Origin of the sequence: Streptococcus sp. HMSC034B03 (assembly GCF_001838575.1) — a bacterium.
GTDB lineage: Bacteria > Bacillota > Bacilli > Lactobacillales > Streptococcaceae > Streptococcus > Streptococcus anginosus.
The window spans coordinates 173,015-230,685 of record NZ_KV837619.1; the positions used below are offsets into that span (position 1 = coordinate 173,015).

The 57,671-nt window shown below is 37.9% G+C and carries 57 protein-coding genes, 1 tRNA gene, 1 other RNA gene and 1 pseudogene (2 of these 60 running past the window's edge); 2 read left to right on the forward strand and 58 right to left on the reverse strand.

Going from position 1 to position 57,671, the window contains the following annotated elements:
• The 9 genes and pseudogenes from rnc to ccpA all read right to left on the reverse strand — a co-directional run.
• Nucleotides 1–223 carry the 5' portion of a ribonuclease III gene (gene rnc, locus HMPREF2634_RS00885; RefSeq protein ID WP_021001534.1) on the reverse strand. The gene continues 476 nt to the left of window position 1, outside the view, so 223 of the gene's 699 nt are visible here — the first part of the coding sequence; the start codon lies at nucleotides 221–223; its stop codon lies beyond the left edge, outside the window.
• A gap of 381 nt (nucleotides 224–604) precedes the next feature.
• Nucleotides 605–965: pseudogene (locus HMPREF2634_RS00890) on the reverse strand (YbaN family protein).
• An 8-nt stretch (nucleotides 966–973) separates the two neighbouring features.
• On the reverse strand, nucleotides 974–1,777 hold the full coding sequence (locus HMPREF2634_RS00895) for an MBL fold metallo-hydrolase (protein ID WP_021001533.1): 804 nt from the start codon (nucleotides 1,775–1,777) through the stop codon (nucleotides 974–976).
• 2 nt (nucleotides 1,778–1,779) lie between these two features.
• Nucleotides 1,780–3,132 (reverse strand): cell wall metabolism sensor histidine kinase VicK, encoded by a 1,353-nt coding sequence (gene vicK / locus HMPREF2634_RS00900; RefSeq protein WP_021001532.1) that lies wholly within the window; start codon nucleotides 3,130–3,132, stop codon nucleotides 1,780–1,782.
• Nucleotides 3,125–3,826: a response regulator YycF gene (yycF, locus tag HMPREF2634_RS00905; RefSeq protein ID WP_021001531.1), complete on the reverse strand. Its 702-nt coding sequence runs from the start codon at nucleotides 3,824–3,826 to the stop codon at nucleotides 3,125–3,127. Before yycF ends, vicK begins: the two co-directional genes overlap by 8 nt.
• A 289-nt stretch (nucleotides 3,827–4,115) precedes the next feature.
• The gene (locus tag HMPREF2634_RS00910) at nucleotides 4,116–4,457 is read right to left on the reverse strand and encodes a hypothetical protein (protein ID WP_021001530.1); all 342 of its coding nucleotides are present in this window, start codon (nucleotides 4,455–4,457) and stop codon (nucleotides 4,116–4,118) included.
• A gap of 26 nt (nucleotides 4,458–4,483) precedes the next feature.
• A complete protein-coding gene (locus HMPREF2634_RS00915; protein ID WP_057489614.1) occupies nucleotides 4,484–5,797 on the reverse strand; it encodes a glycosyltransferase family 4 protein in 1,314 nt (437 codons plus the stop codon).
• A gap of 1 nt (nucleotide 5,798) precedes the next feature.
• Complete coding sequence (locus HMPREF2634_RS00920; protein ID WP_021001528.1) at nucleotides 5,799–6,797, reverse strand: LTA glycolipid anchor biosynthesis glycosyltransferase, IagA/BgsA family; 999 nt, start codon at nucleotides 6,795–6,797, stop codon at nucleotides 5,799–5,801.
• Nucleotides 6,798–6,976: 179 nt separating this feature from the next.
• A complete protein-coding gene (ccpA, locus tag HMPREF2634_RS00925; protein ID WP_022526272.1) occupies nucleotides 6,977–7,981 on the reverse strand; it encodes a catabolite control protein A in 1,005 nt (334 codons plus the stop codon).
• A 264-nt stretch (nucleotides 7,982–8,245) separates the two neighbouring features.
• On the opposite strand from ccpA, the gene HMPREF2634_RS00930 reads away from it, so the two are divergent.
• Complete coding sequence (locus tag HMPREF2634_RS00930; protein ID WP_003025164.1) at nucleotides 8,246–9,328, forward strand: M24 family metallopeptidase; 1,083 nt, start codon at nucleotides 8,246–8,248, stop codon at nucleotides 9,326–9,328.
• 369 nt (nucleotides 9,329–9,697) lie between these two features.
• On the opposite strand, the gene HMPREF2634_RS09835 is transcribed toward HMPREF2634_RS00930, so the two are convergent.
• From HMPREF2634_RS09835 to ssrA, 33 genes are all read right to left on the reverse strand, one after another.
• Nucleotides 9,698–10,753, reverse strand: a complete 1,056-nt coding sequence (locus HMPREF2634_RS09835; RefSeq protein WP_106079246.1) for an LTA synthase family protein — start codon at nucleotides 10,751–10,753, stop codon at nucleotides 9,698–9,700.
• Nucleotides 10,754–10,761: 8 nt separating this feature from the next.
• Nucleotides 10,762–11,229, reverse strand: coding sequence for a hypothetical protein (locus HMPREF2634_RS09840; protein ID WP_218969908.1), 468 nt, complete (start codon nucleotides 11,227–11,229; stop codon nucleotides 10,762–10,764).
• A gap of 50 nt (nucleotides 11,230–11,279) precedes the next feature.
• Complete coding sequence (locus tag HMPREF2634_RS09845; protein WP_051148113.1) at nucleotides 11,280–12,152, reverse strand: hypothetical protein; 873 nt, start codon at nucleotides 12,150–12,152, stop codon at nucleotides 11,280–11,282.
• A 7-nt stretch (nucleotides 12,153–12,159) separates the two neighbouring features.
• Nucleotides 12,160–13,923 (reverse strand): rhamnan synthesis F family protein, encoded by a 1,764-nt coding sequence (locus HMPREF2634_RS00940; protein ID WP_021001526.1) that lies wholly within the window; start codon nucleotides 13,921–13,923, stop codon nucleotides 12,160–12,162.
• Nucleotides 13,920–15,317: a glycosyltransferase family 2 protein gene (locus tag HMPREF2634_RS00945; RefSeq protein ID WP_003025178.1), complete on the reverse strand. Its 1,398-nt coding sequence runs from the start codon at nucleotides 15,315–15,317 to the stop codon at nucleotides 13,920–13,922. Before HMPREF2634_RS00945 ends, HMPREF2634_RS00940 begins: the two co-directional genes overlap by 4 nt.
• A gap of 17 nt (nucleotides 15,318–15,334) precedes the next feature.
• Entirely contained in the window at nucleotides 15,335–16,546 is a 1,212-nt protein-coding gene (locus HMPREF2634_RS00950) for an ABC transporter ATP-binding protein (RefSeq protein ID WP_003025182.1), read from the reverse strand.
• The gene (locus HMPREF2634_RS00955; RefSeq protein WP_003025184.1) at nucleotides 16,546–17,349 is read right to left on the reverse strand and encodes an ABC transporter permease; all 804 of its coding nucleotides are present in this window, start codon (nucleotides 17,347–17,349) and stop codon (nucleotides 16,546–16,548) included. The genes HMPREF2634_RS00950 and HMPREF2634_RS00955 overlap by 1 nt, the downstream gene beginning before the upstream one ends.
• 2 nt (nucleotides 17,350–17,351) lie before the next feature.
• Nucleotides 17,352–18,287: a glycosyltransferase family 2 protein gene (locus HMPREF2634_RS00960; RefSeq protein WP_003025187.1), complete on the reverse strand. Its 936-nt coding sequence runs from the start codon at nucleotides 18,285–18,287 to the stop codon at nucleotides 17,352–17,354.
• Nucleotides 18,284–19,432 (reverse strand): beta 1-4 rhamnosyltransferase Cps2T, encoded by a 1,149-nt coding sequence (gene cps2T, locus HMPREF2634_RS00965; protein WP_003025189.1) that lies wholly within the window; start codon nucleotides 19,430–19,432, stop codon nucleotides 18,284–18,286. Before cps2T ends, HMPREF2634_RS00960 begins: the two co-directional genes overlap by 4 nt.
• Nucleotides 19,433–19,539: 107 nt before the next feature.
• Nucleotides 19,540–20,391 (reverse strand): dTDP-4-dehydrorhamnose reductase, encoded by an 852-nt coding sequence (gene rfbD, locus HMPREF2634_RS00970; RefSeq protein ID WP_003025193.1) that lies wholly within the window; start codon nucleotides 20,389–20,391, stop codon nucleotides 19,540–19,542.
• Between the two features lie 72 nt (nucleotides 20,392–20,463).
• Nucleotides 20,464–21,390, reverse strand: coding sequence for a glycosyltransferase family 2 protein (locus HMPREF2634_RS00975; RefSeq protein WP_021001525.1), 927 nt, complete (start codon nucleotides 21,388–21,390; stop codon nucleotides 20,464–20,466).
• 172 nt (nucleotides 21,391–21,562) lie between these two features.
• Nucleotides 21,563–23,080: a DUF2142 domain-containing protein gene (locus HMPREF2634_RS00980; protein ID WP_021001524.1), complete on the reverse strand. Its 1,518-nt coding sequence runs from the start codon at nucleotides 23,078–23,080 to the stop codon at nucleotides 21,563–21,565.
• A 6-nt stretch (nucleotides 23,081–23,086) separates the two neighbouring features.
• Nucleotides 23,087–24,232, reverse strand: coding sequence for a glycosyltransferase (locus HMPREF2634_RS00985; protein WP_021001523.1), 1,146 nt, complete (start codon nucleotides 24,230–24,232; stop codon nucleotides 23,087–23,089).
• Nucleotides 24,225–25,505, reverse strand: a complete 1,281-nt coding sequence (locus HMPREF2634_RS00990) for a lipopolysaccharide biosynthesis protein (RefSeq protein ID WP_021001522.1) — start codon at nucleotides 25,503–25,505, stop codon at nucleotides 24,225–24,227. The genes HMPREF2634_RS00985 and HMPREF2634_RS00990 overlap by 8 nt, the downstream gene beginning before the upstream one ends.
• Nucleotides 25,489–25,830 carry a DUF2304 domain-containing protein gene (locus tag HMPREF2634_RS00995; RefSeq protein ID WP_003025200.1) on the reverse strand — a complete coding sequence of 114 codons (342 nt, stop codon included), beginning with the start codon at nucleotides 25,828–25,830 and terminating at the stop codon, nucleotides 25,489–25,491. The genes HMPREF2634_RS00990 and HMPREF2634_RS00995 overlap by 17 nt, the downstream gene beginning before the upstream one ends.
• Before the next feature lie 7 nt (nucleotides 25,831–25,837).
• A complete protein-coding gene (locus HMPREF2634_RS01000) occupies nucleotides 25,838–26,533 on the reverse strand; it encodes a glycosyltransferase family 2 protein (RefSeq protein WP_006268708.1) in 696 nt (231 codons plus the stop codon).
• 118 nt (nucleotides 26,534–26,651) lie between these two features.
• Nucleotides 26,652–27,242: a class I SAM-dependent methyltransferase gene (locus HMPREF2634_RS01005; RefSeq protein WP_021001521.1), complete on the reverse strand. Its 591-nt coding sequence runs from the start codon at nucleotides 27,240–27,242 to the stop codon at nucleotides 26,652–26,654.
• A 318-nt stretch (nucleotides 27,243–27,560) separates the two neighbouring features.
• Nucleotides 27,561–28,580 carry a UDP-glucose 4-epimerase GalE gene (gene galE / locus HMPREF2634_RS01010; protein ID WP_003025205.1) on the reverse strand — a complete coding sequence of 340 codons (1,020 nt, stop codon included), beginning with the start codon at nucleotides 28,578–28,580 and terminating at the stop codon, nucleotides 27,561–27,563.
• A gap of 37 nt (nucleotides 28,581–28,617) precedes the next feature.
• The gene (gene rfbB, locus HMPREF2634_RS01015; RefSeq protein ID WP_003025209.1) at nucleotides 28,618–29,664 is read right to left on the reverse strand and encodes a dTDP-glucose 4,6-dehydratase; all 1,047 of its coding nucleotides are present in this window, start codon (nucleotides 29,662–29,664) and stop codon (nucleotides 28,618–28,620) included.
• A gap of 30 nt (nucleotides 29,665–29,694) precedes the next feature.
• On the reverse strand, nucleotides 29,695–30,288 hold the full coding sequence (locus tag HMPREF2634_RS01020; protein ID WP_003025212.1) for a dTDP-4-dehydrorhamnose 3,5-epimerase family protein: 594 nt from the start codon (nucleotides 30,286–30,288) through the stop codon (nucleotides 29,695–29,697).
• 3 nt (nucleotides 30,289–30,291) lie between these two features.
• The gene (rfbA, locus tag HMPREF2634_RS01025) at nucleotides 30,292–31,161 is read right to left on the reverse strand and encodes a glucose-1-phosphate thymidylyltransferase RfbA (protein ID WP_003025214.1); all 870 of its coding nucleotides are present in this window, start codon (nucleotides 31,159–31,161) and stop codon (nucleotides 30,292–30,294) included.
• A gap of 202 nt (nucleotides 31,162–31,363) precedes the next feature.
• The gene (locus HMPREF2634_RS01030; protein WP_003025217.1) at nucleotides 31,364–32,149 is read right to left on the reverse strand and encodes a ZIP family metal transporter; all 786 of its coding nucleotides are present in this window, start codon (nucleotides 32,147–32,149) and stop codon (nucleotides 31,364–31,366) included.
• A gap of 60 nt (nucleotides 32,150–32,209) precedes the next feature.
• A complete protein-coding gene (locus tag HMPREF2634_RS01035) occupies nucleotides 32,210–32,686 on the reverse strand; it encodes an 8-oxo-dGTP diphosphatase (RefSeq protein ID WP_070836114.1) in 477 nt (158 codons plus the stop codon).
• Complete coding sequence (locus HMPREF2634_RS01040; RefSeq protein WP_021001520.1) at nucleotides 32,687–33,784, reverse strand: NAD(P)/FAD-dependent oxidoreductase; 1,098 nt, start codon at nucleotides 33,782–33,784, stop codon at nucleotides 32,687–32,689. It lies immediately after the preceding gene.
• A gap of 12 nt (nucleotides 33,785–33,796) precedes the next feature.
• Nucleotides 33,797–34,594: a Nif3-like dinuclear metal center hexameric protein gene (locus HMPREF2634_RS01045; RefSeq protein ID WP_003025225.1), complete on the reverse strand. Its 798-nt coding sequence runs from the start codon at nucleotides 34,592–34,594 to the stop codon at nucleotides 33,797–33,799.
• Nucleotides 34,581–35,270 (reverse strand): tRNA (adenine(22)-N(1))-methyltransferase, encoded by a 690-nt coding sequence (locus HMPREF2634_RS01050; RefSeq protein ID WP_021001519.1) that lies wholly within the window; start codon nucleotides 35,268–35,270, stop codon nucleotides 34,581–34,583. Before HMPREF2634_RS01050 ends, HMPREF2634_RS01045 begins: the two co-directional genes overlap by 14 nt.
• Nucleotides 35,271–35,363: 93 nt before the next feature.
• Nucleotides 35,364–36,038, reverse strand: coding sequence for a DnaD domain-containing protein (locus tag HMPREF2634_RS01055; RefSeq protein WP_003025231.1), 675 nt, complete (start codon nucleotides 36,036–36,038; stop codon nucleotides 35,364–35,366).
• Nucleotides 36,039–36,046: 8 nt separating this feature from the next.
• Nucleotides 36,047–36,991, reverse strand: coding sequence for a homoserine O-acetyltransferase MetA (metA, locus tag HMPREF2634_RS01060; protein ID WP_021001518.1), 945 nt, complete (start codon nucleotides 36,989–36,991; stop codon nucleotides 36,047–36,049).
• 99 nt (nucleotides 36,992–37,090) lie between these two features.
• Nucleotides 37,091–37,603 (reverse strand): adenine phosphoribosyltransferase, encoded by a 513-nt coding sequence (locus tag HMPREF2634_RS01065; protein ID WP_003025236.1) that lies wholly within the window; start codon nucleotides 37,601–37,603, stop codon nucleotides 37,091–37,093.
• 117 nt (nucleotides 37,604–37,720) lie between these two features.
• On the reverse strand, nucleotides 37,721–38,416 hold the full coding sequence (locus tag HMPREF2634_RS01070; RefSeq protein WP_003037392.1) for an LrgB family protein: 696 nt from the start codon (nucleotides 38,414–38,416) through the stop codon (nucleotides 37,721–37,723).
• The gene (locus HMPREF2634_RS01075) at nucleotides 38,409–38,789 is read right to left on the reverse strand and encodes a CidA/LrgA family protein (protein WP_021001517.1); all 381 of its coding nucleotides are present in this window, start codon (nucleotides 38,787–38,789) and stop codon (nucleotides 38,409–38,411) included. Before HMPREF2634_RS01075 ends, HMPREF2634_RS01070 begins: the two co-directional genes overlap by 8 nt.
• 150 nt (nucleotides 38,790–38,939) lie before the next feature.
• Nucleotides 38,940–39,027 (reverse strand) — tRNA-Ser (locus HMPREF2634_RS01080).
• 8 nt (nucleotides 39,028–39,035) lie between these two features.
• Nucleotides 39,036–39,385: a transfer-messenger RNA gene (gene ssrA, locus HMPREF2634_RS01085) on the reverse strand.
• A gap of 137 nt (nucleotides 39,386–39,522) precedes the next feature.
• Here ssrA and HMPREF2634_RS01090 point away from each other — a divergent pair.
• Nucleotides 39,523–40,524: a YdcF family protein gene (locus HMPREF2634_RS01090; protein ID WP_021001516.1), complete on the forward strand. Its 1,002-nt coding sequence runs from the start codon at nucleotides 39,523–39,525 to the stop codon at nucleotides 40,522–40,524.
• Between the two features lie 414 nt (nucleotides 40,525–40,938).
• Here the strand turns inward: HMPREF2634_RS01090 and HMPREF2634_RS01095 are convergent, their stop codons facing one another.
• The 16 genes from HMPREF2634_RS01095 to glgA form a co-directional block, all read right to left on the reverse strand.
• A complete protein-coding gene (locus tag HMPREF2634_RS01095; RefSeq protein WP_021001515.1) occupies nucleotides 40,939–42,708 on the reverse strand; it encodes an ABC transporter ATP-binding protein in 1,770 nt (589 codons plus the stop codon).
• Between the two features lie 9 nt (nucleotides 42,709–42,717).
• Nucleotides 42,718–44,454, reverse strand: a complete 1,737-nt coding sequence (locus HMPREF2634_RS01100; RefSeq protein ID WP_057489610.1) for an ABC transporter ATP-binding protein — start codon at nucleotides 44,452–44,454, stop codon at nucleotides 42,718–42,720.
• Between the two features lie 289 nt (nucleotides 44,455–44,743).
• Complete coding sequence (locus HMPREF2634_RS01105; protein ID WP_021001513.1) at nucleotides 44,744–45,589, reverse strand: DNA/RNA non-specific endonuclease; 846 nt, start codon at nucleotides 45,587–45,589, stop codon at nucleotides 44,744–44,746.
• Between the two features lie 100 nt (nucleotides 45,590–45,689).
• On the reverse strand, nucleotides 45,690–45,866 hold the full coding sequence (locus HMPREF2634_RS01110; protein ID WP_041784006.1) for a DNA-directed RNA polymerase subunit beta: 177 nt from the start codon (nucleotides 45,864–45,866) through the stop codon (nucleotides 45,690–45,692).
• Entirely contained in the window at nucleotides 45,859–47,139 is a 1,281-nt protein-coding gene (gene murA / locus HMPREF2634_RS01115) for a UDP-N-acetylglucosamine 1-carboxyvinyltransferase (protein WP_021001512.1), read from the reverse strand. Before murA ends, HMPREF2634_RS01110 begins: the two co-directional genes overlap by 8 nt.
• Before the next feature lie 38 nt (nucleotides 47,140–47,177).
• Nucleotides 47,178–47,408, reverse strand: coding sequence for a DUF1146 family protein (locus HMPREF2634_RS01120; RefSeq protein WP_041784005.1), 231 nt, complete (start codon nucleotides 47,406–47,408; stop codon nucleotides 47,178–47,180).
• A gap of 99 nt (nucleotides 47,409–47,507) precedes the next feature.
• Nucleotides 47,508–47,927 carry a F0F1 ATP synthase subunit epsilon gene (locus tag HMPREF2634_RS01125; RefSeq protein ID WP_070836116.1) on the reverse strand — a complete coding sequence of 140 codons (420 nt, stop codon included), beginning with the start codon at nucleotides 47,925–47,927 and terminating at the stop codon, nucleotides 47,508–47,510.
• Between the two features lie 10 nt (nucleotides 47,928–47,937).
• Nucleotides 47,938–49,344, reverse strand: coding sequence for a F0F1 ATP synthase subunit beta (gene atpD / locus HMPREF2634_RS01130; RefSeq protein ID WP_003030503.1), 1,407 nt, complete (start codon nucleotides 49,342–49,344; stop codon nucleotides 47,938–47,940).
• Between the two features lie 34 nt (nucleotides 49,345–49,378).
• Nucleotides 49,379–50,257 carry a F0F1 ATP synthase subunit gamma gene (locus HMPREF2634_RS01135; RefSeq protein ID WP_003030484.1) on the reverse strand — a complete coding sequence of 293 codons (879 nt, stop codon included), beginning with the start codon at nucleotides 50,255–50,257 and terminating at the stop codon, nucleotides 49,379–49,381.
• A gap of 15 nt (nucleotides 50,258–50,272) precedes the next feature.
• The gene (atpA, locus tag HMPREF2634_RS01140; RefSeq protein ID WP_003030489.1) at nucleotides 50,273–51,778 is read right to left on the reverse strand and encodes a F0F1 ATP synthase subunit alpha; all 1,506 of its coding nucleotides are present in this window, start codon (nucleotides 51,776–51,778) and stop codon (nucleotides 50,273–50,275) included.
• A 15-nt stretch (nucleotides 51,779–51,793) separates the two neighbouring features.
• Complete coding sequence (locus HMPREF2634_RS01145; protein WP_021001510.1) at nucleotides 51,794–52,330, reverse strand: F0F1 ATP synthase subunit delta; 537 nt, start codon at nucleotides 52,328–52,330, stop codon at nucleotides 51,794–51,796.
• Nucleotides 52,330–52,824 (reverse strand): F0F1 ATP synthase subunit B, encoded by a 495-nt coding sequence (atpF, locus tag HMPREF2634_RS01150; RefSeq protein ID WP_003028058.1) that lies wholly within the window; start codon nucleotides 52,822–52,824, stop codon nucleotides 52,330–52,332. Before atpF ends, HMPREF2634_RS01145 begins: the two co-directional genes overlap by 1 nt.
• 14 nt (nucleotides 52,825–52,838) lie before the next feature.
• Entirely contained in the window at nucleotides 52,839–53,552 is a 714-nt protein-coding gene (atpB, locus tag HMPREF2634_RS01155) for a F0F1 ATP synthase subunit A (protein WP_021001509.1), read from the reverse strand.
• Nucleotides 53,553–53,591: 39 nt separating this feature from the next.
• Nucleotides 53,592–53,792, reverse strand: a complete 201-nt coding sequence (locus HMPREF2634_RS01160) for a F0F1 ATP synthase subunit C (protein WP_003025282.1) — start codon at nucleotides 53,790–53,792, stop codon at nucleotides 53,592–53,594.
• A gap of 331 nt (nucleotides 53,793–54,123) precedes the next feature.
• Nucleotides 54,124–56,523: a glycogen/starch/alpha-glucan phosphorylase gene (locus tag HMPREF2634_RS01165; protein ID WP_070836118.1), complete on the reverse strand. Its 2,400-nt coding sequence runs from the start codon at nucleotides 56,521–56,523 to the stop codon at nucleotides 54,124–54,126.
• A 24-nt stretch (nucleotides 56,524–56,547) separates the two neighbouring features.
• Nucleotides 56,548–57,671: the 3' portion of a glycogen synthase GlgA gene (gene glgA, locus HMPREF2634_RS01170; RefSeq protein ID WP_021001507.1), read on the reverse strand. It continues 307 nt past the right edge of the window; only the last 1,124 of its 1,431 coding nucleotides appear in the window; the start codon falls outside the window, past its right edge; the stop codon is at nucleotides 56,548–56,550.

Consider the following 57,671-nt stretch of genomic DNA (forward strand, 5'->3'; position numbering starts at 1 on the left):
ACAAGTCCCCTTCTGGTTTTTTCGGATATTTTTTATAAAGATATTCTGAAATCAATAATTGCAGAACAGCGTCTCCTAAAAATTCCAAGCGCTCATTGTGTGAAATGTTTAAGAGGCGGTGCTCATTGGCATAGCTAGTGTGTGTAAAAGCTGTCTCCAGCAACTTTTCATCTTGGAAGACAATTTCAAATTGCTGACTTAAAACTTTATGTAAATCTCTCATTTTTTCTCCTTTCAAGAAGAACTTTTTCTTTTAATACTTAATGAACATCAAAAATTTAACAATCACCTCCAGCTGTCTCCCAGACAATTGGAACTAGAAAGCAAGCTGCGGGGGAGCAAAAGTTCAAGTAGAGCTTTTGAAGTTGCAGGTGTAATCAACGAAGTCAGCAACAAAGAGTACAGCAAGGTTGGCAAAAGTTTCGCTTTCCTTCTTTGCCACCTCTCACAGTCACCCGAACTGTGAAATCCGACGAAGTTTGAAGAGATCTTCACAGAGTATAAAATGAAAACAAATTCTCTATTATTATATCAAAAAAATCCTTGATACTCCAACGATACCAAGAATTTGATAGGAAAAGTTCACCAGAGATGAAATGAATTTTCATTCTTTATCTAGAATGACTTTGAATAAATAATACGTCATAAAAAGGGTTAAGGTAGCTAAAGCAAACTTCACCCAGATAAGAGGTGCAAAGAAGATAGAAATTCCCATTAGAATATAAATGGAAATAAGAATTTTTCTTTTACGCTCCCGAGCAATAGCACCTATTTCGCGAAAGTCCGCCACATAGATTTGATACAACTTAGTATGGTATAGCTATTTTTCAAATCGTTTGGAAGAGCGTGAAAAGCATGCAATCGCCAACAGTAAAAAGAGGGGGTGTCGGTAATAGCGGTAAAGCAACTCCCAAAAGGGCTAATCCTACTGAAATAAAACCAATCATTAAGTAAAAAATTCGCATTCTTTCTCCTAAATATTTGTTAAAGGTGTCGCCGTATCTGGCGATGTATCACAAATATGAAAATCATGCTCAACCGCCAAATCAGCCTGTGCCAATTGATTGACCATTGTGATATGAGCCAATTCTTTGGTATTGTTTTCTTTGCTAAGATGACCTAGATAGATTTTCTTAGTGCGATAACCCAACGTACGAATCATGGTTTCTGCCCCGTCATCATTCGACAAATGTCCTTGGTCAGATAAAATCCGCTGCTTCAGGCTCCAAGGATAAGCTCCGCTACGAAGGATTTCAATATCATGGTTGGACTCAATCAAATACCCGTCCGCATTTTCAATAATCCCCGCCATACGATCGCTAACATAGCCAGTATCCGTCAGTAGAACAAAACTTTTATCATCTTTCATTAGTCGGTAAAATTGCGGCGCAACCGCATCATGACTAACACCAAAACTTTCAATGTCAATATCGCCAAATGTCTTGGTTTTTCCCATTTCAAAAATGTGCTTCTGACTAACATCAATCTTCCCAAGCGCTACTTCCATAGCATTCCATGTTTCTTGATTGGCATAAATGTCTAAATGATATTTCCGTGCCAAAACGCCCACACCATGGATATGATCCTTATGCTCATGCGTTACCAAAATGGCATCCAAATCCTCTGGTTTACGGTCAATTTCACTCAATAAGCTAGTAATTTTCTTCCCAGACAAGCCCGCATCAATCAACAACTTCTTCTTTGGAGTTTCTAAATAAAAACAGTTACCGGTAGAACCTGACGCTAAAATACTATACTTAAATCCTTTCTCGCTCATGGCTATCCTTCTAATTCATCTTCTTCCCAATCATCATCTTTGACAGCTTCTTTGTCATATGGCAGAACGATTGTAAACGTCGAGCCTTTGCCGTACTCGCTCTTTGCCCAGATAAAGCCGTTATGTTGCTTGATAATCTCTTTGGCAATGGCTAAGCCCAGTCCGGATCCACCTTGGGCGCGACTTCTTGCTTTGTCTACACGATAAAATCTATCAAAAATTTTCGGCAAATCTTTTTTAGGAATTCCTAAGCCTTCATCTGAAATCGACAAAATCATTTGGGTATCCGTCGTTTTCATACTGACCGTAATTTTACCACCGTCAGGAGAATATTTAATGGCATTGTTGATAATATTATCAATCACCTGTGTCATCTTATCTGTATCAATTTCGACCCAAATAGAGTTAATCGGATAATCTCGTATAATTTCATACTTTTTATCATCATTCTGGCTTCTGATTTTATCAAAACGGTTCAAAATAAAGGTGATAAAAGCTGTAAAATTCGTCAATTCAATATCCAAATGACTGGTTGCATTGTCAATACGTGACAAACTCAGCAAGTCCGAAACCATGCGCATCATCCGATTTGTCTCGTCTAATGAAACCTTGATGAAATCCGGTGCGACTGGTTCTGATAAGGCACCTTCATCTAGTGCTTCCAGATAAGACTTGACACTGGTCAAGGGAGTACGTAATTCGTGACTGACATTCGAAACAAACAGTCTCCGCTCACGCTCTTCTTTTTCCTGCTCCGTTGTATCGTGTAACACTGCAACCAGCCCTGAAATAAAGCCTGATTCTCGCCGAATCAAGGCAAATCGAACACGTAAACTTAAAAACTCTCCATTTTCATCCTGCGAATCAATGGTCAATTCTGGAACTTTCGTAATCAAGTCTCGTAAGTCATATTCGTCTTCGATATCCAACAGTTTTAAGATATTCATCTTTCGTGCTTCGGATTCTTTGACCCCCAACTGCTTGGTCGCCATATCATTAATCATGATAATCTGCCCACGACGATTGGTCGCAAGAACGCCGTCCGTCATATAGGATAAAATACTCGACAGGCGCTTAGTTTCTTGCTCTAAATTTTCATGCGTTAGACGGATTACCTCAGATAAATCATTGATACTGTTGGTAATATCCGTAATTTCTGGACCACCTTGTACATCTAAAATTTCTGAGTAATTGCCTGCAATTAAATCTTTTACTTTTTGATTCAATTGGCGAATACGAACGTTGTCACGCCTGTTTTCCAAGGAAAGCAAGGTAATCACCAAGATGAACCCTAAAATAAGTAAAACAAATACAAAGTCTTTTGATACAATAAATTGTCTAATATTATCAATCATTGTTTCTCATGTAATATCCAACGCCGCGCCGCGTTAAAATGTACTCTGGTCGGCTAGGAATATCCTCTATCTTTTCTCTCAAACGACGAATTGTCACATCAACAGTCCGCACATCTCCAAAATAATCATAACCCCACACCGTTTCTAGCAGATGTTCACGCGTCATCACTTGCCCGATATGCGTGGCCAAATGGTGTAGCAATTCAAACTCACGGTGTGTTAAATCTAATTCTTCGCCATGCTTTTTCACGACAAAAGCATCGGTCAAAATCTGCAAATCTCCAATCACAATCTCTGTCGGAGCAGCTTCTGCTTCTTGATTTTCAATTGTCAAATCTGTGCGACGCAAAATAGCTTTGACACGCGCCTGTAACTCACGATTAGAAAACGGCTTTGTCATATAGTCATCTGCTCCAATTTCGAGACCAATGACTTTATCAAATTCACTGTCTTTGGCAGAAAGAACGATGATGGGAACATTGCTCGTTTTCCGAATCGTTCGCGCCACCTCTAAGCCGTCCAGTTCAGGCAACATCAAGTCCAAAATCAAAATATCTGGACGTTCTGCTTCAAACATCTCTAACGCTTCGCGACCGTCGAAGGCAGTCACTACTTCATAACCTTCTTTTACCATGTTAAACTTTATAATATCTGAGATCGGTTTCTCATCATCTACAACTAATATTTTTTTCATTTTATTCACCTTTTTCTATCTTTTTATTATACCAAATTTTTCTTAAAATTTACCAATTCAACTCATAACACATCATTTCTTTACTTTACAAATTTAAAACAAATATGTTAAAAATATGACAGCAAAGACAGTCTTTTAAGTCTTTTATATCAAAAAATAGTCCAGACAAAAGCCTTAGACCATTCATTGAATTCTTAGGAAAAACTATGAAACGCAATACACCTGTCTTAACTTTTCACTGCTACTGTAGTAATTTCCTAAAGAAGCAAATGTTCGAGCTGCTTGATGTTCATTTACTTGTCTTTCTCCAGCAAAATATCCCATAACCTAACAGCGTCCCCAACAATAAACAGATAAAATAGGCTGCATGATACAGTAAAATCCATTCCTCAAAGGTCAGAATCGTCACAAAGAACATGAGCGTTGCTAAAAGCAAAAAACGGCAAGAAAAACCATATAGCCCAGCATAGACAACTGCTACAAGAAATGTTGCCAGCGGTGAATATATCAAAACATTATTTACCACCAAGCCCTTTCGTAACAATTCGTCCATCGGTATCATTTGAACAATTCCATAAAATAACAAATAGAAAAAGAGTAGTACGGCTAAAAAAGGAATATCGCGTTTCATTTTCCCACCTCGCTAGTTTTGGAATTTTATTTCAGGTATTTCTGTATATTTTTGATTTGTCGTTTAGATGCTTTAAACATTCGCGCTGATCCATTTACAGGAAGGGCAATCGCTTTTTTGGGAAGATAAATGACAGATTTTGCTAATCGCTTACTAACAGACTCCTCCGGATATAAATCATTGTTGAAATCTTTTGAAATGATTAAATCCAAATAAAATTCATAGACACGACGTCCAAAGTTTTCAGCAGAGATTTCGTATAATTTTGCAGCGAGACTTTTCTCATCCAAATCCGGTGTTGCAATAACAGCTTCCAAAATCGCTCCTGCCAAATCACGTTCTTCATAATAAAGCGTTCCAAACATTTTATCATTGATAACATTGTCTAGATAAGGATTTCCATGCGCAATAATCGGAGTGCCACTCGCTAGACTTTCTAAATACGTCAAGCCCTGCGTCTCACTCGTTGAAGCGGAAATAAAGAAGTCAGCTGCTTTATAATACAATGCGGTCTCACTTGGCGCAATCATTCCCGTAAAAACGACTGCATCTGTAATACCCAAGCGTTTGGCTTGTGCTTTTAAGTCAGATAAATACGGTCCATCTCCTGCCACTACTAATTTCACATCTGGATTTTCTTCCAAAACAGTCGGCAGAGCAGCTAAAACTGCCTGAATATTTTTTTCATACGAAACACGTGATAGGCTAAGCAACATAGTTTCTTGATTTGAAATGCCTAATTTTTCCCGTAAATCAGCCATGTTCTCACTAGTAATTTCTGGACGTTCAAATTTAGCCAATTCAATTCCAGTAGGAATAACACGTTTTTCTACTTTTACTTTGTATTTCATGAGCAAGTCATAAACAATCTCGCTCGGACAAATCACACCGTCTAAATCACTCATAAAACCGCGAACAATGTATTTGACCATGCTAGGACGAATGACCATGCCTTTAGCAATATAACGTACATAATCCTCATACTGTGTATGATAAGTATGAACAACTGGAATTCGCAGCTCCTTTGCAATCCAAACACCTAATAAACCCAAAGAAAATTCAGTCTGGGTATGAATAATATCCAATTGATATTGGCGAGCAATCTCTAAAGCTGTTGAAAAACCGCGATAAGCAATTCGCCGATCTTTAAAGGCAAAAAACGGCACGCTGGGAATTCGAATAATCTGCCAATCCTCATAACGATTGACATCCTTATCTGTCGTTGTAAAAATAAAAACAGTATGTCCAAGCTTTTCTAATTCTGTTTTTAAAGTACGAATACTCGTTGCCACTCCAGAAACTTGAGGAAAATAGGTATCCGTAAAAAGACCAATTCGCATGCTACATCTCCAATACTTCTTGATAAGCATCCACAAGTTTATAAGCCACATCATCAATTGAACGACTCTGCGCTACCTTATAGCCAGCTTCTCGCTTATCTACTTTACCATCCAAAATCTTTTGGATAGAGTCTACAAATTCATCTACATTATGCCCCAATTCAGCCGATTGCTCATCAATCCAGCCCTCATATACAGGAATATCCCGTAAAACGACATGTTGATGACTAGCCAACGCCTCTAGCACTACAATCCCTTCTGTCTCCTCATAACTTGGGAAAAAGAAAAGACTGCTACCACTCATAGCTCCTTCAAAAACGGCACCTTTAAAATAACCCGGGAATTCAACATTTTTAGGATGATTAAAAAGCACAAGATTTCTGATTTTCCGTGGAATGATCCATTTGTTAATACTGCCCAGCCAAATAAAGCGAACATCTGGCATTCTGCGTGCTACTTCTACAAAGTCTTCTATTCCCTTGCGTCTAAAATAAAGTCCCGCACAGACAACAACCTTGTCTCCTTCTTGGATATGAAAATGTTTTCTAAACACTTCTTCTTTATGTGGATCTTTTTGATATTTATGAAGGTCAATCCCATTAGAAACAGCCACAATTGGTGTTGTCACACCATAGCCCTGAATCAACTTTTTGGAGTATTCAGACGGTGTAATGATAAAATCCGCCATTTGATACATGTGAGCTAGATATTTCCCAAAAGCAGAGGCAAAAAGATTTGACCCAATAAACGAATTGCGAAAATCTTCCTTCGTTGAATGCCCATGCATAATCACTTTTTTTCCTTGCTTTTTTGCTTTGTGCAAAAGTCGCAAACTCCTAGGTCCATAGGTATTGATATGCACTACATCATAATCTCCTGAAGGATCTGTCGTGTAGGGAATCCCAGCCAGGTCTAGAGCTTTCATCTGATGTTGCAAAGCTCGTCCAATGCCTGATTTTTCCAAAACCGCTTTACCTTCTAAATACAGTAATACTTTCATGTCTTCTATTATACCCAAAAGATAGAAAAAATAAAACCACAAAGATATAAAGCCTCTTGAAAACAAAAATGTCTGGGACAATAACATCTCAGACATAAACTACTCTTATAATAAACGAGTAGCAAAACGATTGGACAACGAACTTAAAATTGAAAATTTCAAGTTCTGTCTAACTCTACTTACTTTCTTGTTGAACGGCGCTCAATAAGACCATGAGCTAATACCACTTCGCGTTCTTCTAGCTCTTCCTTGTGCATAATCTTAGTCAACATGCGCATACTAATCGCACCGAGGTCATACAAAGGCTGACCAATAGTCGTCAAATTTGGACGGGTAAAACGTGCTACCTGCGAATCATCACTAGTAATGATTTCAAAATCTTCTGGTATATTTACACCTTTGTCTGATAATCCATTTAACAATCCAGCTGCCAGTTCATCACCAGTCACAAAGGCTGCTGTAGCTTTAGAAGCAATGACCCGTTCTGCTAATTGATAACCATCATCATAGCTGTATTTTGACTCAAAAACCAATCCTTCACTATAGGTAAGTTTAGCTTTCTTCAAAGCTTCTTTGTAACCAGCTAAACGAATCTTACCATTGATATCATCCACCAAAGGTCCGCTTACAAAAGCAATTTTTTGATTATTTTTCGTAAGACATTCAACTGCATCCATGGTTGCTTGCTTATAGTCAATATTCACACTTGGTAATTGATGCTCCACATCAACTGTGCCTGCAAGCACAACTGGCGTCCGCGAACGAGAAAACTCGGAGCGAATCTTTTCTGTTAAATGATAGCCCATAAAAATGATACCATCTACTTGTTTTGAGAACAGCGTATTGACAACAGAAACTTCTTTGTCATCATCTTCATCACTATTGGCTAAGACAATATTATATTTGTACATCTCTGCGATATCATCAATTCCTTTTGCAAGCGTTGCAAAATAACTGCTTGTGATATTTGGAATGACAACCCCGACAGTTGTCGTCTTTTTGCTAGCTAAGCCACGCGCTACCGCATTTGGTCGGTAATCCAAGCGGTCAATCACTTCCAAGACTTTTTTTCTTGTATTTTCTTTTACATTTTTGTTTCCATTTACCACACGGCTAACGGTTGCCATCGAAACTCCCGCTTCACGCGCGACATCATAAATGGTTACTGTATCGTCTGTGTTCATGTTTCTTCCTTTCTATGTTGAAAATATCGTTTTCACATTCCTACCAAAATCATTTTATCACTTATTGGAAACACTTTCAAGCATTTTGATAACTTTTTGAAAAATCTTGTTCTTTAGGCAAATTTCTAGCAATTTTATCAATGATTTTACAAGAAAAATCTACCCAATCTGTGAAATTTTTGAAGCGACAAAAAAGTTCTTACTGTCCTCTTGATTTTTACTTGTTTTTTTGCAAAAATAGAGGAGTAGAAAGAAGGTAACAGAATGACCAAAATAAATCAAATTATTTCTTATTTAGAAACAGAGAAGACATATGTCGCCGTGGTTTCTGATCCTGTCACGATTAATTATTTAACAGGATTTTATAGCGACCCTCATGAACGCCAGATGTTTCTTTTTATTTTCACAAATCATGAACCACTGCTCTTTGTCCCAGCTCTTGAAGTAGATCGCGCTAGTGCGATTGTTGATTTCAAGGTTGTGGGTTATGTTGATTCTGAAAATCCATGGAAAAAAATCAGAGCAGCCTTGCCAGCTAGCAGTTTCCACAAAGTTGCTGTTGAGTTTGATAACTTGATTTTGACAAAATACAATGGATTGCGTACTGTTTTTGAACAAGCTGAATTTACAAACTTAACACCTTGTATCAATCGTATGCGTCTCATCAAATCATCCGATGAAATTAAGAAAATGTTTGTTGCTGGAGAATATGCAGATAAGGCTGTTAAGATTGGTTTTGAGACTATTTCTCTCGATAAAACAGAAACAGATATTATTGCTCAAATCGACTTCGGTATCAAGCAACTCGGATATGAGATGAGCTTTGAAACCATGGTTTTGACAGGTGATAATGCTGCTAATCCGCATGGCATTCCGGGTGCAAACAAAGTCGAAAACAATGCCCTGCTTCTATTTGACCTTGGCTGTATGGTCAATGGTTATGCCAGCGATATGACACGGACAGTTGCTGTTGGAAAACCAGATCAGTTTAAAAAAGACATTTACAATCTAACGCTTGAAGCTCAACGGGCAGCTCTTGACTTCATCAAGCCCGGAGTAACAGCTCATGAAGTAGACCGCGCAGCACGCGAAGTCATCGAAAAAGCCGGTTATGGTGAATATTTCAATCATCGTCTGGGACATGGTATCGGTATGAGCGTACATGAGTTTCCATCTATCATGGAAGGAAACGATATGGTTATCGAAGAAGGTATGTGCTTCTCTGTTGAGCCTGGAATTTATATTCCAGGAAAAGTTGGCGTTCGTATTGAAGACTGCGGTCATGTCACCAAAGATGGTTTTGAAGTCTTTACAAGTACAAGTAAAGATCTGCTCTATTTTGATTAAAATACTGAAAAAGAAGCTAAAATAGTTGATTTAAGGACTGAAGCCTGTATTGGTTTTGGTTCTTTTTATTTTGAACTCTAACTTTGTTGTAATCATCGCATTAACTAATTAACTCGTTTAGTAATTAAATCTGTTTTCAAATCTATAAAGCATCTTAACTTTTAACACACCAAAGAAAATTTTATTGTTCTTGATGCCAATTTCTTTTCATGTCATAAAAAGATGAAGAATTCTTTTCGACAAAAAATAATGACAAAATCAATTTTAAATATTGTTATATTCTATTCATAACTCATTTCATAAGAAAAAACTCCATAGTTGAATTTTTAGCCAACTATAGAGATTTGTAGAGCTACTTATTATAGCTTTTTACTCACTATGTACTATAAAAAAATCTTTTGACAAATAGCCTTTACCCGCCACCATATCATATTGAACAAGTTTCAGGTCTTCTGCAATTTGCCGCCCTTCCTCATCCAAATCTTTTTTATCAACACTTGCTTTGTGTAAAACTTCTGTTAATAAAGCATAATAAGGTGACACTTTTGAATTGGTTTGTTCTAATAATAGAGCTGTGAAGTCACTTGAATTTACAATCGGATAGTCCAATTTAGGTGTCTCATAATTACTCCACACAAAATAGTCTGTTAAATATTGACTCTCTGGATTATTTTTGAAAGCTGACTGTGGATAAAGCCCTGGTAAATGATCTCCATAAAAAACAACTGTAACTTTCTTATTGACTTTTGAAAGTTGATCAAGAAAATCTTTTGTGGCTACGTCCGTATGATACAATAAGCAAGTATAGTTACTTAATTGGTCGTTTTCCTCGCTAGAGAATCTATCGTTGCTTGTTTTTAATTCACTCGGTTCTTGCTCAGCCCATGGCGAATGATTTTGCATTGAAATAACAGAAAAGAATTGTCCGTTATCATTCATATTATTTAAAACAAACTGATAAGTTGATGCATCACTTGGATGATAACCTTCATTTTCATATTTAATATTTTTAGTATCTTGTGTAATAAAATCTTTAAAACCTAATTTTTCATAAATAACATTACGTGCATAATTTGTTGAGCTTTCTAAATGGATAGCAATTTTATTACTTTTATTATATTGATCACTAATCGAAGGAAATTTATTCATTTTTGGAACAACTTCAGTATAGATTACAGATACACTTTGAGAGAGATTATAAAAAGGCAAACCTGTTAATGTCTGAAACTCCATATTTGCTGTTTCACCACCATAGCCATCCGATTTCATGAGACCACTAGTTACGTTATTTTTAATTCCTTCAGTATTTGGAATCGGATTTTCACTAACAGATACACCATCTATGCGCCTAGGGTCGGCAAAACTTTCACTTAAAACATAAATTACTGTTTGCTTTTCAATAACCTCACTACGAGATTGATTCATGATATTAGTCAAAGATTTGTATTTTTTTCAATACTTTTAATTTTTTCTTGATTATATCCTTTGGGATATTGCATATTTTGGGTTGTAAGCTGATTAAGCCAAACAAAACTTAGAGATTTAAAATGAGCATGAGTCGTATTTCCCATCCATGTAATATCTTGATTATTATTAATTTTAGATAAAATTGGAATACCATTTACAATTTTATTATCTTTTTTATTTGAGAATATTAAATGAACAAACAAGCATGCTAAAATAATCATAGTCAATGATGTTATTTGATATCTTTTTGATGAAAAAATATTTTGTTTAAAAAGAAATTTTCTTAAGCCAATATAAAGAACTGATCCTGCTAATAATAAAATCACAAGATATTTTATGTTATTTGGGCTAACAAAAGATAAAAGCACTTTGGGCGATAACAACCAAGCTAAATCACTCGGTAAAATTGGTTCACTTCGCATACGAAATTTCAAAAAATTAGCATAAGTAAAAATTGAAAGTATAGTAACTAATAATATGCTAGCTAGTAAAAATCTATTGAGTACAAAATAAATAAAGATAGTAATGCTATTGTTATAATTTGGAAACTAGTCGAACCTGGTAACGTATAAAGTCCCCAATAATCACCAACACCCAATCCCATACTCATTTGTATAAGTACATTAAAAAACAAGCCAAAGAAAATACTAACCACAATTGATGAATAAACTGTCCCTCTATTGTTTACAATATCTTCAATACCACGAATACTCAAATATATGATAAAAAGAACAAAAACCATAGCTAACGATGTTTCAAAAAAATAAGAAACCGTTCCAAACTGATTAAAGATTCCATCATTTGAAATAACCCAAGTTATTTTACTATCATTAATACAAAATAAAAGGAAAAATTGAGAAAGGAAAAAATTCTCATAGAGTGAATTAGTAGAAAATAAAAATGTAAGTTTATCAACATCAATTATTTTCTTGCCTCTCTTCCCTGGACTTATCATCCTATAAATAAATGTACTTAAAATAGAAATACTTAAAATTAAAAGAACTGGAAGCAAACTTTTATATTGCAGTAAATGATTTTTGTTAAAGCTCAAAATATTAAAGTTTGGATTATTAATATTCATTGATATGGTAACAAGATAAGAGAATATACAATAGATAATATGAATAAGTACTAATTTGAAATAAAATTTTTTACGAAATTTACAAAAGAATACACAAAGACCCAATATCAAAATGGAAAAATAGTATAAACTTTCAGGTAATATCCCAGAAAAAAATTCTACTTTTCGAGTAATTAAACTTCCTTGATCACTTCTTATCAAACTATAATTTCCTAAAATATAAAAAAGAAAAAATATAACTGCCAAATAGATATAATCAATTTTAATTTTTTTCATAGCACTCTCAATTCTTTTTATTTAGAATCCTTTTAATAATATATTTAATCGCTCTGGCTGGTCCAATAAAGATATATTTGAAGGCTCCTTTTATGCCACCCATGTATGTAAAATCCACATAAGTGTGTGGTGCCCTATCGCCACGTTCATTGTATAATTTATTATCGACAAAAGGTGTTATTTCAATTTTATTTTTAGAAATTCTAAAATCATAATGTTCATTCCATGCAACATAAACTATTAATCTTTCGATAGCATGTAAAATTGAATTTTGAGGTAATGGTTCAATAGGAACATCTTTATCTGTCAAATCTAAATCAAATAATGGTTTCAATGCATCATACTTAAACCAAATAAAAGTTCCATAACTCATAACAAAAGTATGAAAAGTATTAAAATCAATTGGCTTAGTCATCTTCATTTTGTACCATAAATCATTCATTTCAGGAGCGATTAAGTGTTCATTCCATGCATCTACAATTTTATTATACCTGAAAAAGGTTGGAATATCTGAAATAACAAGGCCTAGCTTATCATTTTCAAAATTAGCAAGGATATTATCAGCAGGTTTGATTAACATATCAATTAATTCATTACGCCAAGATTCGCCTGCCCAGAAATCAGCTTCCTTAGATTTCTTTGTATGAAAATGTCCAATATAATCATAAGTTGACAGATATTTTTTCAATTTCAACATTGGTAAAACGTCACGACCAATGTTACCTGTCACAAAAGTATGAGCATTTTTATGATTCTGATTTAAAATTGCTTCAATTTCTAATTTCTTAGTATCATTATCAGTTGTAATGAATAAATCATAAGCAAAATGGAAGTTTTCAAATGCTTTTAGGAAATCTTCTAACAAATCAACATAAAAGACATGCAGATGCACCCCAATTTTCTTGTTTGACAAAGAAGTAGGTGCCGTTGTCTGAATATATTTGCGTGCTAAAAGGTACTTAAAATCAGGGAAATTAATTTCAGACATATGTGAAACAATCAAATCCACTGGATAATCTGACTTTTTAGCAATTTCTTCCAAGAGATAGGGGGCTATGTGCTGATTATTATCAATCGCTTTAACCTTTATGAAGGGAACTTTGTGATTTAAAATAGCCGTTGGATTATAGTAAGAAAAGTCAGGATGAAGCATGCCTGTTGTATCTTCATTAACTGTATCAAAGACCGTCTGGTAGCGGAAACCAGCAGCCAAAAAGGTCGTTGTTACCTTGGTTTCATAATCATTGATAACTTCTTGGACATCTGTATGATTTTTCACATTTTCCCAAAAATTTCTAAAAGCCGAAGATGCAATAACCGGCTTTTTAAAAGTAATAAAGTAACTTTGGATATGCTCAGGAAAGCCCTGCGTCTGACGAGATTTTTTTGTCCTACGATTATTGGTCAAGCCCCAGAAATCAACTTGGTCGTTGGCTTCATAATTGAGATAATAATCTTTGATATCCCAAAGAGGACCAAAACAAGTATCATTCATGATAGTAACAACATCATAGGTTGTAATATCATCAAAGCCGACATGAGTCATGCCATCACGCCAAGCTGCAAAATCAAACCCGACATTTTCACGTTGAATAAAATTATCCATCAAATGTAAATCAACTAATTTCTGATAATCATGCTCGCTAACTTGGCTATTTGAGATAAAAACAACCTTTGAAAACAGTGGTCGCATCTGTGTCAGTTGAAAATAAACATGCGAACTCACACGATTATATTTATTAAAATGCACGTATAAAAGCAGACGCTTCATTTTCTTCTCCTAAAAAAGTTGATAATTTTTGTTGGAATCATCCAACGACGTGAATGGGTAACCAAATTGTAACGAACGACCATTTCTTCCAGAGCTTGCTTGTAGTGCAGACGCTCTTGGCTAGCTATTTCAAACTGAACTTTATAAGAACTAAGTTCTTTTAGTTCTTGCGATACTTTAAAAAGATCCTTAGCTAGGAGTTTTGCCACAAAGTCATTTGAAGTGATATTATCTACATTAAACATTGAATAGTTTAATGTAAAATCTTTCTTTTCAATTTTCGAAATATCATAAATCAATTGTGGATCCGGATGATTGAAAAAGACATAGTCACCAACTAACTTGCCATTAGTTAAACTTGGAAGGATTTCTGTTTGATAATCATTAGCAACCAAGGAAACACGTTTATAAAAGCTTTCAATTTCAGAAAGGTCAATTCGCAACCGCACTGTATCTTCTGGCAAATCAAATGAAAAACTATCCTGATACTTCATAGGGATTTCCAGCACTCGCTCTTGGCTAAACTCTTCATCATCACCTGAAAAATAAATCGTCACATACTGCTTATCAACCTGTGATACCAGATTACTTTTCTGAGACAGAGCAATTTCAAAACGATTATCTTGTTTAAGTAATAGCTCAAGCGCACGCTGGTAGTCGCAAGGATATTTTTCTAAATATTCCAACTGTGTTTGTAATAAACGCTCAAAACGCCGTTGAAGCTTGGCATCATCCTGAGTGCGTGAATCCGACTCTGGATTCATTCGATAAACCGTGGTCGAGTCTGGCAAAAAACTCAGGGTCGTTCGTCGAAATAATTCTAGTTGGATGTTAAAAGTATCGTCCGCAGTGTTAACATCAATGAGGTCATTAACTTCTCGCATCAGATCAGTATCAACCAGCCAAGTTGAAGCCATGGTCATTCCCTTCAAGACAAGCATCTCTTCGTAAGAAGTCAATAGTGGAATAACTTGGTTTTTAAAGACATCTGCCTGTGTTGTTCTACCAAAGGAATCCACCATATCAAACTCTGTATTAGACCATTTAGAATTTGGTGTAGTTTCCAACAAGTCAACCTGTTTTTGCAACTTCTCATCATCTATCCAGTAATCATCCCCATCACAACGGGCAATATACTGACCGCGAGCTTCCTTACAAATAGCAACCCAAGTTTTGGCAATCCCTTGATTTTCAGAATTGAAAAAAGTACGAATTTTATCAGGATAGCGCTGTCCATAATTGCGGATAATATCAACTGACTCATCTGTAGAACAATCGTCAACCAGAATAATTTCAAATTCAAAATTGGTTTTTTGGCGCAAAAAACTATCAATAGCATCTGCTATCCACTTTCCCTTATTGTAATTTGTACAAATAACAGATACTTTTGGCATGCTTATATCCTCAACTTTTAATCATTAAAGATCCAATTTCCATTTCGCTGAATTAAACCACTAGCAGAATCCAAGGCAGATTTGTCATCTGGCGCAATATCATCACGGTTAATCCAAATAATCGGTGTTTGTATACTATCAGCAAAACCAAGCATTTGTCCTGCTTTATCACGCACAGTAACCTCTAATTTCATTTTCAAATTATTAACATTTGGCAACGAACACTCATAAGTTACTTGCTTATGACCTGTTCCCGATGTTGGCAAATCCATTGAATTATCGTTATAAATCCAAATATTGCGGTCAATATCCGTCAAAGACAAAGCAATATAAGTTGGAATATCTTCAAGGACATCATAAGAAATTGTAAAAGATACCTTTTCGTTAGGCGTTATACAAGTAGGAGAATGAAGACTAACACTAACATTTTCAACTTGGATAACTTCATCCTTGATATTCTCGACTTCATCTTTTTCAATAATTTGCTCAGTATTGTCATAACTATATTGATTAGCAACATTAAACGGTTCTCCGTAAGCCTTTATTAAACCATCCTCAATCAACACAGCTTTATTACAATATTTCTTAACTGCACCCATATCATGAGTGACCAGAATGGTCGTCTTGCCTGATTTTTTGCGTTCCATGAAGTAATCATTACACTTGCGTTGGAAAGCTTCATCACCCACTGCCAAGACCTCATCCAAAATCAGGACATCACCTTGTGCCTTGATAGCAACAGAAAAAGCTAAGCGGACCTGCATACCGCTGGAGTAGTTTTTTAATTTTTGGTTCATGAATTCTTCGAGTTCTGCAAATTCAACAATACCGTCATACATATTATCAATTTCATTAGTACTAAAACCAAGAAGTGCACCATTCATATAAACATTTTCACGTCCAGTTAATTCTGGGTTAAAGCCGACACCAAGTTCAATAAAGGAAACCATTTTCCCGTTTACCGTGACTTTGCCCTTTTCAGGAACATAAATCTGAGAAATAATTTTCAAAAGTGTTGATTTCCCAGAACCGTTACGACCAACAATCCCAAAGAAGTCACCTTCTTCAACTTCAAAGTTGATATCTTTTAAAACATGCTGCTCTTTATACCCCTTAATGCCCCTGAAGCGATTCACTAAGGTTGTACGAAGACTATTGGTTGCTTCTGTAGGTAGTTTAAAATATTTGCTAACATGATCAACTTTTACTGCAATTTTTTTATCTGACATTATAAAATCTCCGCAAATTTTTTAGCATTTTTATTAAATATCAAAAAGCCAACTATAAAGATAAGAAATGGCAATAAATATGGAATAGCTACAATAAACTTATTATTTATCATTTGCCAAATAGGAGTGTTTGCCTTATCAATCAGGAAATAACGCATATCCTGAATAATTTGAGCTAATGGATTCATCATGACAAGCTTTGCAGCCGTAGGATTTTTATCTGCAATAAAACTAATTGGATAAATAATGGGGGTTGCATATAATCCAGCTTGTAACATGACTTCCCAAATTTGAGATAAATCACGAAAACGAACAAAAAGAGTCGCTAAGATAAAGGCTAAACCACTTGCAATGAGAAATAATTCTACAAATAATGGAAGAAGCCATAAAGCAGAAATGGTAAAGCAAACCCCGTTAGCAAGCGCAAAAATCAAAACAACTATAAGGTTAATTGAAAAATTGATGGCTGCCCCTGCTACTGCTGAAATGACAACAATATGTTTAGAAAAGTTCAACTTACGAAGTAAATCTCCACGGGTAACAATTGAAACCATGCCCATTGAAGTCGCTTCTGAAAAAAAAGACCAGATAACATTAGCTAAAAGAAGAGCTACTGCAAAATGAGGTACATTCCCACCTAAACGAAGAAATCTAATAAAAACAAAATACATAATTGTAAACATTAGAAGGGGCTTTAAAATTGACCAAAGATAGCCAATCAAGCTCCCTTGATACCGTAATTTAAAATCTGTTTTAATCATCTCGCGTAAGAGAATCATATTTTTTCGACTAAATAAGTCCATCATTACTCCTTATAAGCAAATTTTGTAAGAATTAGGGTTGTAAAGACAAAAGTGTGGAAGGCGCGATTCTTTCGATAGCCATATTTTTGAAGACGATGCAAGCGCTCCATAAACGGGACTTCCATAATTGTCACAAAATTTTCTATCAGTTCTTTATTTTGAGCAGTCAGAGGCAAGGCCAATAAATTCCTTGCTTGTTCTTGGCTATCTTGAATCAATTTCCAATATTTTGCGAAGAGAATATGCGGGCGAATCCAATTCTGCATTCTTTTTCTGAGGGTTCTTGCACCTAAAACATTATTGGAATGTTGCCGATATAATTCACTTGGTTGGTCTATATAGACTAAATGACCAAAAGCTGCTGCCAACAAAGCCAAATACCAGTCATGCATGAGAAGATCATGAGCTTCTTGGCCTGTCCATAAGTCAGCCAGAGATTGGTTAATCATCGAAACGCCGCCTGTAACAGTATTTTCTGTTAATTCTTGGAGCAGTTCCGTGTTTGCATGGTCAGACTGTGTACGAATCATACTTCCATGTACGACATTTAACTCTTGATCTACAACTTTTAAATCCGTGTAAACCAGCAAAGGCTGACTGGTATCGTGTTTAATCACTTCTTCTAGCTGCATTTCTACTTTCTCAGGTAGCCAGACATCATCTTGATCGCTAAAAAAGTAAATATCTGACTCTTGATATTTCAAAAGATAAAAGAAACTTTTGATAACACCAAGATTTTCAACGCTATCAGGATTCACAAAATGAATGCGATTATCTTTTTGACAAAAATCTTGAATAATCTCACGCGTTCTGTCTTTAGAACCATCATCTCGGATTAACAGCTGCCAGTCTGTATGGGTCTGCTGCCGAATACTTTCAATTTGTTCTGCTAAAAACCGTTCACCATTGTAGGTGGACATGAGAATAGTCACTTTCATGATAAAAATAATTCCTCGTATTCACCCACAATTTTTTCCCAAGTGTAGTGTTCTTTCATGTTTTCTTTCGCAGCTTGACCTAGATCTGAAAAGTCGGACTGTTTATCTACCTGATGAATGCAATCAACTAGGCTGTTTTCTTTCTTATCCCAGTAAAGAGCTGTTTCTTTTGCCACTTGTCGGTTAAAGTCCACACCCAAGACCAAATTCAAATCTGTCTGAGCTAAGGCTTCTAAGAGACCAGGATTGGTGCCGCCGACCTCATGACCATGAATATAAGCAAACGCTTGATTGCGAATATACTTCAATAAATCTTGATCATAAACAGTACCGACAAACTTAATCCGCTCATCTCGGTCAAAATTTGTTTTTTGTCGTAGTTCTTCAAAATAAGCATTACCTTGATGATTGCAGACAATCAGCAAGTCTCGCTGCGTCTGTGACTTCATAAACTCGTGAATGATGATTTCATAGTTATTTTCTGGAACAAAACGCCCAACAATCAAATAATAATCTTTTTCCTTACTTGCCCACGTGTCAAAAAAGTGTCGAACTTTTTCATCCTGAGCAGTTAAAGACGACAAGCGCAAATCGGTCCCATAGGCAATAAAGGTGGTTTTAGCCCACGGATAAGCTTTCTGGATATAGCTTTCAATTCCTTGATTGTCCGAAATCACCAAATCGGCATGCTTGGTCATCACTTTCTCAGAATATTTGAGGTACTTTTGAACGGGCTTAGACCACTTGGCACGTTTCCACTCAAGTCCATCAGGATTGATATAAAAGATACCACCAGCATGGTGAATTTTTCGAGCAAAAGGTGCGATAAAAGCTCCGATTGTATTTCCTAGGATATAGAAAATAGGACGCTCAATCTGTTGTTGCTTGACTAATGTAAGTGCGTAGTTGATTGCTATCATATCATAGGCAATAACGCGAGCTGGACCAAGTTTTGGCGCTCTAATCGTAAAACAATCTACGCCTTTGTAATCAAAATGATGATAAGCTTCATCATCTGATAAACAAGCTACATGGTATTGGATTTGAGGAGATATGCGGTTCTCCACTAATTTCTCAACAAAGGTTTCAAATCCACCATATTTAGCAGGAAGGCCACGACTTCCTATGATGAATACATGTTGCATGATTTTCCTCATTTCAAGATTTTGCAATCTAATCTATTATATCACTTTATAAATCGTTTGTGTAACATAAAATAGAAAAGAAAAGCAACCTTTCGGCTGCTTCTACCTTATTTCTTTCCTTGTTTATAAAATTCCTTGAGGGCATCTTGCCAAGTTGGGATGACAAAGCCGGTTGCCTTAGCTTTAGCTAGGCTCATGGTAGAATTGAGTGGCCGCTTCGCTTTCGCTGGAAACTTACTAGAGTCTACTGGCAAAACTTCGACATCTGTATCTTTTAAGATTTCTACTGCAAAGTCATACCAAGTCGTATCTTCTGTGGCATCATTCGACAAGTGATAATAGCCAAATTCTTTTTGGTTTTCTGCTAAGTACGTCATAAATTCAGCCAACGTACGCGTCCAAGTCGGACGACCGTGTTGATCATTGACAACAGTCAGAGTTTTATGTGTTTTCGCTAAATTTTGCATAGTGAAAACAAAGTTCTTTCCATAATTTCCAAAGACCCAAGCTGTGCGGATAATGTAGAAACGGCTAGAATATTTCTCAACCAATTCCTCTCCCATGCGCTTCGTGCGACCATATTCTGTCTGAGGGTCTGGTTGATCGTCTACCTCCCATTCCTGCCCAACTGGCTTATCTCCAGCAAAAACATAGTCTGTAGAAATGTAAACAAGTGTTGCACCATGCTTTTCGGCTGCTTTAGCAACATTTTCAGTTCCTGTGACATTGATTGCATAATCCAGTTCTTTACCTTCATCTTCTGCTGCGTCCACAGCTGTATAGGCAGCACAGTGGTAGACAAGACTTGGCTTCACTTCTGCAAAAACCTTCTCTACCATTTCGGCATTGGTAATATCCATTTCTGCTACATCAACTGCCACATACTCTTCATTGCGTTCATCTAAAAGATAACGAAGTTCTGTCCCAAGTTGTCCATTAGCACCTGTAATTAAAATCATTTGAAATTCCTTTCTGAACAATAAACATTCAACAAATCCATTATATCAAAAAAAGCAGAAAAAATCTGCTTTCTACTCGCTCTTCTCTTTAACCACGTAAATTGGTCTTTTTTTGGTTTCCATGAAAATTTTCCCAATGTATTTTCCTAAAATACCAATAGTCAACAACTGAAAACCACCTAGAAAAAGAATAATCGATACCATAGAAGGCCAGCCAGCTGTAGGATCCCCAAAAATCAAGGTACGAATAATGACAATAATGATAAGGAAAAATGCCAATAAGCAGGCAACAATACCTCCCCAAAAAGCTATTGTCAAAGAAGCATCTGAAAAGTTTATAATCCCTTCTAGAGAATAATTCAATAATTGCCAGAAATTCCAACTGGTTTTTCCTGCAACTCGCTCCACGTTCTTATATTCCAAATATTTTGTTTTAAATCCAACCCAAGCAAAAATCCCTTTGGAAAAACGATTATACTCAGAAACCTCTAAAACAGCATCTACCATCTGTCGACGCATGAGACGGAAATCACGCGCTCCATCTACCATCTCAACTTGGCTAATTTTATTAATCAATTTATAAAACATCTTCGCAAAAAAACTACGAATCAGAGGTTCTCCCTCGCGTGTTATACGACGCGTTCCTACGCAATCCAATTCAGCATTTTCATCTAGCATATTTTTCATTTGAATCAATAATGCAGGTGGGTCTTGCAAATCCGCATCCATGACCGTCACAAGCTTTCCAGTGGCATGCTGAAGACCAGCATATAAAGCCGCCTCCTTCCCAAAATTTCTAGAAAAAGAAATAAAGTGGGCATTGGGATCCATCATATTAAGCTCGTGCAAAACTTCCAAGGTTCTGTCTTGAGACCCGTCATTGACGAAAATATACTCTAAGTTATCATGAAGTCTTGGCTTTATTTTTTCCATTTCCGCATAGAAAAGCGGAAGGCTTTCTTCCTCATTGTAACAAGGAACAATTACTGAAATGGTCATAGTCACTCCTTTATTGTTCTATTGTATAGTCTCACTATTAAAAAGTCAAATGATTAAAAATTACTTACTCTTCTTAATAATGTAATCGAAACTTTATAAGATACAAGAAATAATTTAGCTAAAAAACTTTTGCCCTTAAGCAAAAGTTTTTGTAAATAATTGTATTCTCATATCAGAGATAATATTGAATAATTGTCGTCAACAGGCTTACAATTATGAATAATGTTGCTACAAAGAATAATAACTCTTCAACCTTTTCTTTTTTACATTCTTTTACGACGAGACCGCTATCTTGAATGCTTAACCTAGCAGAGATACTTGCAGTCAAGGCAAGTAAAATAACAACTCCTGAGAAGTACCGTCCTTGGATTCCCTTAATCGACATATCCGTTATTTCTCCCCACATTAAATACGCAGTCATTAGAATTCCAAAGATAATACCTAATGAAACCAACCAAACACCCAGTTTACTAATTTTATTCATTTTAGGTGCCTTCGGAGAAACTAAAATCACAATACTTATGAAAACTAAATAGAGCCAAATAAAAGCTTTTACATCATACGCAAGCCAACCAAAAGTAAAGAGAGACTGGAGTTTAAAAGGAATAAAGTTTACACCTTCTTTTACCATCATTCGAACAAACTCAGGCATATTCTCAATTGTATATTTTATTTTCTCTATTGGATTTATCTTAGGATTTACATTAATAACATTTAAGTTTAGGCCGCTAGTTATTTTTAACCAAAGTAAACTACACAAGGCTGCCGTTCCTATCAATAATACTACCATTAAATACTTCTTCCGAGACATCTTCTCTTTAGGAATGAATAAAAGTAAGCCAATTAATAACACATACGGTAATTTAGACAAGGCTATTAATACAGATAATAGGAAATAAATAAATAAATCTTTATAACTAACCTTATCCTTATCTAAGAAGGAATAAAACAGGCCAATTGCTAAAAATATAAGGCCATTGGCCACTGCATCCTGGTTAAAGGAAGCAGCAATATAAATATTGATTGGAACAATTGCTAATATACCAAAGATTTGCTCTCGTGGACCTGATTTTTTAACAGCTAATCTACATAGGAGAGCAAAGGCTAATAGATTAAAAAACCTACCAAGTAAAATGGACGCGGAAATACTTAAATGGAATACCTTGGCTATCAATATCCCAAAAGTTTGTGGTATATAACTGACAAAGGAATAACCATTTGTATTAGCTAAATTATTGTACTGAACTTTTTTTGAAGACACTTCTTTTCTTCCTAAATCAGTGTTCACTAAAGGTTTTTTGAAAAATTTTTCAACATCAGAAATATCTGACGAAACTAATAAATCCTGTTTATTGCTAGGTAAATAAAGATGCCCCTCACTAATGTACAAGGCTCTTGAATAATGAAAATTCTCGTCTGGCGAATCCATTACAGGAGTAAAAAAACAAAAGAAAGATCCTGTCAGCATTATAATCGAGAAAACCTTGTTATACACTTTCCCCTTTATAAATAATAGAGCGCTTAAAGAAAGCCCCAGTAATAGAAAAGTTTTCTTTGGAAGAAATGCTAAATGTCCATCTAAGTATACATAAGTTATAATCAATGTTACCCAAATAGCAATTAAATAATATTTTTTTTCATATAGTTCTTTAAGAAAAGAATGCGAAAATTTAGATAATCTTTTTTTCATCTCTTTCTATTTTTCCTTGTCTAGTTCTTCAAACAGCTGATACCATTGATTTAAAATTATATCCTCTGAATAAGAATCAATAATATGTTCCTTTCCCTTAAGGGCAAGTTCTTCCAATTGATGAGGATTTTGTAGATAAAATTTCATTTTTTCAGCTAATTCTTCAATAGAGTTGTTTACTAGTAGTTCTGGAGTGGCCGATTGAATCTCCTCTACTCCCTGACTACAATTATAAGTTATTGCAGGAGTTCCAGCTACCATAGATTCAACAACAGACATTCCAAAAGCTTCAGATTTTGACGTTAATAGAGTAAAGAATGATTTTTGATAAACTTCTAAAACTTTATTCGTTCTCCCTTTCAGTTTAACAAACTCTTCTAGAGAAAGTGAATTGATTAAAGCTTCTAACTTTTGTTTCTCAATCCCCTCGCCGTAGATTTCCAAAGTGACATCTGGAAAACATTGTTGAATTTTAGAAAAAGCTAAAATAATATGATCAATTTGCTTAACGGGATCCAAGCGCCCAACAAATGAAATAATCGATTTAGCAAAACCAGTTTCGCTGGTAGAAATATTGATATAGCGAGGTAAGGGATTTGCAATTGCCCCCATTTTCTTAATAGGTATCTGATAAGCTTCGCTAATCTGTTTCGAATAGGCATTTGATAGAAAAAGTATCTTATCTAGTTTGGGATACTTGTTTTTAATTAAATAAGGGTAAACAGAATATAGCCCCTTTGAATCAAAAACAAAATCAGCAGAACTATGCATTTGTCCAATGAATATAACTGTATCAGAGTATAATTTTATCACTCTCTCCATCAATAAGTAAACAATTGGATTTGCAAGAATAACAATAGGATCTTTAGCCCTATCTAAGACTTGAATCAAACTTTTCTCTAATTTTTTAGTAATAAATTTTTCCTGGAAAAAGATCCAAGGTTTTTGAAAGAAGATGTCTTGAGAATATAACAATACTTCTTCATAATTTTTTGATGTTTTCTGATAACTTTCACCTGCTTGAACACCACAACCAAATACAGTTACTCTATTTCCGTCAGTTGCAAAACTTTCAGCCAGTTGATCTACAACTCTTTGTACACCTCCCAACCCTCCAAGATGATGGGTTACAAAAATAATATCTCTATTCATTTTCCATTCTCTTTCTAGGTATAGCAATCAGATACATTGCCCCGTTTCCTATAACATAAACTAACATAACAATAAAAAAACTAATCGCGGCACCAAGCATACCTTTTTGATAAATAAATGGTTCTGTGATCAATTTAGTAAGTATCAAAAGAACGATATACAAGCCAACTAAAAGATGCTGTTTACGTATAATCGTTAAAATATTCTCAAAAACAATTGCTAAAGCATATAAAACTCCTGAGAATATAAGAATAGTAAAAGGAAGTGCATATTTGTTTAAATCCACGCCAAATATTAAGCTAAGTACAGGCACACCGAATAAATAAGCTATAAATGTGACGAACAAACCGCCTAAAGATAGGAATCCTAATAATCTTTTTATAATTAACGAGAATTCTTCATATTCTTTTTTATTCCATAAAATGGCTAATTTTGTAATAAGGGGTCTAACAATTAAAATAATAAGACTCATAAAGAACACAGGCATAAACAGAATATTAAAATCACGTTGCATGCCAGTTTGTAAAAAGCCCTGATTAAGACCTTTTTCAATGATTATTTTAGGCTCATTTAAAATATATAACAAAATAAAACCATTTACAAATAGCGGCCAACAAGCTAACAATATATCCTTTATATCTTTTTTATAGCGAGTAGACAACAATTCTCGGATCTGAATTTTTTCGAAATATGCTACAAAACGCATCTCGTAGGAAAAAATGAGTAGTCCATTCCACAGAACTAAAGAAAGCAAAGCAAGCAGAACAGACTCTGCTAATAGCAATGTTATTAGCAATACTAAAACACTCGTAGAATATCGAATAAACATTGTTTTACCAGCAATGTCCATACGCTCTCTTTGCTGAAACAATCCTTGAAATAGATCTGATACTGCATCCCACATGCGATAAAGAATCATAAGAAACGTCATTAGAAGAGTTTCTAATGAATAACGGCCTTCTCCGACAATATATAAATAGGGATACAATGTAACCAACATCGCTAAAATTGTTATCAACCTAGTTTGAAAATATCCTATGAAAGAATGCTTTTGATTCACATCCGTTCCTTGATAATTTCTGACTTGGAAAAGTCCGATAACAATCCAAAGAGTCCCAATGGAATTCGCCAAGCTAAATTGGTCTGCTACTTTGGCAGAAGTTAATCTTGTTACAATCAGTAGATAAAGGACAGAAACTCCTGAAGCCGCTAAATTCCCCAATAAATTCCAAAAATAAATCTCTTTAGCAGAAGGATTAGTTTTTATTTTCATCTTTCTCCCTCAGTGCGATTGTTTGAACTAAATTTTTAAATTTCGTATCTAATTTTGATAATTTAATAGTGAGTTGGAATTGATTGATGAGTAATAAAAAAATGACAAATAAAAAGATAAAATTGACTGCTGATACAATTCCTAATGCACTTGCAATTGCTTCCGCTAAACTTGGGAAGATGCTAAATACTAATAGAATTAAAGAGAAAAACACCCAAAATATAGCATCGTTGATTTGAACTTGTGATTTTCGAATGCTACGTAAAATAAAGGCACAAGTCATAATAGAGACAAAAATCAATACAATTTGAAACCAAATAGTCATTTAATGTCTACCCTCTCTTTCTGAAATTCTGAATAATCAAGATAGATACAAACATGTGCGTCATATATTGAATAGAGCGAGAAAGTGTCAGATAACTCTCACCAGCTTGCCTCTCTTCCATTCGTACTTGGGCTTCTGCCACTTTCACACCATGGCGAATTAGATATGAGACGGTATCTGGCTCAGGTCCATAATTGATATTGAGAGCAAATTCTTTGATAAGTCCTTCAGAAAACATCCGCATACCAGAGGTTGGATCGTTGATTGTCTTTCCTGTGGTTAATTTAATGGCTGCACTAATGAGAATATTCCCCATCATCCGCAAAGACGTTTCGCGCTTTTCCGTCACAAAACGAGATCCGATAACCATTTCATAGCCTTCATTCATTTTTGCTTCTAAAACTGAGATATACTCAGGCAAATGTTGACCATCTGCGTCAAACTGCACTGCCTTTTTATATCCTTGCTCATAAGCATATTGAAGTCCTGTTTGAAATGCGCCTGCCAATCCTAAATTGACCGGCAAATCCACAATATTATAACCGTTTACATGGCAAATAGCTGATGTTCTATCCTTTGATCCGTCATTGATAATCACATAATCATATTGTGAATAATTCAAGATAATATTTTTTACAACATTTTCGATAGAGCCTTCTTCATTGTAGGCAGGGATAATAATCAATAAATCCGAAGATTTCACTTAATCTCATTCTCCTTAAAAATTATATAACCCCATTATACTATATCCACACGGCATTTTCTACTATTTCCATAAAAGAATCAAGAAATTTACTATAAAGACAAACCAAAATCACTCATCATGCAAACGAGTGATTTTGTGCTAATGTCAAGAAAAGCTCTGCATAATTCTCTAAAAAGAGTTCCTCTGCACTATAAATTATCTGAGATTTGACGGATGAGAAGCCACTTTGAGACAGTTTTCCTTCCAAATCAGCAAGATGAAAGCCATGATGATTTACGTCTGTTTTAACAAAATCTGCAATAAAAAGCTGTCCGTCCTCTACAAGATGATTTCTAAACATTGCTAGAGTCTTCTCAACATTTGGCATATGATGAAGAACACGACTAACCACGATGATATCAAATAATTGGTTTAATGGGTTTGTCAACAAATCCTGCTGCAACAAATAAACATTATCAATGGCTTGCTTTTCCACTTTTAGGCGAGCTTGCTCAAGCATTTTATCTGAAATATCAACAAGCGTGACTGACTTGGATTGTGCCGCTAATGGCAGAGTCACCAAGCCTGTACCACCGCCAAAATCCAAAATGCGCTTGTCAGAAAAATCTACTATTTGTTTCTCCACTTCTTTGCAAATGAGATCGGCAATAAATATATTTTTTGGAGAATCGAATGATTCTGCCTTATGATTAAAATGATGTTCCATATTTTTAGTTTAACAGAAAGTAAATCATTCTTCCAGAAAAATGCTTAACTGGTTTTCTACTTTTTTAGTAAGCTTACTTTCAAGTCATCACGCAAAAACCTCAGAACAGTGAATTCTGGTCAACTTCCACAAGGCTGATTAGGTACTTCTTACGAGTTTGACTAGGAAACAAAATTAACCTTACCTCGCAAGCATTATTCGCAACTTCAACGCAATGTTTTGAACAATCAACTACTGTGCATCAAGCTTATTTCTATTTAATAAGCGAGGCTGAGAAACTATATCCCAGCCTCGTCTACTATTTGACATATTTTTTATTTAGTCATCAAATCCATTTGGGTGTTTGCTTTGCCAATGCCAAGCATCTTGACACATACGCGTAATATCAAATTGTGCTTCCCAACCAAGCTCTTCTTTTGCTTTTGTAGAGTCGGCATAGCAAGTTGCAATATCACCAGGGCGGCGGTCAACAATCTTGTAAGGAATTGGTTTGCCGACTGCTTTTTCCATATTTTGGATAATTTCTAAAACAGAGTATCCTTTACCGGTACCAAGGTTATAGATATTTAGACCAGCAGTTCCTTCAATTTTTTGCAGAGCAGCCACATGTCCTTTTGCCAAATCCACCACGTGAATATAGTCACGAACGCCGGTACCATCAACTGTTGGATAGTCATTGCCAAATACTTGCACTTCTTTTAATTTTCCAACAGCAACCTGCGTCACATATGGCAAGAGATTATTTGGAATGCCATTTGGATTTTCACCCAAATCACCACTTTCATGAGCACCAATTGGATTAAAATACCGAAGCAAGACAACATTCCAGTTTGCATCAGATTTGTAAATATCCGTCAGCATTTCTTCAATCATCAGTTTTGTACGTCCGTAAGGATTGGTGACTGACAGAGGAAAATCTTCTAAAATTGGAACGGTATGAGGATCTCCATAGACAGTTGCAGAAGAGCTGAAAATGATATTTTTGCAATTGACTTCTTCCATAACACGTAGCAATGTCAATGTTCCTGTAATGTTGTTTTCGTAATAAGTCAATGGAATTTGTGTTGATTCACCAACTGCTTTCAACGCTGCAAAATGAATCACACCTGTTGGTTGTTCTGCTTTAAAGATTTCAAGTAAGGCTTTCTTATCACGAATGTCCACTTGATAAAATGGAATTTTTTGACCAACAATTCGTTCTACAACTTCTACACTTTTTTTGCTGCTGTTCACTAAATTATCAACAATAACAACTTCGTGTCCAGCATTGATTAACTCAATAACGGTATGCGTTCCGATAAATCCGGCTCCACCTGTTACTAAAATTTTATGTTTCATGATTCTCCTTTTAAGACAAAACTTCAATAGTTACTTTTTATTTTAATACTTTTTGAGTCTTGGCATAGTTGGCTTCGACAGCTTCCTTTTCAGCTTTCCACCAATCTTGGTGATCCGTGTACCACTTGATTGTTTCTTTCAATCCAGCCTCAAAGTTGGTAAATTCTGGTTTCCAACCTAGTTCATCACGCAACTTGCTAGCATCAATAGCATAGCGCAAATCGTGACCCGCACGGTCTGTTACATGGTCGTAAGCGTCAGCTGGTTGTCCCATTTCTTTGAGAATGAGCTCTAGCACTTCTTTGTTATTCTTCTCACCGTCTGCACCAATTAGGTAGGTTTCACCAATCTTCCCTTTTGTGAGAATGGTCCAAACCCCTGATGAATGGTCATTAGTATGAATCCAGTCACGAACATTCTTTCCTTCACCATAAAGTTTTGGACGAATGCCTGAAAGGATATTGGTAATCTGACGCGGAATGAATTTTTCGATGTGTTGATATGGTCCGTAGTTGTTTGAACAGTTAGAGATGGTGGCCTTAACACCGAAAGAGCGCACCCAAGCCTTGACAATCAAATCAGAAGCTGCCTTAGTTGAAGAATAAGGTGAGCTTGGATTGTATTTGGTTTCTGGGGTGAATTTTTCACCCGGTCCTTCACCATGCCCCGGAAGATCTTCACGAAGAGGAAGGTCACCATAAACTTCATCAGTAGATACATGGTGGAAACGAAGATCGTATTTACGAGCCGCTTCAAGAAGCGTATAAGTTCCGACAAAGTTCGTATCAATAAACGGACGTGGGTCATTAAGTGAATTGTCATTATGACTTTCGGCTGCATAGTGAACAATTGCATCCGCATTCTTAGCTACTTGATCAACAATTGCTGCATCTGCAATATCTCCAACGACTAACTCCACTCGGTCGCCTAGAATTTCTTCAATGTTGGCACGATTACCAGCATAAGTTAGCTTATCCAGAACTGTGATATGCACATCTGGAAAGTTATTGTACACATAGTGAACAAAGTTAGAACCGATAAAGCCAGCACCACCTGTCACTACAATATTTTTATATTCAGTCATGAAAAGATTTTCTCCTATTTTCTGAGGGTATTATAACATATCTTTGGTCAAAGGTTTAACATCCTTAAGCATTGGATGATTCTTATCTGCTTCAGAGACTTCTGCCTGGTCAAGACTTTCCCATTCAATCCCAAGAGCAGGGTCAGCATAGTTGACAAAGGCATACTTAGGTTTTAATTCCAATGCCCAGTAGTCATTGACTAAATAGCTATAAGAAACCGTTTCTGACAATACTTGAAAGCCATTTGCTACACCGCGAGGAACGAAAATCCCTTTGCTGGCATCAATAACCGTTTGGTAGGTATTTCCGAATGTTTCCCCTTCACGCAAATCAACCCAAGAACCGAGAACTTTTCCGCCATCTGCGACAGAAATGTACTTGTCCCAAGGTTCTGCATGGAGTCCACGGAGCACATTTTTGCGGGAAAAGCTGACATTGTTTTGAAGCTTACCTTCTGCAAAAAAGCTTTCTGGAAAACCAAGGGGCACCATTTTTTCTTTTTGAAAGTTTTCCTTGAACCAGCCACGATTGTCTCCATGTACTGGAATATCAAATTCCAGCATGCCAGGAATGGCTTCAATCTTACGAGCTGCTAATTTTTTTTCAAAAAATTGTTCAGACATGTTTTATTCTTCTCCAATCAAGCGCAATAAGTAATGACCGTATTCGTTCTTTTTAAGTGATTGTGCCAAATCATGCACTTGTTCTTTGGTAATATAACCCATACGGTAAGCAATTTCTTCTAAGTTTGCTACTTGCACATTTTGCATACGTTGAACGGTTTCAATGTATTGAGCCGCTTCTAACAAGCTCTCATGTGTACCGGTGTCCAACCAAGCAAAACCACGTCCCATAAGCTCAACAGACAAATCGCCGCGGTCTAAGTAAGCCTTATTGACATCAGTGATTTCCAGCTCTCCACGTGGACTAGGCTTGATATTTTTAGCAATTTCTACTACGTCATTGTCATAGAAATAAAGTCCTGTAACTGCATAGTTAGAACGTGGTTGTTCTGGTTTTTCTTCAATAGAGATTGCATTCATATTGTCATCAAATTCAACCACACCAAAACGTTCTGGATCTTTCACTTGGTAACCAAAAACAGTCGCTCCTTTTTCCTTCGAAGCAGCCTTTTGAAGCATTTTGCTAAGGCCTGGTCCATGATAAATATTATCACCTAAAATCAAAGCCACATGGTCATCACCGATAAAGTCGGCACCAATAATAAAGGCTTGAGCCAAACCATCTGGACTTGGTTGCTCAGCGTAAGAAAGTTTGATGCCAAACTCCGAGCCATCACCCAACAAATCCTCAAAGCGAGGAAGATCTGTTGGTGTTGAGATAATCAAGATATCCTTGATACCAGCCAGCATGAGGGTTGACAATGGATAATAAATCATGGGTTTGTCATAAACCGGCATGAGTTGTTTAGATGCAGCTCTAGTCAAAGGATATAAACGTGTACCAGAACCACCTGCAAGGATAATACCTTTCATAATGAGTTTCCTCTCTTAAATGTATTCTCCTTATTTTACCATTTTTGAAAGCGGATGTCATCCTTCAAGAAAGAGAGCATTTTCATTCAAGGCTTTTCATACTTAATAAAAATTAAAAACGGAACCAAAAATCTGCCAAGATAGAACTGTTGTTATCTAGGCAAACTGATAAAATAGACGCCTAATTTTAAAAAAGCATCTGCTATCCCAAAGCCACATCCAATACCATCATCAGTACAAAGCCCACCATGAGACCTAAAGTTGCAACATCTGTATTGCCATTTGTCTGAGAATCTGGTATCAACTCCTCCACGACGACGAAAATCATAGCTCCCGCCGCAAAAGACAGGGAATAGGGTAGAATAGCCGTCATTGTCATAACCGCATAAGCACCAAGGACAGCTCCGATAGGCTCAACAATAGCCGACATTGAACCCCAGTAAAAAGCTTTAAGACGCGATTCCCCGTCTGTCCGTATAGGAATGGACAAGGCTGCCCCTTCCGGCACATTTTGGAGACCGATTCCCAGAGCCAGACCTACAGCTCCGATAAAGACTTCTGGACTGGAATTGCTGGATAAGGCACCAAAGGCCACTCCTACTGCCAAGCCTTCTGGAAAATTGTGTATGGTAATAGCCAGAAAAAGCAGGGCCGTTTTGGACAGTTTATTCCGGCTGTGCTCCGGCAGACTTTCTGCCTCAGATACATCCTTCTTGCTAAGGTGTAAATGAGGTACTACCGCATCAATAAAGCGCAAGAAGAAACCACCCAACAGAAAACCAAGGGCGGCTGGCATCCAGGACCACACTCCATAGTTACCTTTTGCATACTCAATTGAAGGCTGCAAGAGCGACCAAAATGAAGCTGCAATCATGACACCAGCTGCAAATCCCATCATGATATCCAGCAGCTTACGACTGACTGTTTTAAAGAAAAAGACAACCGCAGAGCCTACAATGGTGCAGCTCCATGTAAAGAGTCCCGCCAAAAAAGCCTACAGCACCACAGGCTGCTCCTGCAACCAGTTCATAACAACTTCATATCCTCATTATCTTTCATCATACAATATCGTCTTGGTTTCTTTGATGCAATGGTTCTCTTCATCCCAATAGTGAATCCGCTCAAAGGAGCCTTTTCGCCAGTACAAAGGAAGCCTATCTCTGATGTCGTCCTGCATGTCGAGCTGGTCCAGTTCATCAATTGACCACCATTTTGGCTGACCTTCCCGTGATTCCGTTAATAGTTCCCCATCAAATTCCTCGCAGAGAAAATCATAATAGACATAGCGCTCTGCTTTTGTTTGATTGGTAAAACCCGAAATGCCTTTAAGCTGTAAATTCAAAGCTGTCAGCCCCGTTTCCTCTTTCAACTCACGAGCTGCTGCTTCAAAAAGAGATTCTGGAAACTCAACTTTCCCACCTGGCTGAATCCAACCTTTAAAATCGTCATGCTGCCGATTGAGCAAGAGAACTTGATTCCCCTTTTTCACACAAATATTGACCCAATTTAAATTTTTTTCTGTCATCTATTTCTCTTTCTTAATATATCTTTCAATAGGATAATCCGCTGGATTTAAACTGCCACTTTTTCCCTGAACCATCTGAGCTAAATGATATCCGATGAGAGGACCCGTCGTCAAGCCAGAAGAGCCTAAGCCACTAGCTGCAAATACCTTCTGAAGATCTGGTACCTGACCAAAAAAGGGAGAAAAGTCACTAGTATAGGCTCGAATTCCGACCCGTTCGCTCATTCTGTTTGCTTGAGACAAGCTAGGAAAATAGTAAAAAGCTTCCTGTTCCATTTTATCCAGCAAGTCTTTATCCACTCTTAAATCATAGCCCATTTCATTTTCGTGAGTAGCGCCCATACTGATTTTGCCATTTTGAAAAGGAATAATATCTAGCTCTCCTTCTGGCATGACCACTGGATAATCATTTGTCACCAGACCAGTCTGATAATCTCGTAATTGACCTTTTTGTGGACAAACATCCACTTGATAACCTAGTGGTTTCAACAGCTCAGGCAACCACGCTCCTGTTGCTAATATAACTTGATCAAAACAAGAACGATTAATCCAGCAAGCATCATCTCGAATATCCAAATTTACTTTCTTTTGGATTAGGTTTGCACCACTAGCCGCAAGCAGAATCTGAGTCAATAAAGAACCGTCCACGCGTGCTCCTCCAGAAGCATAGAGCAGCCGGTCAAAACCTTGAAGCCCCGGAAAGTACTCCATTGCTTCCGCTCGTGAAAATAACTGCAAGTTACCAATTAGTTGCGACTCATGCCGCCGTTGGTTTGCTAACTCATAGAGCGTCTCCAGACTTTTCTCTTTTTTCTTCAACAAAAAGACGCCAGTTTGCTGATAAAACTTCGTTGCAAAACCGTCCTTCTGTAAATCAGCTATCAAATCCAGATAAAAATCTGCTCCCAGTCGTGCCATACGATACCACGCTTTATTACGCCGTTTGGAAAACCATGGGCTGATAATACCAGCTGCTGCCTTGGTTGCCTGACCTATTCCATGATCAAAAATGGTCACCTGAAAGATAGAATTTTTCGATAGATAATAAGCAGCAGTCGATCCGACAATCCCTGCTCCGATAATCGCTACTTTTTTCATACAATTTCCTACTTAGATATGTTTAAACGGATTTGTAGAAACCTGACTGGCTAAAAATTCAACTTCCCAGCCCTCTTCTACTTTCCAGTCTTGAAACTTTTCAACTAATTTTTCCACAAAGAGCACTTCTATATGATGACCCGGATCCAAAGCTAGAAGCCCCTCGCTCAGCATATCCTGCGCTGTATGGTAGTAAATATCACCTGTAATATAAAGCTGAGCGCCCTGTGCTAAAGCCTCCTTGTAAAAGGACTGACCACTGCCACCACAGATTGCTACTTTCTCAATCATTCGATCCAGATCCACAGCCGAATAAGTCACCAAACGCAAACTATCCAGACCAAAAGTTTCCTTAACCTTGCCTGCAAAGTCTCCAAAAGTCTGAGGTGCAATCTTGCCAATACGACCAATGCCGTGTTCAGGAACCGTTTCGCTAAGATAATCCGTATCAGTGATTTCTAGTAGATCACAGAACCAGTCATTGAGACCGTCATCCACAATATCAATATTGGTATGGCTGACATAGACTGCAATATCGTGCTTAATCAGATCGATGTAAATCTGATTCTGAGGTCGGTCTACCACTAAATCCTTAATAGGCCGAAAGATCGGTGCGTGCTTAACCAAAATCAAATCTACATCTTTTTCAATCGCCTCTGCAACTGTCTGCTCGCGAATATCCAAAGCTACCAGTACTCGCTTAACTTCTTTATTCAGAGTTCCAATTTGCAGTCCACAGACATCTCCCGTCATGGACAGCTCCTTAGGACAGTATGCTTCATAACGGTTAATAAATTCACTTGCTAGCATGCAGTACCTCCTTGATTTGCTTGATTCTTTGGGACATAGCAGAGCGTTCCGTTAGATTTTTCTCAGGGATTTTAGCCAAAGCTTTTTCCAGCTTGTCTACTTCTCGCTGCCATTTATCTAGAAAAACAGCTGATTGCTCTCTCATTAGATAAGGTCCGAAGCGTTCTTGTTCAGCATTCAACACTTGATACCCCTGTTCAGCTATCATTATCTCGTAAAATTTCCCATTTTCTTCCACAATAGCTTCTTCTGTAATTTGAAAATCATGACCACACAACCACCTGCGAAGTTCATCTTCCCGATTGTTAGGCTGAAGAATCAGACGCTTAACAGATGCCAATTTCGCACTGCCATTGTCTAAAATATCTGCTATCAATCCTCCTCCCATTCCTGCAATAACGATAACATCAATCTGATCTTCTACTTCAAAAGCTGCTAAACCATTTGCCAAACGAACAGAAATTTTATCAGACATCTGATTATCTGCTACATTTGTCACCGCAGACTGATAAGGTCCCTCAACAACTTCACCAGCAATGGCTGAGGAAATTTTACCCTGCTGAATTAGATAAATCGGTAAATAAGCGTGGTCACTTCCTACATCCAAGATTTTGGCATCCCGTGGTACAAAACCAGCTACTTTTCTCAAACGTTTTGAGATATTCTTTACTTGCATGATAACTCATTTCTAAAATAATCGTTTCACTTAGTATATCATTTTTAAGGAACTAAAAAAAGAGTCTATTCCAAGGGAATAAACTCCGATTTCTTAATCTCGCCACAAATCCATAGCCTTCAAAAAATCATCCGAGACAGTGATATTTTGTGGATTTGTCGCCTCACGCTCTTCTCGCTTCGCTTCTACCTGTGCTACTGTTGTAATGCCTTCACGGCGCCAATTCCGCAAAATAGCTTGGATGTATTTCCAGTTTGCCTTTCCATTAAAAACAGCTTCACGAAGAGCAGCAGTAACAAGTTCCGGACTGGTCTTGTCATCTTGAATCGTTTTTGTCAAATCCTCGATTTCAAACGGTGTCAAGAGACGACCTAATTCTTGCTGGAAAGTCTCGACCAAGTCTTTTAAAACATTCTGAGAAATAGCTTGCGCAACGCTTGAGTGATTCTCTACAATTTCATCCAATCGTTCAAGCGCTGGCAGTGCATCAAAAACTGCCTCAATTTCACCATTGAGGGCAATTGTTTTATATTGCAACAATCCTTTTTCTGTCAAATTTGACATAGAGCGATTGACCTCTGCAACGGATTTCCCAATACTTTCCGCAATCTGAACAGGAGAAATCTCTTCTAGCGACGTTGTATTTTGCAAATAGAAAAATTGCCAGACCAAAAAGTCATCACTATTATCAAATATCTCATGAAAATGAAAAAGAAGCTCAGTTGGCAATACTAAATTGCCCGTCTTATACGCTGATAAATAAGTCATAGCACCTCTTATAAATAAGCAAACAAGGAAGCGTCATTTGCTGCATTTTCCCAATCAAATGGCGTTTCTTGATAAACAGCATAATTAATCCAATTGTTGAAAAACAGCGCCGCAGCCAGATTCCATCGTAAACAGGGGACTGAAGTAACGTCATCATTTTTGAAATAATTTTCTGGAATATGCGGATTCAGCCCTTCGTCTACATCACGCAAATATTCTTTTGCCAAGGCCTCGCGATCATATTCTAAATGTCCAAAACTATATACTTCGCGAAGATCACGACTTGCCGCAACGGAGACACCAACCTCTTCTCCACAAGCTAAAATTTCCAAATTACTCTTATTTAAAATATCCTCTTTGCGAACTTCTGTATAACGCGAATGAGGAGCTGCATATTCATCATCAAAGCCGCGGAACAGCAAATTGGGTTTTTCTGGTGTGGATTGGCTATAAATACCGGACAACTTGCGCTTCATCTGGTGTTTGGCAATGCCATAACGAACATAAAGAGCTGCTTGCGCTCCCCAACAAATATGCAACGTTGAGTAAACATGCGATTTGGACCAGTCAATAACTTGTCGGAATTCTTCCCAATAATCTACTGCTTCAAAAGGCAAATGCTCGACTGGCGCTCCGGTGACAATCAAACCGTCAAAATAACGACCCTTGATCTCATCAAAAGTCTTATAAAACGTCTCCATATAGTCCGCATGTGTCGTTTTGAAGGTATGAGAAGTCATATAAAGAAATTCAATCCGAAGTTGCAATGGCGTATTTGCTAAATGGCGCAACAACTGCGTTTCCGTCACTGTTTTTTGCGGCATTAAATTCAAAATCAAGATATTCAGAGGACGAATATCTTGGTGTTCTGCACGCTCATCATCCATGACAAAGATATTCTCAGATCTTAAAATGTCAACAGCTGGTAATTTCTTATCAATTTTAATAGGCATGAAAATATCTCCTTTTGCTTTCTGCTTTTATTATACTGAAAGGAGATATAGTTTTCAATTATACTTTTTCTACAACAAGATATAGCTTTTAGTTATACCTTAATAATGCATGAGAACTTTGTAATCGTAGTTACCAATAGCTTCGCGTCCCTTCAATTCATCCAATTCAATAAGGAAAGCGCAACCTGCAACGATACCACCTAAACGTTCAACCATTTCAATTGTTGCTTTAACCGTTCCTCCCGTTGCAAGAAGGTCATCAACAATCAGTACACGCTGTCCAGGCTTGATAGAGTCTGCGTGCATTGTTAAGGTATCTACACCATACTCTTTTTCATAACTAGCTGAGATAACCTCACGAGGCAATTTCCCAGGCTTACGTACTGGAGCAAAACCAACCCCAAGCTCATAAGCTACCGGACATCCAACAATAAATCCACGCGCTTCTGGACCGACAATCATATCAATTTTCTTGTCCGTAGCATATTGGACAATTTCACGAATAGCATAGCTATAGGCATTTCCATCTGCCATCAATGGGCTAATGTCACGAAATAAAATCCCTTCTTGCGGGTAATTTTCAATGGTTGCAATATAATCTTTTAAATCCATAACTGTCTTTCTATCAAAAAGTTTTTACTCTCTATTATATCATGTTTTTTAGGAAATGGGGCAGAAAACATACTTGCTTTCAAAAAATAGTCACAGCACAGTCATTCTCGTCTTTTGCTATTTTAAAATAATACTTGCAACAATTGGACTGACAATCACATACATAATCCCTGTCACGCCAATAGCTAGACCAGCCATAGCTCCTGCGACTTGTCCATATTTAAAAGCTGTCCCTGTCCCAACAGCATGTCCCGTTCCGCCAAGAGCTAAGCCTACTGCAACAGGATCTTTGATTTTTAAGATTTTTAAAACAGTCGGACCGATCACACTTGTCAAGATTCCCGTTGCAACTACAACTACCAACGTCACCGTCGTCAGCCCTTGCATTTTATCTGTAATTCCAACCGCCATAGCTGTTGTTACTGATTTGGGAAAGAGTGAAATTGCTAAGAAAAAATCCATTCCAAAAGCCTTGGCGACCAGGGCCGTAAAACTAGTATTCACTACCACTGCTACAAAAGTACCAATCAAAATGCTTCTGGCATGGTGTTTCATGAGATGAAATGTTTTATACAAAGGAATTCCCAGTGCAACCGTTGACGGCACAATGAGATTATTCAAATACGCCCCGCCTACGTAGTAATTCTTGTAAGAAATTCCTGTCAATTTTAAAAATACAATGACAAATATGGTGGCTAGAAGTAAAGGGGTTGTCAAAGGATGCGGAAATCTGCGAAAAATCAACATTCCTACCAGATAAGCAAAGATTGATAAAGCCAAACCAAATAAAGGATTGCCCCACAAATTAGACATTTCTTGTTTCTCCTTCTCCGTAGTCTCCTTCAAAGCGATTTTTGATAAAATGAACAACCACGGCAATGACAACTACATTGATCACAATCGCTCCAACAATAATCAAAACAATCGGCAGCAAATAAGGCGCAATGACATGAAATTTATCCATAATTCCGACTGCTGGCGGCAAAAATAAAATGGTCATATTGGCTAATAAAAAATTTCCCACCATACTCACATGCCGCAATCTGAAAATTTTAAATTGCAAAGCCAAAAAAAGAAGAAGAAGCCCAATAATACTCCCCGGAATAGGCAAATGAAAAAGATAGGAAATCCCTTCTCCTATCAAAGAAATTGAAAAAATAATCATCAATTGTACGTATAATTTCACAAGAAACCTCCAAACTTTCTAGTAACAGTCTACTACTTTTCAGAAAAATTTCAATATTTTTCAAAAAAATAAATGAGTGAATCCGTTCTCTTCACTCATTTTATCTTCTAGTAAAAAAAAAACGCCACTAACGTGCGTTTTGTAGTAAAACGGAAGACATGGGATTCGAACCCACGCACGCTTTCACACGCCTACTGCGTTTCCAACACAGCCTCTTAAGCCTCTTGAGTAATCTTCCATATTTAACAATGGAGCCGGTGGGAATTGAACCCACGTCCAAACACCTGCCAACACATTTGTCTACAACCATAGGTTATGTATTGGATTTAACTTCGCTTTGACACATAACTCAAGCCCAAGCCAAGCGAGTCTATCAGTCTCTTATCAAGCCCCTAGACAAGGCTTAATCGTATCTCGCTATTATTAAGACCGGTCATCGAACACGAGCGATCCGAATCTGGTCACGCTGGCTGTTTTTTAGGCAGCTAAAGCGTAAGAATTATTATTTTTTGCAGTTATATTTAACTGGCGCTTTACATCCGCTCGATGAGTCGCAAAATGTGCCTCATAATGCCTGTCGAATCCGTAACGACCCCAAGACATAAAAGTATTATACCATATTTTTTAATAATATTTCAATTTTTAAGTCTATTCTTTTTGAATCTATTATTTTTTACAGGAACTTTTATGCTATACTAAAAAGGAATCTGTTTGAAAGGATTGTTATCACATTATGGTATTGCATCTTATTTGGCTTCTTCCTGCTCTTCTTTTTCTTGTCTTGTTTTATATAGAGCCAAGGCGACTTTTCAATGCTTATCTGCTTAGTATCGTTTTAATTTTATTTTCCGCTATCGTTTCTGGTTTGTTTGTGATGCATATGGAACAACTTGTCAATAGAAATCTGGCAATGCTTTCTTTGCTCATCTTAGCACTTTTCATTCCTTTGAGTGTTATAATTTCAACCATTTATCTCATTTTTAATGGTAGACAGATGATGACCTTTGAAGGTAGGCGTTTAGCAAACCTTCTCTCCCTCTTTTATGGACTCGCTATTGCTCTTTCCCTAGCGCTTACTTTTTTCTTTCCTCATTTTATCTTTCTTCATAAAATCCTATCTCTTACAAATGGACTTCTAATTTATGGTAGCTATCTTTATGTGACCTATATCCTTTACGGTTTTGTTTATAATACTTTTCCCGTCATAAAACATCCAGACTACATCATCATCTTAGGGTCTGGTTTGATAGGAGACAAGGTTCCGCCTCTTCTCGCTCAACGACTTGAAAAGGGGAAGATGATGTATGAAAAATTTCATAACCATCCCAAAATTGTCGTTTCTGGAGGACAAGGTGTCGATGAACCAATAACCGAAGCAGAAGCAATGGCGCAATATTTAAGGCAAGTAGGTATTCCACAAGAAGATATTATAATTGAACAGCAGTCAACCAATACCTTAGAAAATTTGCAGTTTAGCAAAACTATTTTAGACCAAAAAAGTAAGGAAAATTACTATTGCTTGGTCGTCACCAACTCTTTCCACTCTTTGCGAGCAGGTATTTACATGCGAAAGCTCGGCATAAAGGGACGAAGTATCGGCTCTAGAACAGCACTTTATTTTCTCCCGTCGGCTTGGATACGTGAAACGCTTGGACTAATCATGCTTTATTGGAAATGGCATGCCGTTTTTCTTGGATTGTATTTCATTGTTTGGCTTACTAACCTCTTTCGATAAGGCGTAATTTTACTTAACGGAATGAACAATTCGTAGAAAACGATTGAAGCTGTCGACCGAGGCGACAAAGTAAACTGAAACTGGTTCAGACCGTCGACCAGGACGATGAAGTAAACCAAAACTCATTCGCCTCGTCCGCTCGGCTGACACTATAAACCAAAACTAGTTTACTTCGTCCGCCGGGCTGACAGTATAAATCAAAACTAGTTCATTTCGTCCGCTGGGCGGACGGAAGAAATGTCATGCAGTTTTGAAGATTTAGCAAAAAATAGTTGTGAGACAGAGCAATTGCATTTTAGCTTTATGTCATCAAAGATAAAAAAACACGAACTCGTCCAGATTAGCTAGCAACTAGTCAAAGACAGAGTTCGTGTTTTATTGTTTAATTGGAGTTTTCTTTTGCTCCTTTATTCGTTAGGCTTCTTTCTTAGCAAACTGACTTGTATATAAGTCGTAATAGAAACCTTTATCAGCTAAAAGCGATTCGTGAGTTCCTTGCTCAATGATTTGCCCGTCTTTGAGAACCAAAATCTTGTCCGCCTCTTGAATCGTCGATAAGCGGTGAGCAATGACAAAGCTTGTTCGTCCTTGCATGAGGTTCTTCATCGCTTTTTGAATCAAGAGCTCTAGGCGTGTATCAACGGACGAGGTTGCTTCATCCAAAATCAAGATTTTTGGATCGGCTAATAATGCTCGCGCAATGGTCAGCAATTGTTTTTGTCCTAGCGAAATATTGCTGGATTCCTGATTCATTTCCATATTATAACCACCTGGAAGCGTCCGAATGAAATGATCGACATTAGCCGCTTTGGCAGCTTCCACAATCTCTTCATCTGTCGCATTCAGATTTCCAAAACGCAAGTTTTCTTTGACTGTTCCTTCATAAAGCCAAGCATCTTGCAAGACCATTCCAAATTGTTTGTGGTATTCTTGTCGTGATAAGTTACGAATATCGTGACCATCGACAGAAATCGAACCAGCAGTTACATCGTAAAAACGCATGAGCAGATTGATGAGGGTGGTCTTTCCGGCACCCGTTGGACCGACAATCGCTACCATTTCGCCCGGCTTAACTTCTAAGTTAAAGTCTCGAATGAGCGGTTTGTTTTCCACGTATTGAAAGTCAACATGCTTGAAGCTAACCTGACCTGTCAAATCATGCTCCAGCCACTCTTTCACATCTGTTACTTCGTCTGGTTCATCCAAAACTTGGAAGATACGATCCAGCGAAGACTTAGCACTCTGCAATTGCCCAGCCAGTTGCGTTAAGTTTTGGATTGGTTGGTTCACTTGCCACACATATTGTACAAATGCTTGCATGTTCCCAATCGTTAATTGTCCAGAAATGACTTGCAGACCGCCAACAACCGCTACAATCAAATAGGTCAAATCTGAAACGGCGTTCAAAATTGGCATCATCAAACCCGAAATAAAGCTAGCTTTGAAGCCAACTTCTTGGAGATTTTGCGTGATTTCGCGAAAATCTTCTGAAGATGTTTCTTCACGGCCATAGAGTTTCAGCACATTAAAACCGCTCAGATTTTCCTGCACAAATCCGTTCATAGCACCCAGCGCATCTGCTTGCTTTTTAAAATACGGCTGCGATTTCTTTAAGATAAAATTCGCCCCAAAGTAGGTCAAAGGAATGCTGACAATGACAATCAGAGCTAATTGGAAATTGAGGTATAACATCATGCAAATAACTAAAGTGAGCGTCAGAACACCATTAATCACTTGCAGAAAAGATTGCTGAAGCGCATTAGAAACAGTTTCTACGTCGCTGGTAAAACGTCCTAGCAAATCTCCAAATTGATGTTTATCAAAATAAGAAACTGGAATTTGATTGATTTTAGAACTCAACTCATTGCGCATGTCACGTACTGTATTTTGCACTGCATTGGTCATAAAATAATTCGAATAGTAAGCCCCAATTTCATAGAACAAACCACGCAAAAGGTAAAGTGCCATTACCCAAAAGACATATGTTGTGTTTATACTGGCGCCTTCGACTCCTTTTGCTATATCCAGCACATTTCGTGTCAATTCTGTAATAGCAAGACCAAGTACAAAAGGCTCTAGCACGCTCATCACAATACTCACCACCTTCAAAAAGATAGCAAGGATTACTGAGAGTTTATAAACTTTTAAATAACTCCACAAGCGCATAAAACTATGTTGTTTCATCTTTCCCTCCTATTCTTCTGTTAGTGATTGACTATTAAGCTGAGAATTAGCAATTTCGCGATAGATATCGTTTTGTTGCAACAATTCTTCATGTGTTCCGCGCCCGACAACTTCTCCCTTATCCAGAACAATAATCTGATCTGCATCCATAATGGTTCCCACACGTTGTGCTACAATCAATACAGTAGCATTTTGCGTAACTTCTTTGAGTCGACTTCGAAGAATGGCATCGGTCTTATAGTCCAATGCAGAAAATGAATCATCAAAAATATAAATATCTGGCTCTTTTACGACTGCCCGCGCAATGGAGAGACGTTGCTTTTGACCACCAGAAAGATTGCTTCCCCCTTCAGCTAAATGGGTTTCAAAGCGTTCTTCCTTACTTTCGATAAAATCTCTAGCTTGTGCTACATCTGCCGCTTGTGTCAATTCTTCATAACTGGCATGTTCTTTCCCATACCGCAGATTTTCTGCGATTGTTCCCGTAAATAGCAAAGCCTTTTGTGGAATGAAACCTATCTTCTGCCGAAGCGCTTTTAGGTTATAAGAACGCACGTCCACTCCGTCCACTAAAATCTTTCCAAGTGTCACGTCATAGAAGCGCGGAATCAATTGCACCAATGAAGACTTTCCTGAACCAGTTGATCCGATAAAAGCAATCGTTTCACCAGGTCTCGCTTTGAACGAAATATCATGTAGCACTGGGCTTTCAGTCTCACCAGGATAAGCAAAAGTAACATTGTCAAACTCTAAATAACCGTGACTGTCTGTCTCCGTAACACCGTCTTCGTTTGGATTGATCGAAATCGGCATTTCCATTACTTCTTTCAAGCGTTCACTTGAAACAGCTGTACGAGGATACATGGTAAACAAGCTAGATAGCAACAAGAAAGACAGCAAAGCATGGAAACTGTATTCGATAAAAGCAACCAAATCCCCAATTTGCAAGTCTCCTGTACCAAGTGGTTTTAAAGCAAACCAGACAATAGCAACAATCATTGCAATGATGATTTGAACAAAGAGCGGTTCTGTCAAACCAGTTAATTTAAATAAGCGATTGGAATTATCCGCATAAATTTCATTTTGTGAAGCAAAGCGCTCTTCTTGAAATTCTTCTCGTGCAAAAGCCCGAATGACACGCAGACCCGTTAAATTTTCACGCGCGTATTGATTGATTTTATCTAACGTTTTTTGTTGCTTTTCTGATAGAGGACGTGTTTTTGTCGCCACATACCAAACGACAATGCCAAGAAAAGGAACGGAAATTGCGACAATCCAAGCTAAGGAAGGACTAGTGAAAAAAATCATCATCACACTAGACATCATCATCATTGGTGTGATGACACCCATTTTTAGGGATTGTTCTGCAAACTGCATCAAAACAAAAGCATCACTGGTAATCCGTGTCACCAAAGACGAAACGCCGATTTGCTCATATTCATGATGCGAATACTCTTGCAATTTATCATACACATCATTGCGCATGTCCCGTACCATGCTCGTCGTTAATTTCCCAGCAGCATAGGCAAGGACAATCCGTCCAAAGACTCCTAGCAAAATGACAATGAGCATCACAATCGCCCAATAATACAAACGATTGCTATCTCCTCGATTAATCCCTTCATCAATCATTCGTGCCAAAACAGTCGGCAAACCGAGATTTACCACAACAAAGAAGATAGCACCAAAGAAATCCAACATCAACCATTTGGGATATTTTTTCAAATAAGACCAAATATACTTCATATTTCTCCTTTCTCCTCATAAAATAAATCCACAATAAAAAAGCACCAACGTACTTTTTAGACAAAATGGGAGTGGGACAGAACTTATCTTGAAAAATTTAAGTTCGTAGTCCCACCCCCGCAAGGGTGATTAGGTGCTCTTTCAAGCTTGAAAAGCGAATAAAGAGTCCAATCACCTACTGCGTCATTCGCTTATCACTAAATTAGATAGAGACTGAGATACTTTTTGTCCGACCTCATGTAAAAATAGTATAACAAAAAGATGATATAAATGCAACGTTAGCAATAATCTAGTTGGTAACGGTCACTTCTCCTGTCTGATAATTTAATCGAATTCCTGTCTGTACGTTGGGGACAAAGACATTTATTTCCAGATTGTCGTCATTAGATTTGCCTTCAATATGCGAACCAACCGGCACCAAATCCTGTTCATTGGCATAAATCAAAGTCACCCGATACCGAACTCGTTTATTTTTGTCTAGTGCCTTACGTATCTTTGTTTCATAAAAATTTTGACCCGTAGAATAACTAGTATTGGCTTGATTAGCCCAAGCTGTTTGCACAGCGATGTTTTTCGGGTTGCTGGTCGAAGCATCAAAGCCTTTCAAGTTACCAATCAAGGCATAACCTAGCAGATGTCCACGGTCAACTGCATGATGATATTCACCCGATAAATGCTTCACCTGATGCCAGCCAGCAGGTGTCCAAGTTGTTGAACCATTACCTGTTTCTTCACGATTCCTATACTGACGAGTAGCTTTGGATAAAAGAGCATTAGCTACAGTCGGAACAGTCTGACCTCGAACAAGCTTGGTCTTATTATCCGCGTAAGGAACGCTTGCAATTTTGGCATCCAATGTTGTTTTATTTTCGTTGATTATAAAGGCTCCCGATCCATTCCATTCGATCTTTCCTTCGAGCTGTCGTTTAACGGATTCTGTCACAACACTCTGTGCTAATTCTTGACTGGGTGCTGCATGATTCATCCGAATACTTCGATTAATAGCAGAGCTATCAGAATGACTCGTACTAGTGCGATGATTGCTAAAAGAATAACCTCCCAGCGCAAGAACGAGTGCAAGAAATACGCCTACTACACTTTGCGCTACTTTCTGGTTGGACTTCTTTCTCGCCATTTCTCCCCCCTTTTTAAATAAATAGGAAGCGGGACTCAAAGCCAACTTCTACGAAATCACGACCTCTGTCTCACTCCCTTTTTCCTATCAATATTATTGTCTATTGTCCTGTGAATTTGCTAATAATCTCCTGCCACTTATCTGGCGATAAAATAGCCCATGGATTTTTTCCACCGTAGCCAACAACTAAGCCAAGTGCAAACAAAATCAAACCAAGCAACAAGACTGCTAGAACAATTCCAACTTGTTTTCCAACGTATTTCAAATCATTATTCATCGTCTTCTTCCTTCACTCGCTTAATAGAAGCACCTAAGTTAGACAACTTTTTATGGAACTGGTAATAGCCTCTGTCCAAGTGAGTTAGCTGTCCTACTTTTGTTTCACCTTCTGCAACCAAGCCCGTCAAAATCAGCGCTGCACTCGCACGCAAGTCTGTTGACATCACCTCTGCTCCCTGCAAGGCTTGACCACCAACGATACGAGCTGTGTCCCGCATAATTTCTGAGTGCAAGCCCATCCGACGCATTTCTTCCAGATGTTGGAAACGATTCTCAAAAACAGTCTCAATCATAGTAGACTCACCCTTGGCAACCGTCATCAAGGCTGTAAATTGCGCCTGCATATCTGTTGGGAAACCTGGATGAGGAAGAGTTTTTACATTGACAGCTTTTAGTTTAGACAAATCGGAACGAATCCGAATCCCTTTGTCCTCTTCGGTAACAGACACACCCATTTCCATCAATTTCGCGATGAGCGGACGATTATGCTCCCAGATAGCATCTTGCACAAGAACATTGCCACCTGTCATAGCAGCTGCTACCATAAAAGTTCCAGCTTCAATACGATCTTGCACCACGCTGTGGCTTGTCCCAGACAATTCCTTAACCCCAGTAATGGTTAATGTTTCCGTACCTGCTCCACGGACTTTAGCACCCATTTTGTTTAGCAAAACAGCTAGATCCACAATTTCAGGCTCCCGAGCTGCATTTTCAATAACAGTCACACCATCCGCTAACGTTGCTGCCATCATAATGTTTTGTGTTGCCCCTACACTTGGAAAGTCCATATAGATATGAGCTCCATGCAATCGATCAGCTTTTGCTTCGATAAATCCAGCCGTCTGCTTAATTTCTGCTCCCATTGCCTCTAAACCTTTCAAATGAAGGTCAATAGGACGGCTTCCAATCGTACAGCCACCCGGCATGGAAACTTTTGCGTGACCATTACGCACCAAAATAGGTCCTAATACAACAATTGAAGCACGCATTTTACTGACATATTTATAAGGCGCTTCTTCACTCAATGGCTGTGTAGCATCCACCGTAATTCTGTTTTCTTCTTGCTCAAAGGTCACTTTTGTATTCAACCCACGGACTACATTGTTCATTGTAAACACATCGGATAGCACAGGAACATTTGTAAGAGTTGTTTTTCCTGTTTTTGCTAAAATAGTGGCTGCAAGCAATGGCAAAACAGCATTTTTAGCACCTTCAATTTTAACCGAACCAACTAATGGATTTGAACCACCTTGTATAATAATTTTATCCATATTTTCTCCAAAACACTTATTTTATTACTTTTCTCATCTTATAAATTGCTATTAAATACATCACGTCCCAATGTATAGAGACTGAGGAAGAAAGAGCTGAGCAAAAAGCCTAATGCAATACTAAGCAGTAAAATTAAAAATCGAATTTTAAAAGCATTATCAGCATTCACTTTCAATAGTTTTTCCCAATTCACAACAATAGAAAGTAAGTGAAATGAAAGAAAAATAAAAATCATGTGGCTACTAAGCGTAAAAATTAACTGAATCATATCCCCATTATACCAAAAAAATAGATGAGAGCAAACTATCAGACACAAATCAGGTACTGATAACAAAAAAGCCATTATAAAAAGGCCAATTGGCCTTTTTTATAATCTTGTTCCAACGTTAATTCGGTTAATGGCGCGCTGAAGAGCGATTCTGGCACGACGTTCTTGGTCAATCAAATGCTTTTCCTGTGCTTCTTCAATAGCACGTTCAGCACGTAATTTTGCTCTTTCAGCACGACTGATGTCAATATCGCGAGCACGTTCAGCAGAGTCTGCAACAATGGTGATTACATTATCAGCCACTTCGACAATTCCACCATTCACAGCAATCCAATTGACATGATCTTCATCATCAATCCGCTTCACTTTGACCTCATCGACAGCCAAAACAGCAATCATATTTTCATGATGCGGTAAAATCCCCATTTCTCCATCAAGAGTTTTAACGGTAACAAACGTTGCATGGTGGTCAAAAACTAGACCATCAGGTGTCACGATTTGTACTGTCATTTGAGCCATAGGTCACCTCTTAAAATCCCATTTTTTCAGCTTTAGCAACGACATCTTCGATAGAACCAACACCACGGAAGGCATCTTCAGGAAGATGATCATATTTTCCTTCAAGGATTTCCTTAAAGCCACGAACTGTATCAGCAACTGGTACATAAGAACCTGGTTGCCCAGTAAATTGTTCAGCAACATTAAAGTTTTGTGACAAGAAGAATTGAATCCGACGCGCACGCGCAACCAAAGTCTTTTCTTCGTCTGACAATTCATCCATACCAAGGATTGCAATAATATCTTGCAATTCATGGTAACGTTGAAGGACACGTTTCACTTCTGCTGCTACAGCATAGTGCTCTTCTCCGACAATTTCAGGAGCAAGGGCACGGGAGCTAGAAGCAAGTGGGTCAACTGCTGGGTAAATCCCTAATTGCACCAATTTCCGCTCCAAGTTGGTTGTAGAATCCAAGTGAGCAAACGCTGTAGCTGGCGCAGGGTCAGTGTAGTCGTCGGCTGGCACATAGATAGCTTGGATAGAGGTTACAGAACCTTTCTTGGTTGACGTAATCCGTTCTTGCAATTGTCCCATTTCTGTCGCAAGTGTTGGTTGGTAACCAACGGCTGAAGGCATGCGTCCAAGAAGGGCAGATACTTCAGAACCTGCTTGCGTGAAACGGAAGATATTGTCAATGAATAACAACACATCTTGACCTTCGACATCACGGAAATATTCGGCAATGGTCAAACCAGTCAAAGCCACACGCATACGTGCTCCAGGTGGTTCATTCATTTGACCGAAGACCATGGCTGTTTTTTCAATAACGCCAGATTCTTTCATTTCCCAGTAAAGGTCGTTCCCTTCACGTGTTCGTTCTCCAACACCAGTAAAGACAGAAATTCCACCGTGTTCTTGGGCAATGTTGTGAATCAATTCTTGAATCAAGACTGTCTTTCCAACTCCGGCACCACCGAAAAGCCCGACTTTCCCACCTTTTAGATAAGGTGCAAGGAGGTCAATAACCTTGATTCCTGTTTCTAAGATTTCTGATGAAGTAGACAACTCATCAAAAGTTGGAGCTTTTTTGTGGATTGGTTGACGTTCTGCATCTTCACCAAAAGGAGCTTCCAAGTCAATGGTATCTCCTAAAACGTTAAAGACGCGACCGAGTGTTTCTTTCCCAACGGGGACAGAAATTGGACGACCAGTATCTAGGACTTCCATTCCACGAGTCAACCCGTCAGTTGATTCCATAGCAATGGTCCGAACCACTCCGTCACCAAGCTCAAGAGCTACTTCAAGGACGATTTTCGATTTATTTTCGTCATTTTTATAGACTACAAGTGCATTATTTATCTCAGGTAATTTATCACCAGCTGCAAACGCAACGTCAACGACTGGTCCGATAACCTGAGCAATTTTGCCTGAGCTCATTCTTTTCTCCTCTTTATATTTATTTTCTGTGACACTATTCTAGTGCACTTGCACCCGCCACAATTTCAGTAATTTCTTGCGTGATAGCTGCTTGTCTAGCACGATTATACTGAATGGTCAAATCATTGATAACTTTTTTCGCGTTATCTGTTGCTGTCTGCATCGCGGTCATTCCAGCTGCATTTTCTGCTGTTTTCGCATCAATAATCGCCCCGTAGATCATACTTTCAGCAAACTGAGGCAACAATTGATCCAAAATAACATCTCGGCTAGATTCCAATTCCAAATTCAAAACGTAGTCTTCGTCTGCTTCATTTGGATCCAAATCCACGATTGGAAGCATTTGTTCAACACGCATTTGGCTGGTCAAACTATTGACGTGGTGATTATAACAAACATATAATTCATCAAACAATTCGTTTTGGTACATTTCAACCGTTTTGCCAATGATTTTACGAACCTCATCAAAGCTCGGTTGATCTGCTAAACCACGTAGTTCATAAATAGGCTGAAGCCCGCGTGCCCGAAAGAAGTCCGAGCCCATACCACCGATTGAAATGATGACGAAATCATCTTTATCATGGTATTCTGCAAAAAGTTCCATCATGGATTTGAGAATGGTCGCATTGTAACCGCCAACTAAGCCGCGATCCGATGTAATAACGATATAAGCTGTTTTTTTCACCGGACGACTAATCAACATAGGGTGGTATTTGGAATTTTGCACTTCATGCCCATGAAGCAAATCTGTCAATAACTTTCTGACTTTAGAAGCATAGATTTGGAAATTCTTGGCCGCTTCTTCGGACTTTCCTAGCTTAGCAGCAGATACCATTTGCATGGCATTTGTGATTTGACTGGTGTTTTTTGTGGATGCAATTTTATTTTTTATATCATTTAATGAAACTGCCATCTGACACCTCTATTCTTACTTGAAGCTAGACTGATTGATAAATTCAGTAATTGCAGCATCTAAGACTGCTTCCTCTGGAAGGTCTTTTGTTGTACGAATGATTTCATAGAGGTCTTCATGATGAGCATCAAAGTAATCAAACAATTCTGCTTGAAAATGAAGAATATCATCAACCGGTACACTATCCAAGAAACCATGTGTCAAGGCGTACAAAATAACAACTTGTTTTTCAACTGGTAGTGGTTCATGAACAGGTTGTTTCAAGACTTCTACTGTCCGACGACCACGATTCAATTTTGCTTGTGTCGCAGCATCCAAATCACTACCAAACTTGGTAAATGCTTCCAGTTCACGATAAGAAGCAAGGTCAATACGCAAGGTTCCAGCAACCTTCTTCATCGCTTTTATCTGTGCAGAACCACCTACACGTGATACAGATGAACCGGCATCAATAGCAGGTCGAACACCTGCATTAAAGAGACTGTCGCTTAAGAAGATTTGACCGTCTGTAATTGAAATTACATTGGTTGCGATATAAGCGGAGATGTCTCCTGCTTGCGTTTCGATAAACGGCAGTGCTGTAATAGAACCACCACCTAATTCATCCGAAACTTTAGCAGAACGTTCCAAAAGGCGGCTATGAAGATAGAATACGTCTCCTGGGAAAGCTTCACGACCTGGTGGACGACGAAGCAAGAGTGACAGTTCACGATAAGCAACCGCTTGTTTTGATAAATCATCATAGACAATCAAAACGTGTTTGCCACTATACATAAATTCCTCTGCCATTGCTACACCTGCATAAGGTGCTAAAAACAGCAATGGTGAAGGTTGAGAAGCTGACGCTGTGACAACGATTGTGTAATCCAACGCTCCATACTGACGAAGCGTTTCTACTTGCGTACGAACCGTGGATTCTTTCTGACCAATGGCAACATAGATACAAATCATATCTTGTCCCTTTTGGTTCAAAATCGCATCAATCGCAATGCTTGTTTTACCAGTTTGACGGTCTCCGATAATCAATTCCCGTTGCCCACGACCGATTGGCACCAAAGCATCAATCGCTTTCAGACCTGTTTGAAGCGGTTCTGATACAGATTTCCGCTGCATAACCCCTGGAGCAGGTGTTTCAACTGGACGCGTCTTATCTGTCTTGATCTCGCCAAGCCCATCAACCGGACGACCGAGCGGATCCACAACCCGACCAATCAAAGCATCTCCGACAGGCACTTCCATGATTTTACCAGTTCGACGAATGGTATCCCCTTCGCGAATATCTGTGAAATCACCTAAAATGATAATCCCTACATCTGTTGATTCTAAGTTTTGTGCCATACCGTATGAGCCATTTTCAAAAATCAACAGCTCACCACTCATTGCATTGTCAAGACCATGAGCACGGGCGATTCCATCACCAATATATGTGACGACCCCTGTTTCTGTGACGTCAAAATTTGGCTGGAAATTTTCAATTTGTTGCTTAATTAAAGCGCTGATTTCTTGTGCGTTAATCGCCAAAATTCACACCACTTTCTATTTCAAATTTTCTTTTACTGTTTGTAATTGACGTTTAATACTTGCATCAATTGTCTTATTATTAGCTGTGATGATAAAGCCACCAATGAGGCTTGCATCCAGTTCTTCTTTTAAAGAACGAACCTGCAATCCAAATTTTCGCTCAATAATCGGAATAATTTTAGATTTTTGCTCCTCCGATAAACCTTGAACTGATTTGATTGTCACTTCAAATTCATTACTAATTTTTTCAAGCTGGTGAAGACTTTCTACTAAAATATCATAAAAAAGATCTTCACGATGATTATGAATAATAACTTCAATGAAATTGTCAATCAAGGATGAATCAGATCCTTGAAAATAACGAAGGCTTCTTTCTTTTTCTGTATCATCAACACCAATATTTGATAAAAAGGCAGCTAAATTTGTATTGTCAAAAATGTCTTTGATTTGCTGAAGCTTTTCAAAAACATCTTTTTGCTGACCTTTTTCAATCACGAGTTGGACAAAAGGTGTGGTATATTTTTCAATTACCGCATATCTTTTTTTGTCCATTAAGCATCTCCTAGCTTGTCAATATAGCGGTCAATGAGCTCTTTGTGAGCTTCTTGATCCAATTTTTGACCTAAAATTTTGCTAGCAAGATTTACAGTCAAATCGGCTACATCACCTTTGATACTGTTCATGGCTTCTGCTTTGGTTTGAGCGATTTCTTGATTAGCCTTTTCTTTTAAACGTCCAGCTTCATCAGCTGCATCTGCCAAGATTCCTGCTTTGTTTTTCTCAGCAGTTTCTTTGGCATTTTCAATAATTGTTGTCGCTTCTTGACGACTACCCGCTAATTCTGTTTCTCTCTTTTGAGCTAAATCTTCTGCTTTTTGACGAGCAGACTCTGCGCCATCAATATCATCTGAAATCTTTTTGGCACGTTGCTCAAAAGTACTTGTAATATTATCCCAGGCAAATTTCTTAATTAAAACGATTAACAGAAGAAATGAGCCTGCAACAAGGATAAAATCCCCAATAAGACTACCTAAAGTAATATTCATCTCTTTTCTCCCTTCTATTCCTCACCGTTAATTTTCTTACCCAGATACATAGATGTCAACATGGTAAACACGTATGCTTGAATACATGAAATAAAGACTGAAAAAGCAGTCCAAATGAGATTCAATACAAAAGCTACCGGATACCAGAAGACAGCCTGATGAGATAAGGTCGCAAGTAAGCCAGATAATACTTCACCCGCATAAATATTTCCGTAAATCCGCAAAGCCAAAGAAGCAAAATTGGTGAATTCTTCCAAAATATTCATTGGAGTCATTCCAACAGGTGTCGCAAAAGCTTTGAGATACGCTTTCACCCCACGTCGGCGAATCCCTTCAATGTGACAAATCAAGGTAATCAAGAATGAAAATCCTAGGTCAAATGCAAGATTAGCTGTTGGAGATGTCCACAAGTTATATCCCTTGGTTGTCTGCACTTTTGCCGTCAAGCCAAGGTTATTAGCTACTGCAACGAAAAGGAATAAGGAAAAGATAAATAGAGAGTAATTCTTCATATACTTATCGCCAATATTGCCCTTTGTAAAGCCAATGACAAAATCATAGAGGTATTCTAAGACGTTTTGCTTACCAGAAGGCTTTAGAGTCATTTTCCGACTAGCCCAATAGACGAAAGCAAATACGATAAGTACGGTTAGAAGAGACATAGCAAGTAGAGTCAAATCAAAGGTCACAGGACCTAAAGTGATAGTTGGATTTACACTTTCTTCCAACGAACTCCACCCCCTTTTCTAAAGAATAACTTCCTTTTCTTATTTAATGATGAATGACATCGCAAGTGTTACGAAGAAAGTACCTTCGATAAAGGCAATCCCCATGATCATAAGCGTTCTCAACTGACCAATGATTTCTGGTTGACGTGATGCTGATTTAAATAGATTTGCCATTAAAAAACCTTCAGCGAGCGAAACACCCATACAGGCAAGACATAATCCAAAAAATGTTAAATTCATCATGAATTCTCCTTTATGTTTAAAATTTACTTACTTAGTTTAGTCCTAAAAATTCTTTTTGTCAAATGTTTTTGTCTTTTGGAAACGTTTTATACGGATTTCTTTCAATTTCCAAAAAAGTAGGCTATCCTGCAACAATTGTGGTTTTAAAATAGTAGTAAAACGAACTTGATCCCACTATCAGTTTGTTGATGTGGAAATAGCTATTTCCAATTATCGAATTTTGTTTCCCTATATATGTATATTATAGGCAATCTTTATCGATTAAATATAGACAAAAACTACAATTCACTTTTTCAACAAAGAGGCTGGATAGGTCCCAGCCCCTAACTTAATCCTTTTTCAGGTTCCAAATTTCTTTGGCGTATTGTTCAATCGTATCATCTGATGTGAATTTATCAGACGTTGCGATATTAACAAGACTCATGCGCGCCCATTTTTCTTTGTCGCGATAGAGTTGATCAATCTTTTCTTGTGCGGCTACGTATGAAGCAAAGTCTTCTAGAAGGAAGTATTCGTCATTGTGTGTAATCAAAGCTTCATAAATCTCAGAACCTTCATTTCGGACATTTGGAATAGTTCTGTCCACAAAGCTATCCACCACACGGCGAACCACAAGATTGCTTTCATAAACACCGCGTGAGTAGTAATCATGACGGGCATAATGGTCATAGACTTCATCTTTGTCCATACCGAAAATTACAATATTGTCATCTCCGACTTCATCTTTGATTTCAATATTGGCTCCGTCAAGGGTTGCCAGAGTAATGGCGCCTGTCATCATGAATTTCATATTAGATGTGCCGGAAGCCTCCTTGGAAGCGAGCGAGATTTGCTCTGACACATCTGCAGCAGGAATGATGAGTTCAGCCAAGCTGACCCGATAATTTTCAAGGAAAACAACCTTTAGCTTGCCTTGTAGACTCTCATCATTATTGACAAGATTAGCCACTTCGTTGATCAATTTGATAACAGATTTGGCAAAATGATAACCTGGCGCTGCTCTCGCACCAAAAATGAAGACACGTGGCACCATATCTTTATCAGGATTGTCTTTTAAATCCCAATATAATTTAAGGATATGGAGTAAATTGAGCAATTGACGCTTATAAGCGTGAAGCCGCTTCACTTGTACATCAAAGATAGCTCCCGTTGATACTTCTACTCCCGTAGATTCTTTGATGAAAGCCGCTAAACGCGCTTTAGCTTCTTGCTTGACATTATAAAATTCACTCAAAACTTGTCGGTCATCTTTGTAAGCTAAAAGCCTGCGAAGTTCATGAATGTCTGTCCGCCAGCCGTTACCAATCAAGCGATCAATCTCATTTGACAATGGTTCATCTGCAATTTGCAACCAGCGACGTTGAATGATACCATTTGTTTTATTATTGAATTTTTCAGGATAAATGGCATAAAAATCACGGAGCGTATCTTCTTTGAGAAGTTCTGTGTGAAGTTTTGCCACCCCATTGACCGAATGACCTCCAATAATCGCAAGATGCGCCATATGGACTTGATTATCTTTGACAATCCGAGTATTTTCAATCACTTGCGGATCAATACCGCGTGCAGCCATATCAGAAACATAGCGATTGTCAATTTCAAGAATGATTTGGTAAACACGAGGAAGAACATTTTTAAAGAGTTCCGCATCCCATTTTTCTAAGGCTTCTGAAAGAATGGTGTGATTGGTATAACTCATCGTCTTTACTGTTGCATTCCAAGCGTCTGCCCATTCAAGACCGCAGTCATCAAGTAAAAGCCGCATAAACTCTGCTGGTGCAACCGCTGGGTGGGTATCGTTGATATGAACCGATACCTTTTCATGAATTTGCTCTAAAGGCAGCCCTTGCTTCCGATAAGATTTGATAATCGTCTGCAAGCCGGCACTGGTCATGAAATATTCTTGAATCAAGCGCAGTTCTTTTCCTTCATAGCTTGAATCATCTGGATACAAAATAGCTGTGATATCTTGTACTTTGCGGCGTGCTTCAATTGTTGGATATTCTAGCTCATATTCTTCAGGAATTTCGACATCCCAAAGGCGAAGATTGTTGACAACGTCATTTCCAAAACCAATTTGTGGCACGTCGTAAGGTACTGCACGAAGAGTTTGTGAATTTTCATAAACAGGAACGATCCGACCTTCCTTGTTGGCTTGAAGATAAACATTTCCAAAGATTTTAACATCTACAACATCATGATCTTTCCGCGTTTCCCAGACGTTTCCTAGACTACCAAACCAATCATCCGGTAATTCGACTTGATAGCCATTTACAATTTTTTGTTTGAAAAGTCCGTAGCGATAGCGGATTCCATTACCAAATCCAGGATAACCTGTGGTTGCCAATGAATCCATAAAAGCTGCTGCAAGACGACCAAGACCGCCATTCCCTAGCGCCATATCGTACTCAGCCTGTTTGACAGCTGTAAAATCAATACCTAATTCATCAAATCCTTCTTTGACAACATCGAGGATTCCAAGATTTAGTAAATTGGTTTCCAGCATTCGCCCAGGCAAAAATTCAATAGAAAAGTAATAAGCAATTTTTTGCTTGTCTTCTACTAATTTGTTTCGTCGCTCCAACCACATAGGAGTGATGTATTTACGAATTGTACGTGCTAAGGTTTGAAACAGTTCTGCCGAAGTGGCATCTTCTACTTTAATCAATTGTTCTTCATGCAAAATGTCCTTAAAATCATGAAGAAATTGCTCTTTTGTTAGTTCCATTTCTTAACGGCAAACTCCTTTCTATCAATAAAGAGATTGGTACAAATGACTGTAAGCTTGGCTAGCTGTATCCCATGAAAAATCACGTTCCATAGCTTGTATTTGAAGGTTATACCATGCTTCTTTATCGTTATGATAGAGGCTGACAGCCATATCAAATGTCCATTTCAGCCAGTAGCCTGAGAAATTATTAAAGCTAAATCCAGTTCCTGTTCCTTCATAAGCATTGTAGGGTTGAACGGTGTCACGAAGACCACCAACTTCATGTACAAGTGGCAATGTTCCATAACGCATGGCCATCATTTGGGACAATCCACATGGCTCAAAGCGACTTGGCATTAAGAACATATCACAAGCTGCATAAATTTCTTGCGCTAATTTCACATCAAAAGTGATATTGGCAGATAATTTTTCTGGATAAGCTTGACCAAACCAAGCAAATGATTGCTCAAAAGATGGGTCTCCTGTTCCTAAAAGGATAATTTGTACATCATCTTGCAATAAATTGTGTAATTGATCCACAACTAAATCAAAGCCTTTTTGCCGAGTCAAACGTGATACAATCCCTACTAGAGGTACATCATCACGCACAAGCAGACCAACTTTTTCTTGCAACGCACGCTTATTTGCCAACTTGCCAGATAAATCGTCTTTATTAAAATGATGATCCAATAACGCATCTGTTTCTGGATTATAAATATCTGTATCAATTCCATTGACAATACCTGATACTTTACCAGATTCCATTCGTAAAATTTGATCCAAACCACATCCAAATTCTGGGGTCATGATTTCATGCGCATAGCTTGGTGATACGGTTGTCACCCGATCTGCATACAAAATCCCTGCTTTCATCCAATTCAAGCAGTTATTCCAACGCAAGGTACCATCTGCATAACGCTCATAACCCACTCCAAACAAATCCCAGAGCATGCCATCAGAAAATTGCCCTTGAAATTCTAAATTGTGAATGGTTAAAACAGTCCGAATACCATGATAAGCCTGAATCCAATGGTATTTTTCTTTCACCAAAAATGGAATCATCGCTGTATGATAATCATGCACATGGAGAACATCTGGAATAAAATCTACTCTTTCCATCAACTCAACAGCTGCCATTTGGAAATAGGCAAAGCGTTCGCCGTCAT

Excerpts from the sequence above, each read along its gene's own strand:
- HMPREF2634_RS00895 (WP_021001533.1), bottom strand. The coding sequence starts at position 1,777 with ATGAGCGAGAAAGGATTTAAGTATAGTATTTTAGCGTCAGGTTCTACC.
- vicK (WP_021001532.1), bottom strand. The coding sequence starts at position 3,132 with ATGATTGATAATATTAGACAATTTATTGTATCAAAAGACTTTGTATTT.
- yycF (WP_021001531.1), bottom strand. The coding sequence starts at position 3,826 with ATGAAAAAAATATTAGTTGTAGATGATGAGAAACCGATCTCAGATATT.
- HMPREF2634_RS00910 (WP_021001530.1), bottom strand. The coding sequence starts at position 4,457 with ATGAAACGCGATATTCCTTTTTTAGCCGTACTACTCTTTTTCTATTTG.
- HMPREF2634_RS00915 (WP_057489614.1), bottom strand. The coding sequence starts at position 5,797 with ATGCGAATTGGTCTTTTTACGGATACCTATTTTCCTCAAGTTTCTGGA.
- HMPREF2634_RS00920 (WP_021001528.1), bottom strand. The coding sequence starts at position 6,797 with ATGAAAGTATTACTGTATTTAGAAGGTAAAGCGGTTTTGGAAAAATCA.
- ccpA (WP_022526272.1), bottom strand. The coding sequence starts at position 7,981 with ATGAACACAGACGATACAGTAACCATTTATGATGTCGCGCGTGAAGCG.
- HMPREF2634_RS00930 (WP_003025164.1), top strand. The coding sequence starts at position 8,246 with ATGACCAAAATAAATCAAATTATTTCTTATTTAGAAACAGAGAAGACA.
- HMPREF2634_RS09835 (WP_106079246.1), bottom strand. The coding sequence starts at position 10,753 with ATGAATCAATCTCGTAGTGAGGTTATTGAAAAGCAAACAGTAATTTAT.
- HMPREF2634_RS09845 (WP_051148113.1), bottom strand. The coding sequence starts at position 12,152 with ATGAAAAAAATTAAAATTGATTATATCTATTTGGCAGTTATATTTTTT.
- HMPREF2634_RS00940 (WP_021001526.1), bottom strand. The coding sequence starts at position 13,923 with ATGAAGCGTCTGCTTTTATACGTGCATTTTAATAAATATAATCGTGTG.
- HMPREF2634_RS00945 (WP_003025178.1), bottom strand. The coding sequence starts at position 15,317 with ATGCCAAAAGTATCTGTTATTTGTACAAATTACAATAAGGGAAAGTGG.
- HMPREF2634_RS00950 (WP_003025182.1), bottom strand. The coding sequence starts at position 16,546 with ATGTCAGATAAAAAAATTGCAGTAAAAGTTGATCATGTTAGCAAATAT.
- HMPREF2634_RS00955 (WP_003025184.1), bottom strand. The coding sequence starts at position 17,349 with ATGGACTTATTTAGTCGAAAAAATATGATTCTCTTACGCGAGATGATT.
- HMPREF2634_RS00960 (WP_003025187.1), bottom strand. The coding sequence starts at position 18,287 with ATGAAAGTGACTATTCTCATGTCCACCTACAATGGTGAACGGTTTTTA.
- cps2T (WP_003025189.1), bottom strand. The coding sequence starts at position 19,432 with ATGCAACATGTATTCATCATAGGAAGTCGTGGCCTTCCTGCTAAATAT.
- rfbD (WP_003025193.1), bottom strand. The coding sequence starts at position 20,391 with ATGATTTTAATTACAGGTGCTAATGGACAACTTGGGACAGAACTTCGT.
- HMPREF2634_RS00975 (WP_021001525.1), bottom strand. The coding sequence starts at position 21,390 with ATGACCATTTCAGTAATTGTTCCTTGTTACAATGAGGAAGAAAGCCTT.
- HMPREF2634_RS00980 (WP_021001524.1), bottom strand. The coding sequence starts at position 23,080 with ATGAAAAAAAGATTATCTAAATTTTCGCATTCTTTTCTTAAAGAACTA.
- HMPREF2634_RS00985 (WP_021001523.1), bottom strand. The coding sequence starts at position 24,232 with ATGAATAGAGATATTATTTTTGTAACCCATCATCTTGGAGGGTTGGGA.
- HMPREF2634_RS00990 (WP_021001522.1), bottom strand. The coding sequence starts at position 25,505 with ATGAAAATAAAAACTAATCCTTCTGCTAAAGAGATTTATTTTTGGAAT.
- HMPREF2634_RS00995 (WP_003025200.1), bottom strand. The coding sequence starts at position 25,830 with ATGACTATTTGGTTTCAAATTGTATTGATTTTTGTCTCTATTATGACT.
- HMPREF2634_RS01005 (WP_021001521.1), bottom strand. The coding sequence starts at position 27,242 with ATGGAACATCATTTTAATCATAAGGCAGAATCATTCGATTCTCCAAAA.
- galE (WP_003025205.1), bottom strand. The coding sequence starts at position 28,580 with ATGAAACATAAAATTTTAGTAACAGGTGGAGCCGGATTTATCGGAACG.
- rfbB (WP_003025209.1), bottom strand. The coding sequence starts at position 29,664 with ATGACTGAATATAAAAATATTGTAGTGACAGGTGGTGCTGGCTTTATC.
- HMPREF2634_RS01020 (WP_003025212.1), bottom strand. The coding sequence starts at position 30,288 with ATGTCTGAACAATTTTTTGAAAAAAAATTAGCAGCTCGTAAGATTGAA.
- rfbA (WP_003025214.1), bottom strand. The coding sequence starts at position 31,161 with ATGAAAGGTATTATCCTTGCAGGTGGTTCTGGTACACGTTTATATCCT.
- HMPREF2634_RS01035 (WP_070836114.1), bottom strand. The coding sequence starts at position 32,686 with ATGACAGAAAAAAATTTAAATTGGGTCAATATTTGTGTGAAAAAGGGG.
- HMPREF2634_RS01040 (WP_021001520.1), bottom strand. The coding sequence starts at position 33,784 with ATGAAAAAAGTAGCGATTATCGGAGCAGGGATTGTCGGATCGACTGCT.
- HMPREF2634_RS01045 (WP_003025225.1), bottom strand. The coding sequence starts at position 34,594 with ATGCTAGCAAGTGAATTTATTAACCGTTATGAAGCATACTGTCCTAAG.
- HMPREF2634_RS01050 (WP_021001519.1), bottom strand. The coding sequence starts at position 35,270 with ATGCAAGTAAAGAATATCTCAAAACGTTTGAGAAAAGTAGCTGGTTTT.
- HMPREF2634_RS01055 (WP_003025231.1), bottom strand. The coding sequence starts at position 36,038 with ATGACTTATTTATCAGCGTATAAGACGGGCAATTTAGTATTGCCAACT.
- metA (WP_021001518.1), bottom strand. The coding sequence starts at position 36,991 with ATGCCTATTAAAATTGATAAGAAATTACCAGCTGTTGACATTTTAAGA.
- HMPREF2634_RS01065 (WP_003025236.1), bottom strand. The coding sequence starts at position 37,603 with ATGGATTTAAAAGATTATATTGCAACCATTGAAAATTACCCGCAAGAA.
- HMPREF2634_RS01070 (WP_003037392.1), bottom strand. The coding sequence starts at position 38,416 with ATGTCTAATTTGTGGGGCAATCCTTTATTTGGTTTGGCTTTATCAATC.
- HMPREF2634_RS01090 (WP_021001516.1), top strand. The coding sequence starts at position 39,523 with ATGGTATTGCATCTTATTTGGCTTCTTCCTGCTCTTCTTTTTCTTGTC.
- HMPREF2634_RS01095 (WP_021001515.1), bottom strand. The coding sequence starts at position 42,708 with ATGAAACAACATAGTTTTATGCGCTTGTGGAGTTATTTAAAAGTTTAT.
- HMPREF2634_RS01100 (WP_057489610.1), bottom strand. The coding sequence starts at position 44,454 with ATGAAGTATATTTGGTCTTATTTGAAAAAATATCCCAAATGGTTGATG.
- HMPREF2634_RS01105 (WP_021001513.1), bottom strand. The coding sequence starts at position 45,589 with ATGGCGAGAAAGAAGTCCAACCAGAAAGTAGCGCAAAGTGTAGTAGGC.
- HMPREF2634_RS01110 (WP_041784006.1), bottom strand. The coding sequence starts at position 45,866 with ATGAATAATGATTTGAAATACGTTGGAAAACAAGTTGGAATTGTTCTA.
- murA (WP_021001512.1), bottom strand. The coding sequence starts at position 47,139 with ATGGATAAAATTATTATACAAGGTGGTTCAAATCCATTAGTTGGTTCG.
- HMPREF2634_RS01120 (WP_041784005.1), bottom strand. The coding sequence starts at position 47,408 with ATGATTCAGTTAATTTTTACGCTTAGTAGCCACATGATTTTTATTTTT.
- HMPREF2634_RS01125 (WP_070836116.1), bottom strand. The coding sequence starts at position 47,927 with ATGGCTCAAATGACAGTACAAATCGTGACACCTGATGGTCTAGTTTTT.
- atpD (WP_003030503.1), bottom strand. The coding sequence starts at position 49,344 with ATGAGCTCAGGCAAAATTGCTCAGGTTATCGGACCAGTCGTTGACGTT.
- HMPREF2634_RS01135 (WP_003030484.1), bottom strand. The coding sequence starts at position 50,257 with ATGGCAGTTTCATTAAATGATATAAAAAATAAAATTGCATCCACAAAA.
- HMPREF2634_RS01145 (WP_021001510.1), bottom strand. The coding sequence starts at position 52,330 with ATGGACAAAAAAAGATATGCGGTAATTGAAAAATATACCACACCTTTT.
- atpF (WP_003028058.1), bottom strand. The coding sequence starts at position 52,824 with ATGAATATTACTTTAGGTAGTCTTATTGGGGATTTTATCCTTGTTGCA.
- HMPREF2634_RS01160 (WP_003025282.1), bottom strand. The coding sequence starts at position 53,792 with ATGAATTTAACATTTTTTGGATTATGTCTTGCCTGTATGGGTGTTTCG.
- HMPREF2634_RS01165 (WP_070836118.1), bottom strand. The coding sequence starts at position 56,523 with ATGGAACTAACAAAAGAGCAATTTCTTCATGATTTTAAGGACATTTTG.